This window comes from Ochrobactrum sp. C6C9, from assembly GCF_022627935.1.
Lineage (GTDB): Bacteria > Pseudomonadota > Alphaproteobacteria > Rhizobiales > Rhizobiaceae > Brucella > Brucella teleogrylli.
Genome location: NZ_JABXGB010000028.1, coordinates 1 through 57671, shown reverse-complemented (window position 1 = coordinate 57671; position 57671 = coordinate 1). Strand labels below are relative to the sequence as shown.

Genomic DNA, 57671 nt, shown 5'->3' with positions numbered 1-57671 from the left:
GTCCGTGGTTAATCCGGAACATGAGTTGGAAATACGCCAGATATTGGAAGAGAAGCTGCCGGGCGTCGCCATCACGCTCAGCCATGAAATCAATCCGATGCCGCGCGAATACAAGCGCATCATCGCCGCTGCAATCGATGCTTCGATCAACCCCATCGTCAAGCGCTATATCGAAAAGCTGCGCCTTGCACTGGACGAGACCAACTTCGGCGGTGAGTTGCTGCTGGCTAATTGTGTTGGCGGTATGATGCCGGTTGCAGAAATGATCCGGAAGCCGATTTACTCGGTCATGTCGGGTCCGACTCTTGCTCCAATGGCCGCGCTTGCCCTTTCCGACGAGCCAGACATTATTGTGGGTGACATGGGTGGAACGACATTTGATGTTTCCGCTTTGCGCAACCATCAGATCATTGTGACGCCTGACAGCATGATCCATCATGACAGTCTCGGCATTCCCAAGGTTGACGTGCGCTCGGTGGGTGCCGGTGGGGGGTCAATCGCGTCGGTAGATGCTGGCGGTCTCTTGCATGTTGGGCCCCATAGTGCAGGCGCGCGTCCGGGGCCTGCCTGCTACAACAAGGGTGGCGAGTTGCCGACAGTTACTGACGCCAATGTCGTTCTGGGGATTGTCGATCCAGACTATTTTCTGGGCGGCAAAATGCAGTTGCGGAAGGATTTGGCCGAACAGGCCTTGTCGAAGGTTGCAGGCGAGCTTGGGGTTTCCAATGAGGAAGCTGCCTATGCCATCTACACGACCTCGAACCACAACATGGTGGCCGCAATTGAAGAAATCACCGTGCGCGAGGGAATCAACCCGCGTGACAGCTTCTTCGTTTGCGGTGGCGGTGCAACCGCTATACATATAGCGGAGATGGCCGATATTCTCGGTCTGAAACGTTATATGATCCCCCGCTTCATGGCCGGTCTTTCGGCTTTTGGCGGTCTGATCTCGGATATCCGTCGCGAGGATACCGGCGTGCTTTTGACCTCGAGCGAACGCTTCGATCCGGAAGGTGTCAACGCAATCCTGTCGCGGCTGATGGAGTCCGGCGACGGGTTTCTTGATGAGGCCGGTGTTACGCGTGAGAACCGGCGCTTCGAATTCAGTTTCATGGGACGGTATGAGTATCAATCCTTCGAGATTGAAGTTCCGTTCACGCCTGAAAATGGCCAAGTCACGCAGGCCCAATTGGCAGAATTCGTTGAAGCATTTCACAAGATGCATGAACGCATTTATTCCATTCGCGCGGATGGTGATGTGGTCGAGTTCACAGCCTGGAAATTGCGTGCGATTGGCAAGCGTACCGGACAGGACGTTTGGCTCAGCCATACGCTGCATAGTCAGGACGGTGCGGTCCAACCGAAGGGTTTCCGCAATGTGTACAGCCACGAAATCAAGGCGAAAGAGGAACTGCCGGTCTACGAACTGGCGGGACTTGGCGCTGGCGCGCAACTTGCAGGGCCGTGCATCGTCGATGCCGAAACCTTTACCGCCTACCTGAAGAAGGGGCACGACGCCACCGTGGATACATATGGCAACCTTGTTGTCCAGGTAGCCTGATCAGAAAGGTTCAGTGATGAATATGAGCACAAAAATATCTGATACGGGTGCGGCCCGTCGCGTAGATCCGTTTCTTATGTCCGTTCTCAAAAGCCGTTTTGAGGCTGTGGTGCGCGAGATGACGCTTGTCGTCATGCGCGCGAGCCGGTCGGCTGTTATCAAGAACGCGCGCGACTTTTCCTGCGCTATCCTGACCTATGATCATCGCCTGGTATCGGTTGAAGACGCTTTGCCTATCCACGTCATGTCGATGGATTTGGCGACACGCCCGATCACTAAACTCTTCGACGATATCAAGCCGGGTGACATCTTCTTCAACAATTGTCCTTTTACGGGCGGCACGCACCATGCCGACTTGATTGTGGCTATGCCGGTTTTCTATCAGGGCAAACCGCTATTCTGGATGATGGCACTGTCGCACCATGCTGATACCGGTGCGCCGACGCCATCAACCTATCTCCCATTCGCGAAGAACATCTTTGAAGAAGGGATGCACTGGCCCTGCGTGCGCATTGCAGAAAACTACAAGGAAAAGGCGGATATTCTGCGCATTGGCTCCATGCGCAATCGCGTGCCGGAAATGTGGCTTGGCGATGTGCGTGCACAGATTGGAGCCTGCCGCACTGGTGAGCGTCGAATTCACGAATTGCTGGAACGCTATTCACCGGAAACGGTGATGGACTTCGTGGAAGACTGGTTTGATTATGGTGCGCGATGCGCAAAGGCCGCCATTGCGAAGCTTCCTGCTGGTCAGTACAGCTACGAAATTCGTCACGACCCGGTGCCCGGCGTTGCCGACGAAGGCATTCCCGTCAAATTGACCATCAATGTCGATCCTGAAAAAGGCGAGATAGTCGTTGATGCGCGAGACAATATCGATTGCGTTCCAGGCGGCCTTAATCTGTCAGAGAACACAGCGACCGGATCATGCCGCATTGGTGTGTTCAACAATCTTGATGAAAGCGTCCCACATAATGAGGGCGCGAAATCCCAGATCAAGGTATTGTTGCGAGATGGTTCCGCAATCGGCAGGCCCAAATATCCTGTTGGAACTTCCGTTGCCACGACCAACGTCAATGACCGGTTGATGATTGCTGGCAATGCGGTGTTCTCCCAGATGGGCGCGCCATATGGTCAAGCCGAAAGCGGCTCGCATCTGCCAGCAGGTGTTGGGGTCATTTCAGGCCAAGACCCGTACAAGGATGGCAAGGGCTATGTGAACCAGGTCTTTGTCGGATATGCCGGTGGAGGCGCTTTGCACGGCCATGACGGCTGGCTAACCTATTGCGGCCCGGCAAATGCTGGTTTGATCCAGCTGGACTCTGTTGAGGTCGATGAATCGATGTATCCCATCATCATCGAGCGGCGCGGTGTTGTTCAGGACTCGCAGGGTTATGGTGAGTTTGAAGGGGCACCGACAGTTGGCGGCGTTTTCTACCCGCTCGACCATGATATGACGATTGTCTACGCCGCCGATGGCACGACCTTCCCGCCACGTGGCGTCTTGGGCGGCGGTACGGGCAAGGCTTCGGAAACGGTCAAGATTGTGGGCCAAGGCAAGGAAGAAACGCTGCCCGCTTTTGCGGAAGTCGTCATTGAAGACGGAGCGAAGATTGCTTTTACAGCTTCGGGCGGTGGCGGTTACGGCGATCCGCTGAAACGCGATCCAAAGCGCGTGCTTGCAACCGCAAACCGTGGCTGGTTGTCCCCGGAAGCTGCCGAAAAGGTCTATCGCGTTGCTTTGGTTTCCAATGATGAGGAACCGGGCACCTTCAAGATCGATCTCGAAAGAACGGCGAGCCTCCGCGCTTAGAGCATCAGCAGACTATAGCGAAGATAGGCCCCCGCATTGCTGACTGTGATGCGGGGGCTATTGTTTGAGCTAGAGCATTTCCAGCAAAAGTGCTTAGCGTCTACACAGGGAAATCAGTCCACTGGACTGATTTCTGATCTTGCTTCGATGCGTGGGATAATGCTTAAAAACAAATAGATAGAGCGGTTCCGCGATTCCGTTTTAACCGGAACTGCTCTAATGACGGCGCAAAAAAGAAACGGCACTCCAACGGAGTGCCGTTTTATAATGTCTGTTTGGTCAGTACAGATTACACCGCGTGTCGTTCCGTGACGAATTTGGTCGTGAGATAAGGTTCGATGGCTTCGCTACCGCCTTCGGAACCATAGCCACTGTCCTTGACGCCACCGAACGGCACTTCCGGCAGAGCCAGACCAAGGTGGTTGATGGTCAGCATGCCAACCTCGACGCGGTGTTCGAGTTCGGCAATCCGTGCTGCCGATTGCGTGAACGCATAAGAAGCAAGGCCGAATGGCAGGCGATTGGCTTCGCTAAAGGCTTCTTCCGCATCGGAGAACGGAATGATCAGTGCCACTGGGCCAAACGGCTCATCATTCATGATGTTCATATCGCGCGTGATATTCGTCAGAACCGTCGGTTCATAGAAATTGCCGGAATTGCCGATGCGTTTGCCACCGGCAGCAAGATTGGCGCCCTTGTCTCGGGCATCGGCCACGAGCGCTTCAATTGCTTCCACGCGACGTTGCGAAACGAGCGGCCCCATGGTGCTGTCGGCTTCGAGACCGGAGCCAACCTTGACGCGACCGACTTCCTCAAGAAACACGTCGACAAACTGATCGACAGCCTTGTCCTCAATCAGGAAGCGGGTCGGAGAGACGCAGACCTGGCCGGCATTGCGGAATTTCGAGCGACCCATCGTGGTTGCTGCTGCCGCGATGTCGGCGTCACCAAAGACCAAAACCGGTGCATGGCCGCCAAGCTCCATCGTGGCGGGCTTCATATGCGCACCTGCCAGCGAGGCAAGGTGCTTGCCGACCGGAACCGATCCGGTAAACGAGACTTTGCGGATGGCCGGATGCGCGATCAAATAGCTCGATATGTCGGCTGGTACGCCATAGACGAAGTTGACGACGCCAGCAGGAAGACCAACCTCATGCAGCACTTCGGCCAGAACAGTTGGGGAAGCGGGGGTGTCTTCCGAAGGCTTGACGACGAGCGAGCAACCGGCGGCGAGCGCAGCGCCCAGTTTGCGGGCCGTCTGTGAAACCGGGAAGTTCCACGGTGTGAAGGCAGCCACCGGGCCGATCGGCGTCTTGAACACTGTCTGGCGAACGAAACGGTCGCGCGCAGGGATGATGCGACCGTATGCGCGCCGGGCTTCCTCGGCGAACCAGTCGAAAATATCGGCGGAGACGTTGATTTCCGCGAGTGCTTCGGCGAGCGGCTTGCCCTGTTCGAGCGTCAGTAGATGCGCAGCGTCCTTGGCACGCTCGCGCAGCAGTGTGGCGGCCTTGCGCAGAATATTCGAGCGTTCGAAGACGCTCATATCGCGCCAGATGTGGAAGCCGCGTTCGGCAGCTAGTGCTGCCGCTTCAAGTTGGGCTTTCGAGGCAACGCCAACCGTTCCGATGGTTTCATTATTGACCGGATTGAGTACGGCGATGGGCGTGCCGCCTTCGCCTTCTACCCATTTGCCATCGATGAACAGTCTGGTGTCGCGGTAGTGAGAATTGGTCATGACGTACTCAATTGCCTGTTTGCAAGCGTTGAAAGATCAGGTTTCCGATAGGTATGGCAGACGTGGCGGCAGGTGATGGTGCATTGCACACATGCAACACACGTTTTGTCTGGTGGAACTTGAAGTCGTGAATAAGCTTACCGTCTCTCGAAACGGCTTGCGCCCTTATCCCTGCCCGGTAAGGCCGAAGGTCGCTTTCCTGCAGGGATGGGCAATATTTCCGGCACTTTTCCAGATAGCTCTTCTTAAACAGGCTATCCTTCATTTCTTCCAGGCCGGACGAGAGATGGGCGGTGATTACCTTCCAGAAACCCGGAAAGGCCGCATAGGTCGCAATATCGCGCAAGTTGGCCGAGAATTTTGGATAACCCTCGCGGGAAAGACCCAAAACGGCATTGGGACCGACGGTCAGGCTGCCATCGATCATCGGCGTCAGATGTATGCCGAGAAACGGCATTGAAGGATCGGGCACCGGATAGATCATGCGTTCGACAAGCTTGTTCAATTCGGGCCGCAAGGCGTAATATTCGCCGCGAAAAGGCACGATCTGGAAATCGATATCGACACCGGACCGGCGGGCAAGGCGGTCGGCCTGCAGACCGGCGCAGGCGATAACCTGCCTGCTTTCCCAAACCTTGTCGCCTGCATGAACGCGCGCGTTATCCGCCCGTTCTTCAATGCGATCCACACTGATATTGAATTCGATATCGCCGCCCGCGGCGCGAATGAGATCGGCCATGGCGCGGCAGACCGCGCGATAATCAACAATACCGCTTTGCTCGACCAACAAAGCGGCAAGTCCGGTCACAGCGGGTTCGAATTCGCGTAATTCACCGCCACTGAGACGGCGGCAGGTGATGCCGTTTGCGGCGGCATTGGTTTCAAGGGCTGCAAGGCGCTGCACTTCCAATTCGTTGGTCGCCACGACAAGCTTGCCCGGAACGCGATAGGCTATGTTGTTTTCGTCACAAAACTGCTTCGTCATGCGTTCGCCAGCGCGGCAAAGCTCTGCCTTGAAGCTGCCGGGCTGATAATAGATGCCCGCATGGATCACACCGCTATTATGGCCGGTCTGATGCATCGCAACGGCGTTTTCCTTTTCCAGCACCAGAATGCGGGCTGAAGGCTCTCTCCTGACAATGGTGAGCGCCGTGGCAAGGCCGACAATACCGCCACCAACGAGACAATAATCATACATGCGAAGAACCGATGTTTGTTGTATGATGCATCATGAATTAATGGCACGAAGCGACATTGGCGTCAATTGGTTTACTGAGAGGACGCTCGTTATGTCTCAGCTACCAATGAGATGGCTCCGTGAAGCCAGGTTCGTGACAGGGATATCTAGAAAGAAATGTCAGTAAAGGCCGTGCGGTTCCGTTCCAGTTCCATGCGGGTGCGGCGAATGTGGCTGTAAAGGGCTCTTTCTGAATCTTCGACATCTCTTCGCTTGATGGCTTCCATCAGAAGCCCGTGCTCGCATTGTATGATCCAGAACCGTTCACGGCCCAGCAGCGTTGTGTAAGCGCGCCGATAATGCTGTGTCGTATTCCAGATGCGCTCGATCATTGGAATGAGCGTAGGCATGGCCGTCGCACGATAGCTCGCAAGGTGAAATTGACGATCAAGCCGCAGGAATTCTTCCACATCCGTCGTGGCGTCTATGGCGCGACAGATCTCTTCAAGGCCGAGAATATCCTCATCGGTCAAGTGTGGGAGGCTTTCGCCAAGCGCAAGCGGTTCGATCCGCTCGCGAATCTTCCACATCTCCACACACTCATTGATGTCGACACGCGCAATCCAGACACCACTATTGGGAACGATGACGACGAGGCCTTCGCTTTCGAGCTGCTTGAGAGCCTCCCGAACGGGGACGCGGCTCGTGCCGAATTGTTCGGCAAGTTCCTCTTGCCGGATGCGCAGTCCGGGCGCGAACTCGCCGCTCAGAATCTTCTGGCGAATTTCACCCGTTACTCGAAGACCCAACGTGGTTTCATTCATAAAATGGCCCCTTCTATGTTCTGACCGTGCATCAGAGACGCCAGATATAGCAGACAATGTTCGGCGCTCGTCTACTACTTTCACTGTCGGACGAAGAGGCGATCACGACGTCGTGCCAACCGAACTCCAAAGTCGACGCGTCAGACCTTTTTTATAGGCCTTGCCATTCGGGAAGGATACGAGCTCGAGTTGCATTCCCCAGGGTGTCAGGAAATAGACCCAGGTTTGCCCTGCACTCGGACCATCTCTCCGCACAACGGCTCACCGAGAATGCGGACATCATGCATGCGCAAATACTGCACAGCCGAATCAATATCGTCGACATAGAAGGCAAGGTGGTGTCCTCCGACGTCGCTATTTGCGCGGCTGGACCGGGTTTTGGTCTGGTGACGAATACTCAAATATCTCGAAGTTGGAGCCATTGCCGCAGCGCAAGAACTGTAGCTTCTTCATGACCGCGCGTGGATGCACGTTAAAGATGTTGTCGCGTTAACTGGGCTGCAGTTGCCTGCCTGACGGGTTGGGCGTAAATTTTGGTGATGCAGACATCAGATATCATCTTCAAGCGCCACCGTTTTCCGCCACAGATCATTGCTCATACGGTATGGCTTTATCTGCGGTTCAACCTTAGTCTGCCTTAAGTTGAGGAAATGCTGCTTGAGCGTGGAATCGACGTATCATACGAGACAGTTCGTCATTGGATCGCCAAGTTCGGACCCCAGATCACACGCAACTTGCGGCGGCGTCAGGCGCGCCCTGGCGGTATTTGGTATTTGGACGAAGTGGCCGTCAAATGCGCTGGAGAGAAATTCTGGCTCTGGCGTGCAGTGGATCAACATGGCTTTGTTCTCGAAGAAATCTTACAGAAGCGTCGTGATAAAAGGGCGGCAAAGCGACTGCTCGTGGTGTTAATGAAGCGCTATGGCTTTTCTCCCCAAAGGATCATCACCGATAAGCTCCGCTGCTACGGTGCAGCAAAGGCAGAAGTGGCACCCGGCCTTGACCATTGGTCGCACAAGGGCCTCAATAATCGGGCCGAGAATAGCCATCTGCCGTTTAGGAAACGGGAACGAACCATGCAAGGCCACCGATGTCAGACATCCGTGAACCGGCGGAGTGGCCCAGAAAGTGAGGGACGGATCAAGATTATAAAGTCCGATGCGGCTCGGCCGGCTCGCAAAATCAGGGACGCCCGGCTCAACGCAGACTCGGTCGCCCACCGTAAGATTGTGAACATTTGCACCACAGGCAATGACAGTGCCAGCTCCCTCATGGCCGAGGATCATCGGTTTCTTAACGATGAATGGACCGATGCTGCCATGACGATAATAGTGAACATCGTTGCCACATATGCCAACGACATCCGTCGCGATGCGCACATCGCAATCGCCAAGCGTCAAATCGATATCGATATCGCGCAAAGCCAGTTCGCGTGTCTTTTCCAGAACAAGTGCGAGAGCCATGTTAATCCTAGATACTTGTATAGCCAGCGTCTGCAGTGACAATCGAGCCAGTCATCAGGCTTGAGGCGTCTGAGGCAAGGAACTGGACGATGGAGGCGATTTCCTCCGGTTTGCCCATGCGACCAGTGGGGGTCAGGTCGAGCCAGCGCTCAACCAGCCCCGGCTGATTTTCAAGTCCATGCAGCAATGGCGTTTCGATATAGGTTGGCGCAACCGCATTCACCCTGACACCTCTTTTGGCCCATTCGACTGCGAGTGAGCGTGTGAGGTGGTGTACCCCCGCTTTCGAGGCGTTGTAGTGGCATTGTGGCTGCGGTACATTAACGATATGTGCCGACATCGAACCGATATTGATGATTGAACCCTTGCCGTTATCCAACATTCGACGACCAAAGGCTCGACAGGTGCGGAATACGCCGCTGAGATTGACCTCAATGACACGATCCCATTGATCGTCCGTCATGTCTTCAGCGGCGACATTGTTGACGATACCTGCATTGCAGACGAGCACGTCAAGTGGCTGTATGTTATTCGCCAGCGCGTTCAACTGAACGCTGTCAGTAACATCGAGCTGCCGGGCGCTTGCAGACCCACCGATTTCTCTTGCGGTGGTCTCGGCGCGTGACAGATCAATATCGGTGCAGACCACCGTCGCCCCGGTTTGCGCCAGGGCTTGCGCACAAGCTGCACCTATTCCCTGACCGGCCCCTGTTACCAGTGCCAGCCGACCGCTCAAATCCATTCTTGCACGATAGGACATTTTTGTTCTGCCGTTCCTAAATCAAACCGCGTTTGGCCATGTCTCGCATCAGCGAGCGCATACCGTAAGCCCATGGATACGCCTTGTCCGACGTCGTGACGACATTGCGCAAGGTTCCAAGTGTTGGCGTCGAAATCTCGACGACGTCACCTTCTTTGTGGGTGAAGCCACTGCCTTTTTCCGCACGATCCTGCGTGGGAGCAAACATGGTTCCCAAAAATAGCAGGAATCCATCAGGATATTGATGGCTGGCATTGATGGTCTGTGCGACCAGATCGGCAGGTCTCCGGCTGATCTCGGCCATATTGGAGCGCCCTGACATTTCAAAGCCGTCTTCTCCTTTGACGGACAGTTCAAGTGTTGCATTCTCAATGTCACCGAGCGTAAATCCAGCGTCAAACAGGCGGATGAACGGGCCGATGGCGCAGGAAGCATTATTATCCTTGGCCTTGCCGAGGAGGAGCGCTGATCGACCTTCAACGTCGCGCAGATTGACGTCATTTCCAAGTGTAGCGCCACGTATATTGCCGTTTTTGTCTACCGCTAGCACGATTTCGGGTTCGGGGTTGTTCCACTTCGAAATCCGGTTGACGCCGACTTGCGCGCCATGGCCAACGGCAGACATGGGCTGCGATTTGGTGAAGACCTCAGCGTCAGGTCCAATACCCACTTCAAGATATTGCGACCAAAGCCCTTCTTTCTCCAAGGCAGTCTTTACCTCAACGGCCTGCTCAGAGCCAGCGCGTATGTTGGACAGGCTTCCGCCGATCAGTTCACCGATGCGCTTGCGGATCGCGTCGGCTTTTGCCGGGTCGCCTGACGTCCGCTCATCGATGACGCGCTCGATCATGCTTTGCGCAAAAGTGACCCCACATGCCTTAAGCGCCTGGAAATCACAAGGAGCAAGCCATGAATGGCGAGGTGATCCGTAACCAGTTTCGTACGGAGAAAGAACGAAATCATCAGGCTTGCCGAGCTTTTCGCCCTGTAGACCATCAAAGCGTACTGCGGGATCATTGTCGAGGAAGTCGCTAACTGAGATCACCGAGTTTGTGACATCAATCACTTCACAATCGCGAATGATGACAACACTGGGCGCTGACAGATCGGCGCGCCATACACGCCCGACCAGGCGGGCCTTTTCATGAGAATCGGGAAGCATGCTTCTCCTCCTTATATGTAGTAAAACTATTTAATTTGTTACTGTTTCGTCAAGGTGTAATCAGCCTTTGATGCGGACATCCTTGCCGACTTCGACCGGAATCCACAGCGAATATCGTCGGAAAGTCACTATATTCAACTGTTTTTGTCACCTAAAATGTTTTCCTGCCGCCGGTCTCTTTTTTCGGATTGGCAAACCAGGCACAACGCGATATGTAGTTATGCTATATCAACGATCCTTGTGAACGTTGACGGCTCGGAATTGGGTGGAGAAAATCATGACCGATGCGATCCTATCGCGGATCGATGGCAAGCTGTTCATCGACGGAAAATTCATAGAAGGACGCGGCGCACGTATCGACGTCGAGAATCCGGCGCGTGGCGAAGTCATCGGGCAGATTGCGGCAACGACGCCCGAAGAAATCGAGCAGGCAGTCGCAAGCGCGCGGGTTGCATTTCGTTCATGGTCCAAGGTTCCGGCCAGGGAGCGGTCACAAGCTCTCCACAGGCTCGGCGACCTGATATCCGCCGATGCCCCGCGCATGGCCCAGATCATGACGCTCGAACAGGGCAAACCGCTCAATGAAGCCAAAGGCGAAATCCTCAAACTGGCCGAAGCGTGCCACTTTTATGGCGAGGAGGCTGTGCGCGTCCTGGGCGAAATCGTACCCAACGATCAGAACGGTTATCAAAGCCAGGTCATCCGCGAACCGATCGGTGTGGTCGGTGCAATTACACCCTGGAATTATCCTGCCGAACTTGTTGGGTGGAAACTTTGCGCAAGCCTTGCTGCTGGTTGTACGATCATCATCAAGCCGGCAGAAGTCACACCCTTTACCGCCTTGGCCATTGCTGAAAAGGTGGCGGAGGCCAAGATTCCAGCAGGCGTCGTCAATGTCTTAACCGGCAAGGGCTCGCTCGTTGGCCAGGCACTCGTCGAGCATCCAGACGTTGACAAGATCGCCTTTACCGGCTCAAGCGCGGTTGGCCTTCATATCCAGAAGTCCTGTCCAACCGTAAAGCGCCTTTCTTTGGAGCTTGGTGGCAATTGTCCGCTCATCATAACCGCCAGCGCCGACATTGATGCGGCAGTGAAGGGGGCAGTGCGCCGTTCCTTCCGCAATATGGGGCAGATTTGCATTGCAATTAATCGTATCTATGTGGCGCGCCCGCTCTACGAGACTTTTCTCGAAAAATTCGCGGTTGCCGCCAACGCATTGACCATCGGCGACGGTCTGATCGAACCGGCTGCCGATATTGGGTCCATGGCTTCGCTTGCGCCCCTTGAAAAAACGCGCGAGCACCTGGCTGATGCATTGCAAAAAGGTGCAAGGCTCCTCGCCGGCGGCAAGGCGCCGGAAGGTGAAAAATTTGCCAGGGGGTTCTTCTTTTGCCCAACCATTGTCGCCGACTGTACTCATGAAATGAAGGTCATGAGTGAGGAAACCTTTGGTCCGCTTGTCGGTGTGGCGCCTTTCGACGGGCTGGAAGAGGCTGCGGCCCTAGCAAATGATACGCCTTATGGGCTTGCATCTTATGTCTATGCGCGCGACTTGCAGGAGATCTATCAGCTATCAAGCGACCTTGATTACGGTAATGTCGCCATCAACAATGTCGACGCGGGTATCATGAACGCGCCTTATGGAGGTCGTAAGCAAAGCGGGATCGGCTATGAGCATGGCCGGGAAGGCTTGCTGGAATATTTCAATTTCAAGCATATCCGCCTGCATCACGGCGTCGGAGCCTGACTTCATGACGTCCGCACTTCTAGGTATCGACATCGGAACTTCGGGCTGCAAAGCGCTGCTAGTGTCCGTCGAAGGCGATATTCTGGCCTCCAGCACCGCCACCTACGCGCTGTCGCAGCCTCGTGCCGGTTGGACCGAACAAGATCCCGCCCTTTGGATTGAGGGTGCGCGCAAGGCAGTGGCAAGCGTGATGGCGCAGTGCCCGGAGATTGAACTTCTCTGTGTCGGCCTTTCAGGTCAAATGCATGGCCTTACACCGCTTGACGAAAATAGAAAAATTCTGCGTCCGGCAATCTTGTGGAACGATCAGCGCAACGCTGCTGAAGTGGAGGAAATCACAGCAAAGGCTGGCGGGCTGGATGCTCTGATCGGCCAGACAGGCAATCGCATGCTGGTCGGTTATACCGGGGGCAAAATCGTCTGGATGAAAAATCATGAGCCGGATCTCTTTGCAAAACTGCATCATGTGCTCAACCCCAAAGATTATCTGCGCCTGGTGTTGACGGGAGAACTTGCAACGGAAGTATCGGATGCGTCTGGCACCGGGCTTTTCGATGTGCAACAGCGCAAATGGGCATCGGGGCTGATCGAGACGCTCGATATTGACCCTTCTTTCTTACCCGACTGCCATGAATCTCATGAGATTTCCGGTCGCATCAACGCTTCTGGCGCAGCACTCTTCGGGCTTCCGGTAGGGGTACCTGTAGCGGGCGGCGGCGGCGACAGTGTCATTCAGACCATTGGTTCAGGCGTGATCGAACCTGGTCAATTGCAAACAACAATCGGTACTGCTGGTATTCTGGCAGCGGCCCTGGATAAGCCCGTTCCAAGCGCGGACGGTCGCATCCAGATGTTCTGCAATGTCGCCCCTGCAAAATGGCATGCCATGGGCGTATCACTGAATGCGGGCGGAGCAATGGGTTGGTTCCGGTCAATCCTTGCCGATACCGGGCATGGTGACGATCTTACCTTCGATGCGGTAGCAAAAGCTGCCGCCTCCAGCACTCCAGGTGCGCGCGGACTATTATTCCTGCCTTATCTCAACGGTGAACGTTGTCCGCATCCAGATCCTGCAGCACGCGGTGCCCTCATCGGTCTCACAGCACGCCACACACTTGGCGATGTCTCGCGTAGTGTCATGGAAGGCGTTGTTCACGCCTTTTATGACATGCATGCGCTGATGAAATCTATGGGGATCGAGGGCCGGGTGATCAAGGCATCTGGCGGCGGCGCCCGATCACTATTGTGGCGACAAATTCAGGCCGACATGTTCGGTTGTGATGTGGTGACGACAGAAGGTGCTGCGGAAGGCGGGGCTTTTGGCGCGGCACTGGTGGCGGGAGTGGGAGTGGGCGTATGGAAGGACACGACTGAGGCAGCTGGCATCTTGCGCGAATTGACGTGTCAGAAGGCTGATCGTGCTGATAGTGCTGTCTATCACAAGGCACATGAAATCTATCGAGGGCTTTATCCTGCACTCTCCCGGAGCTTCCACGCTCTCGGCGATCCCGTTTTTGCTGGCTGACCGTCGAACAGGTCCAACCAAAGGATTTTTCCAGTTATGAAACAATATTCAGCTTTGATCTTCGATCTGGATGGAACGCTGATCGATAGTGCGCCGGACATCACCGCAGCGGTGAATGTCTATATGGTATCCAAGGGCTGGCCAGCACTATCCGTCGAATATGTCGAAACCTTTATCGGCAATGGTCCACGCCGCCTGTTGAAGGACATATTCATTGATCAGGGCCTGCCCTTTGACGATGCAACCGTGGATGCTGCGGTTCAAAGCTATATTGAAAACTATCATCGCAACCCGGCCGAGAAGACACGTTTCTTCAGCCACGTTCGCGAAGATCTGCAAAGCCTGCATGCTGCCGGTTTCAGGCTGGGCATCTGCACCAACAAGCCCCACGCCTTGACTCAGGAAATTTTGAAAATCCTCGAGCTCGATCGCCTCATCGAGGTGGCGCTTGGTGCAGACGCGGTGCCAGCCTGCAAGCCCGATCCTGGCCATCTGCGCGCCGTTGTCGAGCGCATGAATCTTAACGGTGCCAACTGGGCCTATGTGGGTGACACCAATGTCGACAAGGCGACGGCGGAGGGCGCGGGGGCCACTTTCTTCGTCGTGCCGTGGGGCGGTGGAGCGGATGTAAATGTCGAGCCGCATCAACGGCTTGCGCGTATCGCCGATCTCATGGAGTATCGTTCACATTAAATAGTGGGACGACGAAGGAACCAATTTCATGACGGTTAGCCTGTTACAGCGCATATTCCATGAAACAGACGGAATGGGGGCCGCCGAACGGCGTATCGCCGAATTTGTGAGCACGTCTCCTGGCGAGGTCATTCATATGAGCATGGCCAAATTGTCCGAGCGCTGTTCGGTCAGTGATCCGACCATCATGCGCTTTTGCCGCCGATTCGGTTTCGATGGCTATCAGGATTTCAAGCTGCATCTGGCACAAAGCCTCGTTCCTTCTGCACCCTTCGCCTATGAACAGATCATCCCCAATGACGGCATAGAGAATATTGTCCGCAAGACCTGTCGCAATTCCCTCAACGCCATCCAGCGTGCTCTGGAGGATCTCATTCCCCAGCAGGTTGAACAGGCTGCCCTGCTTTTGCGCGATGCCGCATGGACCGGTATCTACGCCAGCGGTATTTCTGAAGTCACAGCGATTGATGCCGAACACAAGTTCCAGCGCCTCGGCATGCGGTGTGCGGCGGTCATGGGGCGCAAGAAGCAGTGGATGCATGTCGAAGGTTCGCGACCGCACGAAGTCGCGCTGATCTTTTCGCAGTCTGGTCACACCAAGCAGATGGTGGAGCTGGCCATTGCAGCAAGAGCGGGGGGCGCGCGTGTCGTGTCGATCACCGCAGCCGAAAGTCCGCTCGCCCGTGTCACGGACGCGCTGATTGCCGTTCGTCCCTACGATCAGACCGAGTTGATGACACCGCTCGCATCGCGCCTCAATCATCATCTCGTCGTCAACATGCTCGTCACGGCAATTGCAGTGTCAAGCGGCAGCGAATTTCCCGATCAACTGCCAGCCCTCGATTCCTGGCTGACAGACAAGATACGGGACTAATGATCTAAACAACCGCCGCAGTCGTCCACAACGGCTCCGGCCAATCGGCAGGAAAGACAAATGTCCGCAGAGCAAAATGAAGCCAAGAAAGTCGCAGGTCGCCGGGTCATTGAGGAATTTGTGCGAGACGGCATGAAGCTTGGCCTTGGATCGGGAACCACCTCGCATTTCTTTGTGCGTGAGCTAGGGAAATATGTGGCTGATGGCATGAAGCTGACCTGCACCACGACGTCACGTTCGACGATTGACGTCGCGCGGGAAGTGGGTATCGCCATTACGGATCCAAACGAAATTGGCGAGATCGATCTCACCATCGATGGGCCGGACGAGATCGACCGCCAGTTCAACATGATCAAGGGCGGCGGTGCGTGCCTCTTGTGGGAAAAGATCATCGCACATGCATCAAAGCAGATGATTACGGTTTGCGATGAAACAAAAATCGTCGACACGCTCGGGGGCTTTCCTCTCCCCGTGGAGGTTGTGCAGTTTGCGTGGAAACAGACTGAGCGGATGGTGGATCGCATTTTGCACGAACATGGAATTACTGCCGAGATCGCCCGCCGCATGCGTGACGGTCAGCCTGTGGTAACCGATAGCGGCAATTTCATCCTTGATTGCAAATGTGGCGCGATCACCAAACCGGCTCCCCTCGAAACTGAACTCAACCGCATACCCGGCGTCGTCGAAAATGGCCTGTTTACAAGAGAATCCGCCGGTATGGTGGTCGGTTGTTTCGACGGCACATCCTACGTCAAGTTGCGATAATCTAGTAAAACTTCAAATGGACTGACGTGGCTGGATCCTGTCTGGGCTCCAGATAATCCTAATTTGCGCCGAAAATTGGCATAAGATGACGATTCTTCGGTCTGGGAGGTGCCGTTTAACCTGAATTTTCCTGAATCAGCTTGACAAGCTTGCTGAATATGTAGTGAAACTATATATATGCACTTTGGGAGGTGAATATGGGTATCGATCTTAAACTCAACCGGCGCCACGTTCTGGCAGGGGGGCTCGCACTTGGAGCGGCGGCATTTGCCGGCCGCGAGGCATTCGCGCAAGACCGGGTCTTTCTGCCGTTCAGCAACAAAAGTCTTGACTACTATTTTTTCGTTATCGAGGAAGAGGCGGTAAAGCGTGCTGTCGAAAGCCGCAAATGGTCGTTCCAGGCAACCAATGCCAATTTCGACAATACAAAGCAGCTCGAACAATGGCAGAGCCTGATGCTGTCCCAGCCTGTCGGTCTGGTTGCCGATCCGATTGATAGCCAGGCGATCGTGAGCGCGATCCGCCGCTACAATCAGAAAAAGATACCCGTCGCCATCATCGATACGCCTGCAGATGGCGGGGATGTCGCTATCACCGTCAGCTTCGACAACTATCAGGGCGGTGTCATGGCCGCACGCGAGATCATCGATCGGTTGACCAAAAAGCACGGTAGCCCGCGCGGCAAGGTCCTCAATTGCTATGGAGCACTTGCGAGCGTCGCCTGGCGTCAACGCAAGGAAGGAATGGACGCCGAATTCGCCAAGTATCCTGACATAACCTATATCAGCCGACCCACCGAAGGTCAGCTTGATCAAATGCTTTCCGTAACGTTGTCGACGCTTTCCGAACATCCCGATCTTGATGCCGTTCATGCTCCCAGCGACTCGCCCGCACGCGGCATCACAACTGCCCTGCAGCAAAAGAATCGCTGGAAAAAGGTCGGTGAGGAAGGCCACGTGATTTTCGTCACCATCGATGGCGAGCCGGTTGCAGTCAGAGGCATTCAGGACGGTTACATGGACGCCTGCGTGTCACAAGACCCTATTGCCTATGGTGAGATTGCCGTGGAACTCTTGGAAAAGCACGCAATGAAGGGCGAGGAAGTGCCGCTTGGCGCGTATGAAAATAAGAAATATTTTTGGGAGAAGGGCGAGATCGTCAAGGGTGATACCGGTCCAACCCTCATCATTCCACCTTTCGTCATCAATGGCGACAATGCTGCCGACAAGCGCCACTGGGGCTACGTCGCAGAAAAGGAATGGGGCGTTCCTTATACCTGATCGTGACATACGACGCCCGCGCAACAAGGGTGGGCGTCGTTTCGCATGTGATTGGCGTGCGGTCGCAGGCGGCGGAGAAGTATCATGACAAATATCCAGACAAATGGGCGCGAAAAGGATGCTGGCAAAAGCAACATTGCCTTGCGTGTCGACAACGTTACCAAACGATATGGAACCTTTACGGCGTTGCGCTCCGTTAGCCTCGATATTAATCGCGGCAGTATCCACGGACTGCTCGGCGAAAACGGCGCCGGCAAAAGCACGCTAGTTGGTATCATCTCTGGGCAGCGCGCACCCAGCAGCGGAACGATCTATCTCGATGATAAACCGGTGCATGGCGCAGACGTTAAGGCCATGGAAGAAGCCGGCGTGTTTCTGGTCACGCAAGAGCCTATGATTATCGATCACATCTCTGCCGCCGAGAATCTGATGCTAGGCATTTGGCCTTCCCGAGGCGGCTTTGTGCGTTGGAAGAAGCTGAAGACAGATGCCGCACGAATGTTGAAAGATTCGGGAATTGATCCAACCGTCAATGCCGGCAGGCTCAACGCCGTTGCAAGGCGCAAGCTCAATATCCTGCGCGCCATGTTCTCAGGCGGTAAAGTCATCATCCTCGATGAACCGACTGCCGCCCTTACCGTTCCCGACCGCAGGCAACTGTTCGATTTCATGCGTCAGTTGAAGAGCGAAGGCGTCACCTTCATTTTCATCTCGCATTATAATGACGAGATTCTCGAAATCTGCGATGCGGTTTCCGTCCTGCGCGACGGCTTTCTTGCCGGTGGCAGCCAGGATGTGCAGGCGATGACGTCCGAGCAACTATCCGAACTGGTGCTCGGGCGCGGCCTCGACCTGTTTCAGCGCGAGCGCAAAATCTTCGGTTCTCAAACGTCGGCAATCAGTCTGCGCGGTGTTATCGCCCATCATGTCGATCTCTATGAACTTGATATCCGGCCAGGCGAGATCGTCGGTTTTACCGGCTTGCCAGGTGCCGGCGCAAAAGAACTTGCGCGGGCGATATTCGGCCTCAACCGTGCGAGGGCTGGAACGATCAGTTTTGACGGTGGACCACAGGAAAGTCTACCGCAGCATCCAAAGGCAGCTTTCAGCAAGGGTGTCGCCTATCTGTCCGACGATCGGCGCAAGGATGGCGTTGTTGGCCATTTATCGATCGCTGAAAACATCGCACTGTCCTCACTCGATCGGCGTGCGTTCCTGGGTTTTGTCAAACGCGACCAGGAAGCGCGTCTTTGCGGCGGATATTTCTCCAGTATGGGTATCAAGGCGCAAAGCGCTGCCGCAGCAGTGGATACGTTGAGCGGTGGTAACCAGCAGAAAGTATGCCTCGGTCGTGTTCTTGCGACACAACCAAGGCTTCTTATCCTCGACGAGCCGACACGTGGTATCGATGTCGGCGTCAAGCAGGACGTTTTGCGCATCATCGATGAACTCAGCAACAAGGGCGTCAGCGTTATCATTGTCTCGACCGATACGGACGAATTGGTGCGCGCAGTCGACCGTGTCTGCGTATTCCGCCAAGGCTCCATCGAGGAGATCGTGACCGGCGACTACATCACCACCGACAATCTGCGCCGCCTTTCACAGGCGTGAGCGCAACATCGGTAAAGGAATAAGAGAAATGAGCACTGTCATGACAGCCACTGCGGCCAAAGAGGTCAAACCTAACGAAAAAGCGACACATAAAATCGTCGGCTGGGTTCTCCACAATGTGGTGTGGATCTGGCTGGTGGCGCTAGTCCTCGGTTTCGGGCTGTTCAATGAGTTCTTTCTGACCCTGATGAACATGCAAAACATCACGGTGCAGGCGACGGTTCTCGGAATGCTGGGACTGGCCGTAGCCCTCCCGCTGCTCGTGGCGGAGATTGACCTGTCGATCCCAGCTAATCTCGGATTTTCGTCTGCAATTGGAGCACTGGCCTATTCCTATCTCGGAATGCCCTGGTTTCCCGCTATGCTGGTTGGTGTCGCGGTTGCAACGCTCATTGGCTTCTTCAATGGCCTTTGTATCACCAAGCTGCGAATGGTCTCGCTCATCCAGACGCTATCGATGATGATCATCCTGCAAGGCGCGCTCCTGGCGCTGACGCAAGGCAAGACCCTGACAAATCTGTCCGACGGATATGTCTGGATCGGTCAGGCATCGGTTGCCGGATGGCCCGTTATGCCGTTGATTTTCGTTGTCGCTCTGATCGCGATCGGCGTCCTGCTACGCATGACCATTCTTGGACGTTCCATCTACGCAGTTGGCGGTAACCCGCAGGCATCCAATTCCGCAGGTATTCGCGTGGACCGTATCAAGATTATTGCCTATACGATCTCCGGCTTCCTAGCAGGTGTGGCTGGATTCCTACTTGCCTCGTGGCAGATGGCGATCACTTCGAACCAAGGCTCCAGCTATCTTCTTTATGCGATCGCCGCACCGATCATCGGTGGCGTCAGCGTTTTCGGCGGACGGGGAAACGTGGTTGGGATTCTTGGAGGCGTTCTGCTTCTTACCGTCATTCAGGTCGGACTGGCGATCATCAATATACCCTCCTTTTATGTCGGCATGATTGGCGGCTTCATGATCTTTATCGCTGTTGCCATCGATGCAATCAGGGTGCGCTACTTCGCCTGACCGGCCTCGATACTGCCTGCAGGAACTAAACAAACATGCCTGATCTCGTCGCAAAACTCCGCCATATCGTCGGTCGTCGCCATGTCTTGATCGGCGATACGCAAACCCGGCGCTTTCGCCAGGGATATCGGTATGGTGGAGGCAAGGCTCTTGCAGTCGTGCGTCCGGGCACGCTTCTGGAGATGTGGCATGTGCTTGAAGCATGCCACAAGGCGGGAACGATTATCATTTGTCAGGCCGCAAATACCGGACTGACCGGCGGTTCCACGCCGGTACCGGAAGGCTACGATCGGCAAGTTGTCATCATCAATACGATGCGCCTACGCCGCCTTGATCTTATCGCCGAGGGCGCGCAAGTCATTTCGCAACCCGGCGTCACTCTTGATCAGCTTGAAAAGTCACTGCGTCCCGTCGGAAGAGAGCCGCATTCGGTGATCGGCTCTAGTTGTATCGGTGCTTCAGTTACTGGTGGCATATGCAATAATTCTGGCGGGTCACTGATAAGACGTGGACCAGCCTATACGCAACTTGCCCTGTTCGCCCGAATTGATGCCAATGGCGATTTAAAACTGGTCAATCATCTGGGCATCGATCTGGGGAAAACAGCTGAGGAAATACTGAGCAGACTGGATAAAGGTGATATTCCTGCTGCCAACGTAGACCAATCCTCGAATCTTTGTGCCTCGGATCACGAATATTGCAATCATGTGCGCGATATTTCGGCCACCACGCCGGCGCGTTACAACGCCGATCCACGTAGGCTCTATGAGGCCTCGGGATCGGCAGGCAAGCTTGCAGTATTCGCATTGCGGATCGACACATTCCAAGCTGACGACAAGACACAGGTTTTCTACATCGGTTCCAACGATCCAGGAGAATTGGAAAGCATTCGTCGCGATATGCTTTCAACCTTTGAAAATCTCCCCGTCGCGGGCGAATATATGCATCGCTCAGCTTATGATCTGTCACGACGCTACGGCAAGGACCTATTCCTATTCCTTCAAGCTTTTGGTACAGACAAGATCCCCTTGGCTTTCGGCATCAAAAGTCGTTTTGACGGCATAATAGAAAAGCTTCGTCTCGGCAGCGCAATCAGCGATCGCATCTTGCAATTCGTAACCGGTCTGTTACCCGATCATCTGCCAACCAGGCTCAACAGTTTCCGAGATGGTTACGAACATCACCTGCTTTTGAAAATGGGAAACGAGGGTATCGATGAAGCGCGCCGCTATCTGGCCGAACGCTTTCCAACCTCACATGGAAATTACTTTGAGTGCACCGACGAAGAAGGCAAGGCGGCTTTCCTCAATCGGTTTGCTGTCGGCGGGTCGGTAGTTCGGTATCGCGCTGTTCATGCAAAGACAGTGGAAGATATCGTAGCCCTCGATATTGCCTTGCCGCGCAACGCGCTCGACTGGTTCGAACGTCTGCCTGCCGAACTCGAAAATAAAATCGATGTCACCATGTACTGCGGCCACTTCTTCTGCCACGTTCTGCATCAAGAATATCTGGTCAAGAAGGGGCAGGATTGCCAGGCTTTGAAAAAGGACATTCTTGCCCTGCTGGAGCAACGCGGAGCGAAGTACCCCGCTGAACATAATGTGGGGCATATGTATGAGGCTGAGGAATGCCTCAAGCAGTTTTATCGGGACCTGGACCCCACCAACACCTTCAATCCGGGGATAGGCCAAACAAGCCGTCTCTTAAATTGGCAGGAAGCCGGACATCATTCGCGCTGTTAGTCAGTTTGTTGAATGAAAAGGTAAATCCGCGCCAATTGGTCGAATGCTTTCCTTTAAGAAAAGCAAATTCCTGATGCGGCTATTTTCGGCCTCACAACACCTGTCTTTAAGCGAAGAATGCAATGCGACGTCTCATGCTGTTAGACGATCGGCGGTCGCTGGAGAATCGTAACATTTTTGCAGTCGAAGTATGACTGCGCGCCCATCACAGCTAAACGAACAGGAGAATGCGTTACGATTCTTGACTGGCAATCAAATTAGCTGCGACCGATAGGGGAACTTCTTTCTGTTGCCAGACAATTCAACCTCCCTTACCAATGTAGGAGGACACGCCCGCCAATCATGCCGAGAAAGCCTGTGATGGCGATGCCGAGCGTGTACCAGATTGCAATAAACGGCATTCCGGATTCTGGACAGTGTAGTGAATAGATAAGAACTCCTACTGCGCCAGCAACGATACCGGCGACAAGACCGGTCAGAGCAGGATCGGCCGGAGCAAGCCGCCGCATGGCAGTAAGCAGAAATCCGAGCATGGGAAGAGCTATGAGAACAATCAACCACGGACAGACCAACGCTGTCCGCCCCCATATCAACACCTCTGCTTGTCCGGGCTCGGCGTTCAGCAGCTGGATTGATGCAACGCCTGCAAGACAAGCCAGAAGTATCGCCAGCGGCAACCAGTGCAATCCCGTGCGAACGGGCCGCGACAAGGTGAATAATGCGGGCATCAGTATCAATAAAAGCAGGACTGCGTAGCCGAATTTCATCCAATAGGCTGCCGTCGTCATCGCCAACAACAAATCCTGACGCACGCCAAGGAAAACCAGCATAATCGCAAGCCCGCATACAATGCCTCCCGTCGCATAGCGCAAGAAAAGCTGGCGCATTGCATGAGGGCCAACCGGTTTGACATCTGCTGTCAGCTTGTCGATCAGATCATCGGTCATGCCCTTTGCCTCCAAATCTTTTCGCTATTGTTGCAAGACCGCGGTGGATGGCGACTTTGACCGCGCTCTGGCTCAAGCCGGTGTCACGTGCGGCTTCATCTATGGATTGTCCCTCGATTTTTACTTTGCGGATCAAACCTGCCGTGCGTTCGGAAACACCGCTCAACATCCGGTCCACATCCATGCGCGCATCGGCGGCTTCAGCATCATCGGACACAGGAACATCCTCTTCCAGAGGTGTAGCAGTCTCGCGCCCGTGACGGCGTAGATGATCGACAAGCTTGTGATGTGCAATTCCATTCACCCAAGGTAGAAACGCCATGCCTCGATCATAGGTTATGCGTCGGGTATGGATCGCCAGCAAAGTCTCCTGAATAAGGTCCTCCGCTTGCGATTTATCGCCGAAAAGACGCCGTAGAAAATAAGGTTTCAGTCGGCGCGACAAATCCTCAAGCAAGGTCCGATAGGCTGCCTTGTCTCCGTCGAGCGCCAATATCATCAGTTTTTTCAACCTCTCTTCGTTCGAATAGGTCAGGTTACAACTCCCAATCACCGGCATATTCGTGAAAGAAGCGGAAAAGGTTACATTTTCCAATGAGGTGATCACATCGCCGTGATCGGTGTAACCATTTGCCTCTGCCTGTCGAAACTCCTCCTGTTACGCGCCGCTGGCGCCCAGATGAACAGGAGTATCGTCATGACCATCAAACAGAACATCATCGTCCTCCCTGCGCTCGCCCTGCTTGCCGCTATATCTTTCACGCCGGTTTCTTTCGCGCAAGACGCGATGAAAACCGACACCATGAAGTCTGACACTATGAAGAAGGATTCCATGGGCAAGCATGACGCCATGAAAGGCGACGCCACGCATAGCGATACAAAAAAGAAAATGAAGAAACATGACGACAAAGCGATGAAGAGCGATGCCATGAAACAGGACGCGATGCAGTCCGACTCCATGAAGAAGCCACAGTAATTGTTCTGGCCCGCCAGTCTTCCCTCACGATTGGCGGGCAAATTACCGGAGCGCAACATCATGAAACAGCTCGTCTATCGCCAGCGTCTGCTGACGCGCCTCACACACTGGATTTGGGCTGCAAGCCTCTTCTTTCTGCTGCTGTCCGGGCTGCAGATATTCAATGCGCACCCTACGCTCTATCTCGGCAACGAATCCGGTTTCGACTATGATAATGCCATTCTGGCAATTTATGCCGTCGATGGCGAAAGCGGCCCTGAAGGTCGTGTCGATATCTTGGGTAAAAGCTTCCAGACAACCGGTTTTCTCGGCGTATCGGGAGCCACAAGCGCTCCCGACTATCAGGCATTTCCCCCAGCGTTGACCATTCCATCCTATCGCGATCTGGCAGCCGGACGTGTGGGTCACTTCTTCTTCGCCTGGGTTCTGGTGGGCACGCTCATGCTATGGCTGGTCGGCAGCATTCTGAACGGGCATTTGAAGGACGATCTGTTGCCATCTGCATTCGATATACAAAGCCTACCCCGTGATTTTCTCAACCATCTCAAGTTTCGCTTCCAGCATGGGAAAACATACAATCCTATGCAGAAACTGACCTATTGCATGGTGTTTTTCGGGCTTTTCCCGATGGTTATAATTACGGGGCTGGCCATGTCTCCCGGCATGGATGCCGTACTGGCGCTGACGGAATGGCTCGGCGGACGCCAGACAGCCCGCACTCTTCATTTTGTAGCCGTTTTCCTGCTTTGCGCATTCGTCGTCATTCATATCGTGATGGTGCTTGCGGCAGGTCCGTTCAACGAAATGCGATCGATGATTTCTGGTTGGTATCGCGCCGATCTTCCGAAAAAAGACGAGGACAGGCACCCATGAGCAAGCTGAATCTTTCCAGGCGAAAGTTCTTAACTTTTTCCGGAGCCGCAGCTTCTTCCATTATGTTGAGCGGTTGTGATGCTTTCGATTTTGTTGGCAACAACGAAAGCGCTACACGGCAAGTCCTCGAAAAGGCGAACGATCTGACCTACCTCATTCAACGGCAACTGCAGGGACATAATGCACTTGCAAGGGAATATGGGGAAAGCGAGCTGCGTCAGGGTCAAAAACCGAATGGTGAAACCAATCCTGCAACGGAAGAATATGAAGCACTTCGCGCAGCCGATTTCTCAGACTATGTTTTGCAGGTTACAGGTCTCGTGGAAAAACCGACAAGTTTTTCGCTAGAGCAACTGCGCAACATGCCAGGGCGCACCCAGATCACCCGCCACGACTGCGTGGAAGGCTGGAGTACAATCGCCAAATGGACAGGCGTCCCCTTGAGCCAGATTCTCGATGTGGCACGCCCCACGTCATCCGCGCGCTTTGTCGTCTTCCACTGCTTCGATAGGGTAGACGGCGCGAAAGGGGCAGCGTCATGTTATGGCAGCATAGATCTCATCGACGCCCGCCATCCGCAGACTATATTGGCCTACGGTCTCAACAATCAGGCCCTTCCGGTGGAGAACGGAGCTCCGCTTCGTCTGCGCGTAGAGAGACAACTTGGATACAAGATGAGCAAATACATCAAGTCGATTGAGCTTGTCTCGAGTTTCGCAAATATTCAGGGTGGGAAAGGCGGATACTGGGAGGATTATGGATATGATTGGTACGGTGGGATATGAAGCGTTGAAACCGCCCGAGCCACTAGTCAATAGAAGCTGTTTTGAAAGGCCCAATTGGCACCACTAGCAGGTAATTCAGGCCCATATCGATCTGTGCGGAACCAAGCCAAATGGCGCTGTATTTGATCCATAATTGGGTCGAAAGATGTGTAAGGCCGCTTTTGAGCTTATACTCCAAAAGTCGCCAGCCCGTTCACGGTCCCGTTCCAGTCATTCAAAGGCTGATGGCCAGCGGCTCATGTCCGTTCGCTGAAATACAGTGAACAGAACTACTTGCAGATTTGTATATGTATGGGTTCTTCTTCGCTGCTACCCAGTTCCATACATTGCTGTTTCGAACAGAAAGTCCAGCCTCCACTCGTCTTGCCAGACGCAGCAAGAAGGATTTCCGGCCTAGGAGGAATGGCCGGGTGATAAACATACCAACCATCTTTCAGAACCGCATCCGCTGGCGGATCCATCCCCGCGCCGGAGCCCTTGATGCGGGCTTCCGACAAGACCAGCCCCTGAGATGAGACATTCCAGGACTCCTGCCATGGCACTTTCTCGACGCTGTGCGTCCATGAGAGAACAAAGCTCGTGGCGGCGATTTTCAGTACGCCGCCAGCCGTTGCAATGCATACCGCCATCAACCGGATGTCGCGACAACGGAAGGCCGCGACCTCCAGAAATGCCACGCAAGAAAGGCCGTACAGGCAGCAAAGCCGAGTTCATCGCTATACGGATATGTCGCGAGCATGAGCGCAATAGCAGCAAACGCCCATATGCGCTCCCATATGTTCAGCGGCGTCCGAAGATGACCGATCGCGGCTGCGCCCCAGAGCACGATACTAAGAAGCGCCTTGATGAACATATAGGCGAATGCAGGCCAGAAGCCGAATTTTTCTGAAAGCGGTCCGCCCTCTTGGAGCATGATGACCGGTTCATACACCGCCATGAAAGGCACGGCGAATCCCGCGACTGCGATCCGGATCGCCTGCATGCCGATCTTCATGCCGGACTCGCGCGCAATCGGCGCTGCCGCAAAAGCAGCAAGCGCTACCGGTGGAGTGAGATCCGCCATGATGCCAAAATAGAAGACGAACATGTGCGACACCAGAAGTGGTACTTCAAGGTGCAGAAGCGCAGGCCCCGCGATCGACGATGTGATGATGTAATTTGGAATGGTCGGAATGCCCATGCCAAGCACAAGACACGCCAGCATGGTTAGCACCAGAGAGAAAAACAGTGAGTTTTCTCCAACACTGACGATCACGCGCGCGAAAGTCGACCCGGCTCCGGTAAGCGCCAGAACACCGATGATGACGCCAACAAGGGCGCAGGCGATACCGACGGGGAGCGCGTTCTTTGCGCCTTCAGCGAGACTTTGAAGACAAAGGCTGAGCGTTTCGCGACCGCCTCGCACTAGAAAGTTAATCGCTACCAGAAGCGCGACAAGCACAATGATAAGCGTTATCCCGCGCAGACTGTAGCCGAAAATGTTGAAGGTTGTACCGAAAGCCGCTCCCGACATAACGCCGAGTGCAACCCAGAACAACACGCGCAAAGGCGTCGACATGGGGCCGGAAATCGGCACGCCCAGAATGATAAGGGCGGTCAGGCTGAGGCCGACAGTGCCAGCAAAAAGTGGCGTATAACCGGAGAAAAGCAGCCATACCAAAGCGATCAGTGGTAAAACAAGAAACCAACGTTTTCGGATCGCCTCAAGAGCGCTGGGCATTTCGCTTTTGTTGAGACCTTTCATCTTGAGACGCCGCGCTTCAAGATCCACCATCACGAAGACAGTGATGAAATAGAGAATTGCCGGAACGATTGCTGCTTTGACGATCTCGACATAGGGCAGACCAAGCGTTTCGGCCATGATAAAGGCGACTGCCCCCATGACCGGCGGCATGATCTGGCCACCCATTGACGCCACCGCTTCGACGCCACCCGCAAAGGCGGGGCGGAAACCTGAACGTTTCATGAGAGGAATGGTAAAGGCGCCGGTGGTCACGACATTGGCGACGCCGGACCCGTTGATTGTTCCCATCAAAGCTGAGGAGATGACCGAAACTTTTGCGGGGCCGCCTCGCGATGCGCCGACCGTGCCCATCGCAATGTCGTTGAAAAGCTGGATCATGCCAGCGCGTTCAAGAAAAGCCCCGAACAGGATGAACAGAAAAATATAGCTCGACGAGACATAGATCGGCGTGCCGTAAATTCCCTCGGTTCCCAGGAACAGAACCTCGACCACCTGCTCGAAATCATACCCGCGATGATTGAATGGCTGCGGCAAATATTGGCCGAACAAACCATACGCCAGAAATATCGCGCAGATGAGCGGCAAGGTCCAGCCCATCATCTTCTTTCCCGCCCAAAAGACGAGTGCGATGACCAGAATACCGATTACAATATCCGGCGTGTTGGGTTCGCCCGCCCGGATCACAAGGTCGTCGTAGAAAACCCAATGATAAAGGCTAAGCGCGAAGGCGAGGATTGCCGCCAGCCAGAACGCCGCCCGTTTCGCAGCCGTCGTGCTCGCATTGGCGTAAAGGCCGAAGAGAAGCAGCAGCAGAAATCCGACATGGACCGAGCGGACCACCTGACTGGGCAATGGGGAATAGGCGGAAGTCCAAAGCTGAAAAACCGAAAAAGCCACGGCAATGGCAAAGAGGACTTTTGCTCCGGTGCCTGCACCCCAGGCAGGAATATGTTCGGCCGATTCTACGGCGCTGTTCTCGCTCTGCGTCATGGACAAACCTTCATCCGTTTATGCATGTTGGAAACAACGGTTTCGGAAACGACGCCATGAAGAAGAATCGGGCCTCAACCGCCAAAAAGGGGGACGGCGCCCGAGATTGTTACGCGGGCGCCAACCGACGAAAGAGCTCAAACCAGCCTATTCGATGCCTTTTTCCTTGTAGTAACGCAATGCGCCGGGGTGGATCGGGACGGGTGACACAATGGTACTTTTGTCGAGCTTGATCGACTTGGCCGAAGAATGGGCGGCAGCCAACTGGTCAAGATTTTCAAACAGACCCTTGGTCATCTGGTAAACCAGCTCTTCGTTCAGATCAGGGCGAACGATCAGATAGTTGATAACAGATGCGGTGGTGACATCCCTGTCCTGTCCGCTGTAGGTATCCGCCGGTATCGTGTTGACCTGATAAGGCGCGCCGATTTTCTCGATGATGTCGGCGGGAACCTCAACAACGTTGATGTCCACAGAGTTGGCGAGGTCGCGCAGCGAGGCGACGCCAAGTCCGGAAGATTGCAAGGTCGCATCCAATTGGCGGTTCTTCATCAGCTCGACAGATTCTGCAAAGGGCAGATATTCAATCTTGCCGAGATCGTCATAAGAAAGTCCGGCAGCCTCCAGAATGGTGCGCGCATTCAGTTCGGTTCCCGATTTGGGCGCGCCGACGGAAAGACGTTTTCCTTTGAGATCGGCCAATGTCTTGATGCCGGATTCCTTGGAGGCGACGATCTGGACATAATTCGGATAGATCGCGGCAAGGGTGCTGAGATTGGTGAGCTTCTTTTTAAAGCCCGCAGCTTCATTGCCTTCATAAGCGTCGCGCAGGGAATCTCCCAGCGTGAATGCGACTTCCCCGCGACCGCTATTAATTAGGTTGATATTCTCGATGGACGCCTTGGTCGCCTGAACCGAGGGGCGCACATCGGGAATGCTCGAATAGATTTTTTCCATCGCAACCCCGAGCGGATAGTAGACGCCGCTGGTGCCGCCCGTCAGAATATTTACAAATTCTTCAGCGCGTGTTTGCGTTACACCGACGGCTAATCCTAGAGCCATGGCCAGACAAACAGTAGGTTTACGATTAAAAAATTGCATGCTTCCTCCTCACCTCGAAAGATACCGCTGGACTTTCAGTTCAGCGGTCAGACAAAAGTCTATGCAGAATGCTTTTCTGCCATATTCGAAAATGTCCTCCCACAGACTTGCCGAACGCTACAGCATTCTTTTTAAAATCCCAAACTGTTTTGGAAATCTGACGTCATCTGGTCTGCCCCCTGAAAAGTGATCCTTCATGAAGTATGGCTTATGAGCCTCAGAAGGACATTGAAATGGCAGCGAAAAGACACAAGGCAGAAGAGATAGTCACGAAGCTCCGTCAGGTTGACGTGTTGAATGCACAGGGAAAATCGATGGCGGAAGCGATCCGTTCGATAGGCGTGACGGAAGTTACATATTACCGTTGGCGCTCTGAATATGGGGGCCTGAAGGGCGACCAGGTGAAGCGGCTGAAGGAACTGGAGGCGGAGAACGCCCGGCTCCGGCGTGCGGTTTCCGATCTCACCCTGGACAAGATGATCCTTGCCGAGGCCGCCAAGGGAAACTTCTAAGCCCCGCCCGTCGCCGTGCTTGTGTGGATCATGTCATCGAAGAATTGGGCGTGTCCGAACGTCGGGCATGCCGGGTTCTTGGTCAGCATCGTTCCACACAGCGCAAGATCGCCAAGACACCGGATGACGAAGCGGCGTTGACCGCCGACATCACGGCGCTCGCTCTCCAGTATGGCCGATACGGCTATCGCCGCATCACTGCGATGCTGCACCAGGCTGGCTGGATTGTGAACGTCAAGCGGGTCGAGCGTATCTGGCGGCGGGAGGGGCTGAAAGTGCCGCACAAGCAACCGAAGCGCGGTCGGCTGTGGTTGAACGACAGTTCGTGCATCCGGCTTCGACCGGAATATCCCAACCATGTCTGGTCCTACGACTTCGTCGAGGATCGCACGCACAACGGTAGGAAAATCCGCATGCTCAACGTGATCGACGAGTTCACGCGAGAATGTATCGCCATCAGGGTCGAGAGAAAGCTGAAGGCCGTCGATGTCATCGACGTGCTTTCTGACCTCTTCATCTTAAGGGGCATCCCGACGCACATTCGTTCCGACAACGGCCCGGAGTTCATCGCCAAAGCACTCCGGGAGTGGATCGCAGCAGTCGGTGCTAAAACCGCCTACATCATGCCGGGAAGCCCATGGGAAAACGGCTATTGCGAGAGCTTCAACTCGAAGCTCCGTGACGAACTGCTCAACGGCGAAATCTTCTACACGCTCAAGGAGGCGAAGATCATCATCGAAAACTGGAGACAGCACTACAACAAAGTGCGGCCCCACTCGTCGTTGGGTTACAAGCCACCGGCACCCGAAGCAGCCGCCTGGCCTCCACAAAATGGGCCAGCGTCCACCCCGGCGGTGGCCAGCAGGCCGAGCATGCACTAACATTCCAAACGGATCACCCTGTGGGGGCAGGCCACATCAATATAGATTCGTGCTTTATAAAGCAGCATACGAAGCCGAAATATCGCTGATACTATATATATAACGTATTGTATTTATTATCAATAATAATAATATTTAGATGGGAATCAAATATATAAATTTAATAATTTCAATTATACATTGAATAAGTGGCGAAAATTTCAATTTTGCTGAATGGGTAATTCTTTCAGGGCGGCAGCAGCGATCGAAGACCGATAGAGCGCTTGACAAGCGATAGCTAGCTTTTCATGCTCCAAGACATAATTTGAACAAAATTAACGAGGGAACGGAGAGAAACATGACAGTGAGAAAGTTCAGTCGTCGAGCAGCATTTGCTGTTGTTGCAGGCATGGTTGCCGTTGGAACGGGCATTGCTTTCGCGCAAACTCCTGCGTTTTTTCGCATCGGCACCGGTGGAACGGCAGGCACCTATTACCCGATCGGTGGGCTGATCGCGAATGCTATTTCCGGTGCCGGGGATAAAGGTGTCCCTGGATTGGTGGCCACCGCTGTTTCATCCAACGGATCGGTCGCCAATATCAACGCGATACAATCTGGTTCACTGGAGTCTGGCTTTACGCAGTCGGATGTTGCTTACTGGGCTCACACTGGCACTGGCTTGTATGACGGCAAGGGCAAGGTCGAAGATCTGCGTCTGATCGCCACACTTTATCCTGAAACCATACATCTGGTAGCGCGTAAAGATGCAGGGATCAAATCTGTTGCCGACCTTAAGGGGAAGCGCGTTTCGATTGATGAGCCGGGTTCTGGTACGATTGTTGATGCTCGGATCGTTCTTGAGGCCTATGGCCTGAGTGAAAGTGACGTGAAAGCAGAGCATTTGAAGCCAGGTCCGGCGGGCGAGCGTCTGAAGGATGGCGCGCTCGATGCTTATTTCTTCGTTGGTGGATACCCCACGGGAGCGATTTCGGAACTTGCTACATCGAATGGCATTTCTCTTGTTCCGATTTCTGGCCTCGAGGCTGAAAAGATCAGAGAAAAATACACGTTCTTCTCACAGGATACCGTGCCAGCGGATACCTACAAGGATGTTGGACAGACAGAAACGCTCGCCGTTGCGGCCCAGTGGGTGACGAGCGCAAAGCAGCCGGATGAACTGGTCTACAACATCACAAAAACTCTCTTCAATGATGCAAGCAGGCAGGCTCTTGATGCCGGTCACGCAAAAGGCAAGCTTATCAAGCTTGATACAGCAACCACCAGTCTTGGAATTCCGCTGCACCCGGGTGCGGAGCGGTTCTACAAGGAAGCAGGTGTTCTCAAGTAAGCCTATCCTTTCCAAGTGGAATGAATGGACGCGTTGAAACAGTACTCCGAGATGCGGGCACCAGACCGGTGCCCGCGCAAGGATGGGTTTCATGATATCCAGATGGATATGAAACTAACGAGGGCTGGTGTGGTGAACGGACAAGAAACGAAACTTTCGCCCATGGAATTGGATGAGGCCAAAGCGCGAGAGCTTGAAGAGCAGTTCGATTCCGAGATACGGTTTCGCCCGCTGGCACCGATTGCCGCTCGTATCGTCGGGTTCCTGCTCATCGTTTTATCTTTGTTTCACTACTATACTGCGGGTTTCGGCCTTTTGACGGAAATGGTGCATCGCGGGATCCATCTTTCCTTCGTGTTGGGCTTGGTTTTTCTCGTCTTCCCCTTTTCGCGCAAAGGTTATGATCAGCCTGAAACCTCTTCGCTGCTAAGGCCTCTCGGTATTTCGATCATTGACTGGACGTTGGCGATTATCGCTGTTGTGGCAGTACTCCACGTCCCTTTAATACCGCTTGACGATCTTGCTTTCCGGGTTGGCAACCCGACCACCATAGACGTTGTTCTTGGAGGTTTGTTGGTCGTAGTGCTTTTGGAGGCGACACGGCGTTCGGTGGGCTGGCCGCTGCCCATTATCTCAATTCTGTTCATGCTTTACGCGCTCTATGGACGCTACATGCCCGGCATATTGGTTCATCCAGGTGCGTCTGTAAGCCAATTGATTGATCATCTTTATCTGACGACACAGGGCATCTATGGTATCGCGCTCGGCGTCGTTGCCACCTATGTCTTCCATTTTGTCTTGTTTGGTGTTTTCGCGACCCGTATCGGTTTGGGCCAGTTGTTTCTTGATTGTGCAGCCTGGGTGGCAGGGCGCTTCGCTGGCGGACCTGCAAAGGTCTCGATTTTTGGATCCGCGCTGTTCGGTATGATCTCTGGTTCTTCAGTCGCCAACACGGTCACGGTGGGTTCCTTGACTATCCCTGCAATGATCCGGCTTGGATATAAAAGGCATTTCGCGGCAGCGGTGGAATCGGCATCCTCAACGGGGGGGCAAATTACGCCTCCGATCATGGGCGCAGCTGCGTTCCTGATGATCGAGTTTCTCAACTTGCCTTATACGACTATCATCCTGGCCGCTATTGTGCCGGCCTTTATGCATTTTTTCGGTGTGTTGATGCAGGTTCATTTTGAGGCCAAGCGCAATGGTTTGCGCGGCATGACCAGGGAGGAGTTGCCAGATCTCGGTGAGGCCTTTAAGCGCGATTGGCCGACAGTCATTCCACTCGTGGTGCTGATTGGTGTGCTGTTGTCCGGCTATACGCCTTATCTCGCGGCCTTCTGGGGGATAACCTTGTGTATTGCGGTCGGCCTTCTTAATCCCCGCAAGCGCATGACGGTGGGGGAGATACTAGACGGTCTGCGAGACGGTGCGAAATACGCTCTTGCCGTTGGTGCAGCGGCGGCTACTGTCGGCATTATAGTGGGCGTGGTGACGCTCACTGGGGTTGGTTTCAAAATTTCCTATATAGTAACATCGACAGCCGCCCAGCTCGCTGGTTTTTTTGGGACGATCCTGCCAGTCACTTGGTTTGGACCGCAGAGTCTCACACTCCTTTTTACGCTCATAATGACCGGAATTGTCTGCATCCTCATGGGGTGCGGCATTCCGACAACGGCGAACTACATCATTATGGCCACGATTGCCGCACCTGCTCTGGGGCTTCTGGGTGTGGAGCCTATCGTCGCGCATTTCTTTGTATTCTATTACGGCGTTCTGGCCGACATAACACCACCGGTGGCGCTCGCCGCCTATGCAGCTGCGGGTATGGCGGGGGCCGATCCATTCAAGACCGGTAATACCGCGTTTCGCCTCGGATTGGGCAAAGTATTGGTGCCATTTGTCTTCGTTTTCTCGCCGTCCCTGTTATTGGTAACATCCAATTTCAACTGGCCTGACTTCTTTATAGCGTTTTTCGGTTGCGCCATCGGTATTACCGCACTTGGCGCTGCGCTCTCTGGCTTTTTGTTGGTGAGAACAAAGCCTTGGGAGAACATCCTGATGATCTTGGCGGCGGTTCTATTAGTCGCACCGGAGATTTACTCATCGATGATGGGCTTGCTAATGTTAGTTCCGGTTGGAATTCGGCAATTTTCTGGGTTAAAGACAGCAAAGATGCCTGAAGCCCACTGAAGCTCTTCCATCCAATGCAAATTGCGATGCCCCATGTTACTCTGCCCGCAACCCTCACGATATATATTGTGCCAAATGTTGAATATGACGATGGATACTGCGGTCAGTAGAGAAAGAATTGTGGCGAGAGTTGGCGATAGGACGCCGCATCTCCCGAGACAGAATTTTGACTGGCAATCTGGAAATGCATGCAAGGGCAGATGCTTTTGGCAAATTGAATGACTTTTTGTTTTTGTCTCAGGTGGTAATGCGTAGTTCGATGTTAGCATCAATTCGAGAGCCCTTTGCATTGAGTTCAAGTTCTGGTATGAATTGTTCACACCTGATATGATGCATTGCTAAAGAGAAGAAGAATGGCCAACATCGAAAAACGCACGATTAGCCTTCCTAGTGAGCAGGCAGCCTTCATCGAATCCAAAGTCAAGAACGGTGATTACGCTTCAGTCAGTGAGGTTGTTCGTGCTGGTATTCGAGCATTAAGAGAGCGGGATGAAGTGATTGAACGGTGGTTAAATAATGCGGTTTCTGCATCTTACGATGCGATGAAATCAGATCCATCCCGTGCGGTGACCGTTGATTCTGCCTTTGCCTCAGTTCGTAATCGACATGCTGAACGCGTGAAAGTTCGCAAGTGATCTGCAGATCCGTAGTCTTGTCCCCGGAAGCGGAAACAGATCTTGTGGCTCTTTATGATTGGATAGCCGAAAGAGCATCGCCTGATACCGCACTTGGATACATTGATAGGCTCGAGAGCTATATACGCGGCTTCGACTACGCTTCTGAACGTGGCACTTTGCGGAACAATATACGCGAAGGGCTGCGAACCGTTGGGTTTGAACGCAGAGTAACGATCGCGTTCAATGTCACTGCGCAAGAAGTTATTGTGCTTGGCTTATTTTATGGTGGCCAAAATTGGCAGGAAGCCTTATCTGAGCACTGAAACCGTGATCGTCGTTCTTGACTTTTACTCGGCATAAGAGGGGCTTGATGCGGATACTTATGATCTTGACTTTGAATCAGAAACATAAATTTGCCACTCAATTTGCTCCGCTTACGAAATTCGGGACATATCCGCAAAAACGCTCTGCCGATCCGGAATTGCGTTTAGAAGGCCTCGAAGTTTGAATTGAAGGCGTCACATCGCTTGCCAAAAAGAATACCACGGCGGTCAATGCGTGAAATGTCGAAGTCAGCTTGTGAACAGATTATTGCACTGCCGTTGCTGGGGACGAGGGGCGGGTAGGCTCGGTATTCCATGGGCCGCTCTCGCATCGGCATGATCACGACGAGCCATAAGGCGTGATTTTCGTCTCGGTGACGCTAGACTGAAGGCGTTTGAAAGCTAAGGGAGGAATTCCGATGCCGAGATTTCTGGCTGTTTATACGATTAATTCTGAAGACCTCGCATCCTTTCGACGCCTGTCAAAAGCGGAGCAGGATGCGGTCGATGCGAAGGGAATAGCACAGTGGAGGGCATGGGAAGAACGGCACGCTGCGGTCATCCTGGATCGCGGCGGCATGGTGGGGAAGACGACGCGTGTGACGAAGCAGGGGATCGCTGAAGCCAAGAATCCGTTTTGCGGTTATCTTGTGGTGGAAGCTGAAACGGCGGACGCTGCGGCCAAGCTATTTCTGGATCATCCGCATATTACGGTGTTTCCAGGTGATGGCATTGATATCATGCCTATTGTAACCTGATTTTCTAATTGTCCATCGCTGCCGAACCGGGCCGATCAAGCGGGGCGTTCGGTCAAGGCAGCGCTTATCCTGGATTAACGCCAGAGAAGGGATGAAGCGGACACTCGAAATGCTATAACCTTGGTGACTTAAATGACCCATCCCCACGACCGGCATTGTCCTCGCGCCATTGGCTTGGGGTGACGCCTTCCCATACGCGGAAGGCGCGATAGAAGGAGCTGGTGTCCTGATAACCGAGCAGATAAGCGATTTCCTCGGTGTCGTTGACTCCACTGGCCAACATGTCGCGACCCAGTTCCTGCCGCGAGGCTTCCAGCAGGTGCCGGAATGAAGTGCCCGCCTCGGCAATGCGCCTTTGGAGAGTTCGCGCGCTGAACCCCAACGCGTCCGCCACATCGGCCAGTTCCGGCTTGCCGCTGGCCAGCCTACGCTTGAGCACGATCTTGACCTGTTCGGGCAAGGAGCTTTGCGCGTCGATCTCCTTTAACGCGCTGGATAATGCCGGTGTCAGAATGGCCAGTAGCTCGGGATTGTGCCCCGCAAAGGGCCGGTCGAGATTGGCAGCGTCGAGGACCAGAACATTGCGCGATGAGTTGAAGATGACCGGAGCGGCGAAATAGTCCCGATGAGCTTGGCCCAGCGGCCCGGAGCGGGTCATCTCCACCCGGATCGGCTCGATATGCCGGCCGGTGCCGCGTCGTCCCAGCTCCAGTATGGCGGCAAAGGTCACATCGGCTGCTGCATCCGGCTCCAGTTCGACGGCATGGATCCAGTCCACCAAAACCTGCGCTTCGCGGCCTTTTTCGACGAGAGTGAGTTCCTCGGGCGTGCAGAGCCGTTTGAACCGGGCCAGACGCACAAGACCATCGCGAAAATCCCTGGCGAAGAAGGCCGACATAGTGGCTGGCGGATGCACGGATGTGTCGGTCTCGATGGTCAGAGTCAGGCCGATCGCTGGATCACCGGTCAGCTCTTCAAGGGCACGCCAGAGCGCAAAGTATTGTGCCGTCGTCACCCAAGCGTCGTCTGAGACGTGCAATGTCACCGGCAGCTTTGCCTGTCGGAGCAATGCGGCGGGCGGGATGCGGGCGCGCTCTACAGCGCGCCAGAAGGCGTGAGGAATCTTGCACTTGTCGACAGGGAACCTGGACATGATAACCTCCGCTTTTCTCTTACATCTGGCTCTTGATCATACGGTCGAAAATGCGGTCGCCGAGCCATTTGCGGATCCAGATCATCGGCTTGGCATAAGCGCCGACCGCATAGCGGGTCTTCGGGCGCGATGATGCTATGGCCTTAGAGACAGTTTCTGCGATGACGTCCGGGTTGGTGCCGCGATTGTGGCCGTAGCTGGACTGCATCGACTTGACCACGCCGTTAGCGATCTTTTCATAGGGGCCGTTCTTGGAGCGCTCGGCAATACCCTGCTGTCCGGCATCGCCAAAGCCGGTTTCGATCAGGCCGGGCTCGATGATGACAACGCGGATACCAAATGGCTCGACCTCAAGGCGCAGGCTGTCCGACCAGCCTTCCAGCGCATGTTTTGTTGCATGATACCAAGCCCCGAGCACGGTGTAGATCTTGCCGCCCATGGACGTTATGTTGACGATGGTACCGGCTTTCTTCTCGCGCATGGCGGGCAGAAGCAGCTGCGTCAGGCGCGCGGCGCCGAACATGTTGACCTCGAACTGGTAACGAGCTTCATCGAGCGGGATTTCTTCCACCGGTCCATAAAGGCCGAACCCGGCATTGTTGACGAGAACATCGACGCCGCCGGTCTGGGCCAGAATGGTTTCGACGCCCGCCACGATCTCTTCGTCCTTCGAGACGTCGATGCGCAGTGGCTGAGCACCGAGGTCGGCGAGGTCCGCCATTTTGTCGACACTGCGCGCCGAAACATAAACCTGATAGCCATCGTTGATCAGGCGCTTTGCAATAGACTTGCCCATGCCCGACGATGCGCCGGTGACCAGAGCCGTCTTCTTTCCTTTGGTGAACATCTCAGCCTCGCTGTGTTTCGATGACCAAGAGGTAGGCTGTGTTGCGCGACAATACATTATCGTAGTACGCCAGCACGATAGCAAATTACGCCAAAATGTTCGCAATCTCCTCAAATACCAATGTATCGGCCAGGCAAATCCGGGTTGCCCATTTAACGGTAATAAACGCCTGTCCTGTTTTCTGGCGGTAATTCCAAGTGCGTCCACCGAAACCTGAGCGACCGCTTTGGTCCTCTTAGCTGTCTGTCGGTAATGCGCCCTCATGTCGGACGTTCGAGTTGTCGGAAAGTTTGCTGAAAGCGGTCGTTTCTCTTTTAATATTAGTAGCGACCGCGAAGGGCGGGAAAGCGGATAGTTTGCTCATTAGCAGCCTATGCGAGCAGCGGACGTCGCTTCGCGCTCGCCGTAGTTTAAAGGCATTACTGCAGTCGGTTGTGGGGGGCGCCGCAAATCACATTCCAGCCGACAGCCTTGTGCCCAATAGTTGCCGGACTGTAACGGGCGTAAAGCTCTTCGATTAAGCGGATCCGATTAATACCAAATGCAGACCTTCTGTTTTGATTGAATTCATCCGAGGTAAGTTGGAATGCGCAGCAGAAGCGCTCATCCATGAACGGAAATAGAAATTGGAACGAACGGGTTCTTTGGCCCTGTTAACATCGCGGGTTGTCAAGGTGATTGCTATGTCCTTTACGCTTAAAAGGGTTTGGTATTTTCAAATAACCCTTCGAAAAATTAGTCGTCGCTTCGCTGAGAATGCGAGATCTGCGAATATCGGAAAATCACACAGAATGTTTGGTGTTGTTTGTTAAATAACGACATTAGATATATTGCAGAAACGATTGAAATTACATTTCATTTTGCAGATTTTAATTTGAACTATACATTTATTGAATGGGGTTGATAAAAAGTATTCCAATATACGATGAATAATGAGAATATAAAATCTGACAATTAACGTACTTAAGTCCGCTGATAACAATAGCTGCCAATGGCTTGTAGCTTTTGGATGGAGAAAAACCGCTGACTCCATGACAGTCGGCGGCCTTTCATTTCAAGAACCCAAAGTGGCTTTTAAAGTCGATTATTTGTAAGCGGAAACCACGATTTCAATCAGCGTGTCGCTGCCCAGATCGGCAACGCCAACGGTTGCACGGGTTGGCAGCTGCGAAGGATCGATCCATTCCTTCCAGACCTTATCCATTTCAGGCTTCTTGCTGAGGTCTGTTACGAAGATGGTGGCTGCCAGAAGCTTGGTCTTGTCCGTGCCTGCCTGTGCCAGATAGCTGTCGAGCTTGGCGAGGATTTCGCGGGTCTGACCAGCCATATCCAGGCTTTCGTCATCACAGGTGGTTCCACCGACATAGACAATACCGTTGTGTTCGACGACGCGATGCATGATCGGCGTCTGAATGAAACGCTCAGCCATAGTTTAATCCTTTCAGATGGTTAGGGAATTTTCCGGCTGCTCGCTGGTAACGGCGAAGACAGCATCGGGGGTTTGGGGTAGGGCTGCGATTTCACTGAGCGGCACCGGTTTCACCGGCGCGCGCAGACGATAGAAGCCGACATTTTCCGGCGCGCGGTTTTGCACCTCGGCCAGAATTTCTGTGACGGTGGAACTGCACAGGCGCCCCTGACAAGGCCCCATGCCACAGCGGAACATCGTTTTCAGCTGGTTCGGGCCGGCGATGTTACAGGCCGCCGCGTCGCGGATTGCGCCTACGGTCACTTCCTCGCAACGGCAGACAATCGTGTCTCTGTTCGTCGGTGCGCGAAATGCCGGTGCAGGCTGGTAAAGCGCATCGATAAAGGATCGACCACGTTCGAAACGTCGCGCCAGCGCTTTCAGCTTTACGATTTTTGATGCCAACGATGTTGCCAGTGCCGGAAAGATATCCTGACAGGCCGCGAGCGCAGCGATACGCCCGCTGGGCTCGGCAACCAATGCACCGCCAATGCCGCTACCGTCACCAGCGATGTAGATGACCGGTATGGACGAACGCCCGCTACCGTCGAGTTGCGGTTGAAAACATTTCTGACCGTCGTTCCAAACCAGAGCGCAGCCGGAAGCATTGGCGAGAATGTTGTTGGGGATCACCCCCTGATGCAGGAACACGCTATCGACAGCAAGTCTGTGAGTCTTGCCTTTGGCCGAAAAGCGGATCGCTTCGGCTTCGTCTTTTCCTTCAATGGCTATTTCGGTGACACCGGAATAAACCGGCACCGACTTGCGCACCTTAAAAAGCAGGGAAAGCCCCTTCAAGGCATAGGGCGAGAAAAGGAATGAAAGCAGGTTCGGTGCAGCTTTCGCGTAATTTGCGCCGGGTGTCGTATCGAGCAGAGCAGCAACCTTGCCGCCCGCCTGCAACAACTGCGCGGCGAACATGTAGAGGAGCGGACCGGTTCCTGCCAGAACCACACGTCCGTTGGGCAGGAGGCCGGAAGTCTTCAGCGCAATCTGTGCCGCGCCAACGGTCATTACACCCGGCAACGTCCAGCCCCTGACAGGCATCGGACGCTCCATTGCGCCGGTCGCGAAGATCACCCGGCGCGCGGAGACAATCCCGCTCTTGCCGCCCACTGACACACGCAGTTCGACGCTGTTGCTGTCGTCGCCATCCCGTGGCTCCACACTCCAGACGAGAGCCTGTGGCACATAGGTGGCATTGCTGGCGATAAATGCTTGCAGGACTTCTTTGCCCCGCCAGTAGTCGGTGCCGAGAAACGGTTTGCGGGCAGTCGTATTGTGTTCAATGCCACGGTAAATCTGGCCGCCGGCGGCAGGGTTCTCGTCAAACAGGACCACTTTGGCGCCAGCGATACTGGCTTCCGCCGCTGCCGACATGCCTGCCGGTCCCGCGCCGATAATGGCAAGGTCGTAAAACGCGTCGAGCGCATAAATATCAGAAATTCTCTTGAGCATGGTGATCATGGTTCCACCCGACGTGCGCCGGTCTGCGAAGAAATGACCATTCCATCGACAACGGGCGTCATACAGGCTTGGCGGTTCTGAACACTATCAATGGTGACTAGACACTCGAAACAGATACCCATCAGGCAGTAGGGCGCTCGCGGCTGATCACCAACGACGCTATCTCTGAGCCGGATGATACCCTCTCCAAGCAGTGCTGCAGCGACAGTTACATTGGCAGGCACCGTCAAAGTGCGCGCATCGAATGTGATCGTCACGGTTTCCTCTGGTGTCTCAGTTTTCAGGAACATTTTAGGAGACATGAAACCTCCGGCCGGAGAACGCATGACCAGCAAGTTGTTTGGCATCGGCTGCTATTTCCTGCGCCACGATCAGGGCGTGGTTGGCTGCAAGCGTGACGCCGGAATGGCACATGACGACATACGCGCCCTTGTGGCTTTCGGATTGTTCGTAGACAGGCAAGCCGTCCGGTGTCTTGACACGAAATCCGGCCCAACTGCGAATGACATTGACATCGGCCAGATGGGGGAACGTCCGCACCGCTCTGTTGGCCAGAACTGCGCTGATATCCTGATTGGTGGCGATCTGATCCGTATGGGTTTCCTGACTGTCGCCGATCATGACACCACCCTCATCCGCCTGCCGCAGCGTCGCCGCTGTATAGGGGAAGAAGGGCGCGCATTTCTCCGTTACAAGAATTTGACCTTTGCTGCGCACAACCGGCGCATCGAGACCGACACTCTTTGCAAGCTCTGCATTGCCGTTGCCCGCAGCCAGAATGACGCGTTCCGTGAAGACTTCACCCCATGTGCCACTCAGGAGAAAGCCGCCGTTTTGCGGGGTGATGGACGAGACTTCACAATGCGGTTCGTAGGAAGCACCGAGGTTGATCATGCCCGTATGCAATGCGCGAAACAGGCGCAGTGAATTCACGTCGCCGTCCATCGGCGAATAGATCGAACCGATCACATCCCGGCAGATGGAGGGGACCATTTTAGCAGTTTCCTGGTGGTCGAGTACAACGTGTTCCGGGGCGTCATTGCCAAGCTCTCGTGCTACTGTCGCGACGTCTCCGGCAAACATTTGAAGCTCGCGCTCGTCGAGGCAGAAGGTAAAGGCACCGGTCTGTTTCAACGCCACATCAAGCCCGGTGACATCCCGCAATTCATCTGCGAAAGCGGGCCACAGGCGCGCAGATTGCATTGTCCAACGGGCATAGTGTGGTGCCCCTACGCCTTTGCCCTGTACCCAGATGAGCGCGAAATTGGCACGGGATGCGCGCAGGGACAGGTCTTCCCCATCGAGAAGCATTGGACGCAGACCAGATCGGGCGAGACCCCAGGCGATGGCAGAGCCAACCAGTCCCGCTCCGATAATGATTATGTTTTGGTCCGGCAATCTGCGCATTCGTAAATTCAATCTGTTGTCACAGCGTCGTCAGTGTTGGGCCTGACGAGAGCCAGGCCCGATTGTGTTGGCTCAGTTTTGCGGGCTTACGTCCACCTTGAACCACTTCTCGGACAGCTTCTTCACCGTGCCGTCGGCAATCGCGGCCTGAATGGCAGTATCGAGGCGACCCTTCAGGGCGGTATCTTCTTTGCGCAGACCGACACCGATCATGCCGAAGACCTTGCCCGAAAACAGCGGGCCAGCCAGCTTTGCGCCCTTCATGTCGTCCTTTTCCAGCGCAGCCGCAAGAACTGTGGCATTGGCGACAACCGCATCCACACGACCGCTGGTCAGGTCGAAATTGTGTTCTTCGGCGGTCTTGTACTCACGCACATCCGCGCCATCCTTGAAATATTGCTCCATGAAGGCCGAAGCGGTTGTGGAACCCTGAACGCCGACGGTCTTGCCGTTGATTTTCTTGGCGATTTCTTCGAGAATCGGCTTTGCTGCATCGGAATCGACATTCAGCGGCTTGCCGCCTTCCGGCAGATCGGCGAGGTCGCTGTCTTCCATGACTGCGAAGGAGTTGATGGCCGCCGCATAAGGTGACGAAAACGCAATCACTTCCTCACGCTTCGGTGTGATGCTCATGCCCGCCATGATGGCGTCATACTTGCCCGCGGTCAGCGATGGAATGATGCCGTCCCAGTTCTGGGCGGTGATTTCGCATTTCGCTTTCAGGCGCTCGCAAAGGTCTTTGGCGAGATCAATCTCGAAGCCCTCCAGCACACCGTTCGGGCCGGAGAAATTCCACGGCGCATAAGCACCTTCGGTAGCGATGCGCACAACATCTTCGGCATGCGCGGTCGGGGCAACGGCGAGAACGCCGAGGATGGAAAGGACGCATTTCAGTTTCATATGTTCACCTCTGTTAGAAAACCGATTGATCGGTTCATGCGTTTTGTTTGGAAATGAATTGCCGGAACCGTTCGCTTTTGGGGTTGCCGAAAACCTCGTCGGGCGCGCCTTCTTCTTCAATCACGCCCTGACGCAGAAACACGACACGGCTGGAAACATCGCGGGCGAAGCCCATCTCGTGGGTCACGACCAGCATGGTGCGCCCATCTGCCGCCAGATCGCGCATGACCTTCAACACCTCGGCCACCAGTTCGGGGTCAAGCGCGGAGGTTGGTTCATCGAACAGCATGATCTTCGGACGCATCGCTAACGCGCGGGCAATTGCGGCGCGTTGCTGCTGGCCACCAGAAAGATGCGCGGGATAGAAGTTGCGCTTATCGGCAATGCCGACCCGCTCCAGCAGTGCTTCAGCCTCGGCAATGCACTCCGACCGGTTTCGCTTCTGCACATGGATAGGCGCTTCGATCAGATTTTCGAGGATAGTCAGGTGCGACCACAGATTGAACGACTGAAACACCATCGTCGCCTGACCGCGCAGCCGCTGAACCTGTTTCGCATCGGCTGGACGCGCTGCGCGCCCGGGCTGTTGGTCGAGCTTGTATGCCTCGCCGTGAATAGCCACACTGCCTGCATCCGGCACTTCAAGCATATTGATGCAGCGCAGCAGAGTGGATTTGCCTGAACCTGACGCACCCAGAATGGAGATGACTTCACCCTGGTGGGCCTGCAAGGAAACTGTATGCAGAACCTTGTGCGCACCGTAACATTTCTCGAGGTTCTTGATCTCGACCGCAGGCGTTTCGAAACGTTGCATTATGAGTTCCCTCCGGCGGCATGCACGATGACAGGCTGACGCTGGGCCGCCGACGAGCGATATTCCAGCAGTTTGAAAATTCTGGTGACTACGAAGTTCAGGAGGAGATAAATCGCGCCTGCACAGATGAAGACTTCGACAGGGCGATAGGTGGCGGAAATCAACTTGGCCGCCAGCCCCGTTACCTCCATCATGGTGATGGTTGATGCCAGTGCGGTGGACTTCACCATCAAGATGACTTCGTTCGAATAGGCGGGCAGCATCTGTCGCAACGCTTGTGGGGCCAGAATGCGGCGGACGAGGGTGAAGCCGCTCATGCCATAGGCGCGCGCCGCTTCGATCTGCCCGGTCGCAACCGACAGAACACCGCCTCGAATGATTTCGGCGCTATAGGCAGCCGTATTGAGTGCAAGAGCCAGTACTGCGCACCAATAGGGTTCCCGCAAAAACGGCCAGAGAAAGCTCCGGCGCAGTTCTGGAAACTGGCTGAGGCCGTAATAGATGATGTAGAGCTGCACGAGCAGCGGGGTGCCGCGCAGCACAAAGATATAACCTCGCGCAATGAGGTCCAGTATCAGATTGCCCGACAGACGCATCGTAGCCAGTATGGTGGCCAGCACGGCGCCACTGATAACCGACAGCGCCATCAGTTGCAGCGTCAGCGGAATACCCCGGCACAGCTGAACGAAACTGTCGAACATGAACGGCAGGTCGACAAAGCTCATACTGCCCTCCGGATGCCGCGCATGACGCGCTTTTCGGCGTTATTGAACAGCAAGCCCGATATGAATGTGATGACGAGATAAAGCAGCCCGGCGGTCAGAAAGAAGGTGAAAGGCTTGCGGGTTGATCCAGCGCCGATTTGCGCCTGACGCATCAGCTCAACCAGTCCTACGACCGAAATCAGTGCCGACTCTTTCAAGACAAGCTGCCAGACATTGCCAATGCCCGGAATGGCAAAGCGTGCCGCCTGCGGAACCATAATGCGGCGAAACAGCAGACGCGGTGGCATGCCATAGGCCTTGGCAGCTTCGATCTCACCTTTGGGCAGTGCCAGCACTGCGCCGCGATAGACTTCAGCTTGGTAAGCGCCAGAAACCACGCCGATGGCCAGTGCACCGGTGATGAAGATTGGCGCACTGACGAAGCCTTGCCCGCCGAACAACGCGCCGATCTGGCTTAACACAGCGCTACTGCCGAAATAGAACAGGTAAATGACCAGAAGGTCGGGGATGCCGCGAAGCACTGTCGAATAGCCGGCAGCCGCAATTCTGAGAATGCGCTGCGATGAAAATGAAGCGGCAGCGGCAATCATACCGAACACCGCACCTGCCGCAAAGCCGCAAAAGGCTACCGCGAGTGACATGCCGGTGGCCCGGAGCATATCGTAGCCCCAGCCGTCTTCAGCAAAACCCATCAAATCCAAATATGCGCTGACCGCACCCAACTGCCTAGTTCCCTTTTTATGTCCGGTCCTTTTGCTGCGCCGGTACGTTTATGGGAGTGGTTTGACAGCGGGGATCAATACAGTCAAATTCGAAATGAAGCCTCAAGCATAACCAAATATTATGGTGAAACATGAACCTGCGTCAGGTCGAAGCGTTCCGAACCGTCATGCTGACCGGAAAAATGACGGCTGCGGCGGAACTGATGTCGATCACCCAGCCCGCCGTGAGCCGCCTTATCCGTGACTTTGAGATCGACACGAAACTCAAGCTCTTCAACCGTCGCGGAAACCAGTTGGTCCCAACACAGGCGGCCATGACGCTGTTGCAGGAGGTGGAGCGGGCTTATGTCGGGCTCAATCGCATCCGGAGTTTCGCCGACGAGATCAACCGTCAGAATGCGGGCATGCTGCGGATTGCGGCTATGCCTGCGCTTGCAAACGGGATCATGCCGCGCTTTCTCGCCCGTTTTCTCAAGGCGCGACCCAATATCCATGCCTCTCTCAACGGTATTCCTTCCGCGATGGTTGTTGAGGCCGTCGCATCTGGTCAGGTCGATCTCGGTTTTGCCGACGGTCCGCTCGACAGACCCGGTTTCAATATTGAAACCCGGGCGATACCGGCGGTTGTCGCTGTCCCGCTAGGGCATCGTCTTGCAGACTATCCGGAGGTTTCACCGGATGATCTCGCCGATGAACGTATGATCACGCTGGAGCCGGGGTCGCTGTTTGCCATGCGCGTGGAAGTTGCCCTAGCGCGCATTCCACGGTCGGCCACCATTGAGACACGCCTGTCGCACACAGCGCTGACGCTTGTGGCTGAAGGTGTCGGCATAACGATCATCGATCCGTCGTCGGCAACCGATTTTCGCGGACGTGGTGTGGCGATCCGACCTTTCACAAGCTTCGTTGACGCCGGATTTTTGGCCATTCGTCGCAGTAATGGTCCTCATAACAGTCTCGCTCAACGGTTCATAGACGAGTTCTGGGCCTATCATGAAACGCTACTTGCACAGCCATGAAGATAGGGCTTCGGGGCTCAATCCTGGTAGATGCGCTCCTCAAGGGGCGTTGATGCAATAATAGATTTCAGTCCGGCCAGCATGGCCTTTTCCGCCTTGTTGAGGTTGGCTTCAGGATTGTGGATCAGGAAAACATCGATGGCAGGCGGGTTGTCGTATGGCGGCAGACGCCAGAGAAGGCCGTCATCGATCTCGCGTCGCGCGACGTGTAATGGAAGTGGGCCGATGCCAAGCCCGGTGATGATCATCCGACGCACTTCCTCAAGGCTCGACGAGGTGCCGACAACATCAGGTGAGAGTCGCGCCTCACTGCGCAACAGGGCTACGGGTCGTAGCGCGTCTGCAATATGATCGGTCTGGAACGAAACCGATGGTTCTCCCTTCAGATCGGCAAGGGTCAGTCCGGACTGGCCAAACATCCGGTGCCGGGGGCCGCAGAAAAACCCGAAGAACTCACGATAGACCATGGTGTAGTCCAGCGCGGGGTCGCGATTACTCACCAGACCAAGGCCGAAGGAAGCGCGTTTCTCGCGCACAAGCCGCGCGACCTCTGTACTTGCGGATACGTTGATCGTCAGTGTCGCATTGGGATGCTGTTCATGAAACCGCGCAAGCGCCTGATCGAAGATCGGCGATATGATGTGGCTGGCGACAGAGATGGTGACATGGCCAGTCACATTGTCACCGACCCCGCGCACCAGTTGCGGCAACTGTGAAATGGCGCCAAACACCTCGATACTTTGCTCGTAGAGCAGTTTGCCAACGTCCGTCAACTCAAAATGGGTTGCGTCGCGCTCCACCAGCCGCTGGCCGATGCGGTCTTCCAATCGGCGCAACGCATTGCTTACGCTTGGTTGTTTGAGGTTGAGACGCTCTGCCGCGCGGGTGATGCTTTTCACCTCCGCGATTACCACAAAACTGCGCAGAAGGTTCCAGTCCAGATCCCAGACAAGGCGTTCGGGGCGATGTAGCGACATGGCATCATCCATTCATGAAATCTATGTAATCTATTCCCATTATCTATTTGCTAAATGCATTCATAAAAGCAATCATGAATATTGGAAGGCATCAAAAAGCCTCAAGAAAAACAAACAAAGGGAAGTCGGGAACAGCATGTTTAACAAATTCACGGGTTTCATTGCCGCGGCCGCGATTGCCACCGCCGCAGTTTTTGCGGTTGCGCCTGCACAGGCGGATGATCTTGAAAAGATCAAGGCAGCGGGCGAGTTGAAGATCGCCATGAGCGGCCAGTACCCGCCGTTCAATTTCGTCAATGAGAAGAACGAAGTCGTGGGCTTCGACGCTTCCATCGGTTCGGCGATTGCCGAGCGTATGCAGCTTAAGCCACAGCTTATCACCACCGCATGGGATGGTATCGTCGCCGGCCTTCGGGCAGGCAAGTTCGACACGGTGGTCGGCTCCATGACGATTACGCCGGAACGCGAGAAGGCCGTGGATTTCGTAGGACCTTACTATCACGCGGGCCGCGCGGTTTTCGTGAAGGAAGACTCTACAGTTCAAAAGCTCGACGATCTCAAGGGCAAGACACTGGGCGTCACACTTGGTGAAACCCATGAAAAATGGGCGCGCGAACAGGGCGGCTGGACCATTCGCACCTATAAGGGGCTGCCGGAACTGATGCTCGAACTGAATGCCGGTCGCGTCGACGCTATCGTCGTCGACAACATCCCGGTCATGGTGGCGATCAAGGAAACCGGCCAGAAGGTCCGTAGGCTCGATACGCCTGATATCGAAGGCGGCAGCGTCGCCATCGGCATCGCCATCCGCAAGAACAATCCCGAGCTGAAGGCTACGATGCAGAAGGCTCTCGACGAGATCATGGCCGACGGCACCTATGAGAAGATCTCGATGCAATGGGTCGGCAGCGATATTCGCTGATACGTCATCCCGGCCCGGCATATGTCCGGGCCGGTTGAGAACCGATTGACCGGAGTTTTCCGATGGATTTTGCGTTGATGCAGCGCGTCCTCCCGTTTTTTCTGGAGGCGGCATGGGTGACTGTCCAAATTTCTGCTCTGGCCCTGGTGTTGGGTCTGGCCGTCGCAGCGGTCCTCGTTAACGGCCGTCTGTCCCGCTCGGTCATCCTGCGATGGCTTGCGGCAGCCTATGTGAGCGTCTTTCGCGGAACACCTTGCCTTGTACAGCTCTTCATTCTCTATTTCGGCGGTCCACAGATTGGCATTAATCTGGAGCCGTTTGCCGCTGGTGTTATCGGACTGGGGCTGAATATCGGCGCATACATGTCGGAATCGATCCGCGGCGCAATTCAGAGCGTTGATCGCGGCCAGACGGAAGCCGCCCGTTCCATCGGCTTTGGGCGAGGGCAGACGATGCGGTTCGTCGTGCTGCCCCAGGCCGCCCGGCTGATGATCCGCCCTCTCGGTGTCAATACGATTGCGCTCCTGAAGGGCTCTGCGCTGGTTTCCACCATTTCAGTGGTTGAGCTGACCTATACGGCGCAGCGTTTCATCGGTTCAACCTACAAACCGTTCGAGATTTTCGGCGTTGCAGCCGTTCTCTACATGATCATCATCTATATCGTGGCGCGCGGGGTCGATCTTCTCGACAAGCGCTTCGCGGCGCAGTGAGGGAGGACTGGATGCAAGCTCTCGATTTGAGCATCGTCGCACCCTATACGGATCTACTTTTGACAGGGCTGTGGTGGACGCTGGTTCTGACCGTAGCGTCGGCTTTCCTCAGCTTCGTGCTCGGTATCGTATTTGCGCTGGTGGTGCTTTACGCGCCTAAGATTCTAGCATGGCCGGTGCGGTTCTTCATGTGGCTGTTCATGGGAACACCGCTTCTGTTGCAGCTGTTCCTGATCTATTTCGGGCTAGTTCAGATCGGTATTGATATTCCGGCACTTGGCGCGGGCATCATCGGTCTTAGTCTGCACTTTGCCGTCTATAATGCCGATATCATCCGCGCGGGTATCGTGGCGGTCGATCCGGGTCAGATGGAAGGCGCGCGTTCCATCGGCTTCAGCCATGGTCAGGCTTTGCGCTACATCGTCATCCCGCAGGCGGTGCGCAATACGATCCCGCCCATCGGCAACAATATGATCGTTCTTTTGAAGGATACGTCACTGGTTTCGATCATCGGCATTGCCGAACTGGTGCACAGCGCGCAGCTTGCCATCAGCGAAACCTTCAGCCCGTTCGAATTCTACATCACCATCGCCGCCATCTACTACGTGGTCAATCTGATTCTGGAAGCCAGCCTGCGGCGCATTGAAAGAAAAGTGGAGGTCACGCGATGAGCAGCCCCAAAATCGCAAAACCGATGGTCGAAGTGAAGGGTGCTCGCAAAGCCTATGGCGAGCTGGAAGTGTTGAAAGATATCGACCTTTCCGTGGCGCGTGGCCAGATCGTCGCCATCATCGGCCCCAGCGGCTCCGGTAAGAGCACGCTTCTGCGCTCGATCAATCATCTTGAAACGCTGAATGGCGGTGAAGTCTGGCTCGATGGCGTGCAGGTCAATCAACCTCTCACCGGGCAGGCTTTCGAGAAGCACATCAATGCCGTGCGCCAGCAGATGGGCATGGTGTTTCAGCACTTCAACCTGTTTCCACATTTGACAGTGCTGGAAAACATCACGCTCGGCCCCATCAAACTCAAGGGCATGATGAAGGACGCTGCTCGTACTCTAGCACTGGAGCTTTTGAAAAAGGTCGGGCTTGCCGACAAGGTCGATGTCTATCCCTCGCGGCTGTCCGGCGGTCAGAAGCAGCGTGTGGCCATTGCCCGTGCGCTCGCCATGCAGCCGAAAGTGATGCTGTTCGACGAAGCGACGTCGGCGCTCGATCCCGAGCTGGTGGACGAGGTCAATGCTGTCATGAAGCAGCTCGCCGCTGAACATATGACGATGCTGATCGTCACGCATGAGATGCGATTTGCGGGCGAAGTGGCAGATCGTATCCTATTCATGGATGGCGGTGTGGTGGTGGAAGAGGGGCGGCCGGATCAGATTTTGAGCAATCCGGTGCAGGAGCGTACCCGCTCCTTCCTCAAGAAATATCTGGCTGCGTGAGGTGATGGCATGAACGAGAGAAACGGCAATGAGTTTGCCGATCTTAGGGAATTTCCCGATTTCGGGCTGACCCCGGCGCAGCGACGCGAAGCCGTGCTTGGGCATTATTATGAATATCCCGGCATGGACGGGCCGCGTGGCGAAATCTGGTGCTACACCGATGCCTATTCTTATCTGCCTGGCACAACGGTTCATTTGCAGGTGAGTGCGACCGCGTCGCGTTTCGATATCGAAATCGTGCGGGATGGGGCGGTTGAAACGCCTGTCTTCTCAAAGCGCGGGATAGACTGCAAATGGCAGGAAACGCCTGCCCAATGTTCCGTTGTGGGCTGCGGCTGGGAGACGACATTTTCGTTCAAGACGGATGAGAACTGGCCTTCCGGTGCTTATCGCATCACGCTGAAAGCCGAAGGCAATGACGGTCAGCTGATCCATTGCCACCATCTTTTCATCCTGCGGCCTGTGGCAGGCCGTAAGCCCGGTCGTATCCTGCAGGTTGCAGCGACCGGCACGTGGACGGCCTATAATACCTGGGGCGGTTCCAACCACTATCAGGGCATTACCGGGCCGAATGGCGATCAATACGCGACGACGGTGAGCATCGAGCGTCCGTTCTGCCGTGGCTTTGCGCTGCTGCCGTCCGATGCGCCTCGCGTGCCGCTGGAGTTTGTAACGCCGCCTGCTGCTCCTCCACGCTATCCGCATATGGAATGGGCCTTTGCCAATGGCTATTCCAAGAAATATGCCTCATCCGGCTGGGCCAGCTATGACAGCCTGTTTTTCCGCTGGGCTGAACGAAAAGGCTTTGCGATTGATCTCGCCAGCCAGCATGAGTTGCATTTCTCGCCGGAAATCCTCGACGGTTATGATTGCGTGGCCTTTGTCGGTCACGACGAATACTGGACATGGGAAATGCGCGATGCCGTTGATCATTATGTCGATGACGGCGGCCGTGCGGCCCGTTTTGCAGGCAATTTCATGTGGCAGACGCGGCTTGAGAATGATGGCAAGCGCCAGACTTGCTACAAATATCGCGCCCGCGCTGAAGACCCGGTCTATCGCTCCGCCGATCCACGCCGCACCAGCGGTTGCTGGGAAGCGACGGAAGCCGGACGGCCAGCTGCCGAAACCTTCGGCCTCAATGCGCTGCGCGGGCTTTATGTCGGCTGGGGTGGCTGCGCCCCGCGTGGCGTGCGCGGTTTTCCGGTCTATCGCCCGGAACATTGGGCCTTTGCGGGAACCGGCATCTATTACGGTGATCTCTTGGGCGCTGACGGTCACGCCTTCGGCTATGAGGTCGACGGGCTCGACTATGTGATCCGGGGCGGTCTGCCTGAACCAGAGGAGGGCAGCGGCGCACCTGATGGATTGCAAATTCTGGCGCTCGGCATGTCGTCTCTCAAGGAAGAGAGCGCGGATATTCCAGCCGACGACCAGTTCCTCTCCGATGCCGATGCCAAATTCGTGGCCGATACGCTGATCGGCGACAATGGCGATGCAGCCGTCGAACGTATCAAGCGCGGCTGCGGCATGATCGTCAATTTCCCGCGCGGCAAGGGCGAGGTTTTCCACGCAGGAAGCTGCGAGTGGGTCGCGGCTCTCAAACGTGGCGACCGCATGGTCGAGCGTGTGACCGCCAATGTTCTCAACCAATATCTCAAGCGCTGACAGAGTAACGCAATGCTCAACACAAAAGCACAGAACGAACGCCCGGCATCGCATCTTTTCTACCAGTCGCGCCTGCGCAGGCCGCTGGTGGATCGTGCCGAAGGTATCTACATCTGGGATCAGGACGGACGCCGGGTCATCGACGGCTCTAGCGGCGCAATGGTGGTCAATATCGGCCACGGCAATCGCAACGTGCTCGACGCCATGAAAGAGCAGATGGATCGCGTCACCTTCGCTTATCGTCTGCACTTCGAAAATGAACCGGCGGAAGATCTGGCGCGCATGGCCGCCGAGCGTATGCCGGAAGGTCTGGACAAGATATTCTTTGTTTCCGGTGGTTCGGAAGCGGTGGAATCCTGTATCAAGCTTGCCCGCCAATGGGCGGTTGCAACCGGGCAGGGCACGCGCTGGAAAGTAATTTCGCGTTTTCCATCTTATCACGGCGGCACGCTTGGCGCTCTGGCTGTCACCGGCTATGCGGCCTTAAGCGAGCCTTTCGCACCCATCATGCGCGAAATGCCGAAAGTCCTGGCACCGACCGCCTATCTCGACCGTGACAATCTCACGATGGAACAGCGCGGCCAGAAATATGCTGACATGCTGGAGGAGAAGATTCAGGAAGAAGGTCCTGAAAGCGTGCTCGCCTTCATCATGGAGCCGATCGGCGGAGCGTCGACCGGCGCGCTGGTCGCGCCCGACAGTTACTATCCGCGTATCCGTGAAATCTGCGACCGCTATGGCATCCTGCTGATCCATGACGAGGTGATGAGCGGCGCCGGACGCACCGGCAAGTTTCTGGGCGGCGACCACTGGAACTGCAAGCCTGATCTCATCGCGCTTTCGAAGGGTTTCGCCTCGGGTTATTGCCCGCTTGGCGCAATGGCGGCGCCCGGACGCATCGTGCAGCCGGTTCTGGATGCTGGCGGTTTCCTGCACGGCTTCACGTATGCAGGCAATCCGCTGGCTTGCACGGCAGGCAAGGCGGTGCTTCAGGAGATTGATCGTCTCGATCTGGTCGGCAATGCCGCCCGTATGGGCGATGCGCTGAAGGGCGAGCTGGAAGGATTGGCGAAGCGCTTCCCGTTCGTCGGTGATGTGCGCGGCAAGGGGTTATTGCTGGCAGCCGAATTCGTGTCCGATCCCGAGACCATGAAGCCGTTGCCGAAGGAACTGAATGCCCATCAGCGCATGGTGGATCTTGCGTATGAGCGCGGGCTCATCATCTATTCGCGCCGCACGCGCGGCGGTGTTGAAGGCGATCATTTCCTCGTTTGTCCGCCGATGGTCGTAAGTCAAGAACAAGTTGGCGAGATCACCGCGATCCTTGGCGATACGCTTGAGGTTCTGTCGCGTGAACTCAAGCTGCCCGTGAACGCTTAAGGAAACCGGATCATGACCGACAAAAAGAAAACACAGCGCAAGGTGATCATCACCTGCGCAGTGACGGGCTCCGTGCACACTCCAACCATGTCGCCGCATTTGCCGGTTACGCCGGAGGAGATCGCCAGTGAAGCCATCGCGGCGGCGGAAGCGGGCGCATCTATTCTGCACCTCCATGCTCGCGATCCCCATGACGGCAGACCATCCGCCAATCCGGATCTGTTCATGCAGTTCCTGCCGCGCATCAAGCAGTCGACCGCGGCGGTGGTGAATATTTCCACCGGCGGCTCGTCATTGATGACGCTGGATGATCGTCTGGCCGCGCCGCTCAAGGCGCAACCGGAAATGTGCTCTCTCAATATGGGCTCGATGAATTTCGCGCTGTTTCCAGCCCTCGACAAGCCACGCGAGTGGAAGCACGCCTGGGAACCCGAGCTATTGGAGGCGACGCGTCATTCGATCTTCAAGAACACCTTCGCGGATATGGAAGGCATTCTGACCAGTCTCGGTCAGGGCTGCGGTACACGCTTCGAGTTCGAATGCTATGATGTCGGGCATCTCTATTCACTGGCTTATTTTCGCGACCGTGGGCTGGTTACCGGTCATCTGTTCATCCAGTTCGTCTTCGGTATTCTGGGCGGCATCGGCGCAGACCCGGAAAACCTCATGCATATGAAACGCATCGCCGACAAGCTTTTCGGGGACGACTATTCCTTCTCGGTTCTGGCAGGAGGCAGGCACCAGATTCCAATGATCACAATGGCGGCGGCCATGGGCGGCAATGTGCGTGTCGGCCTGGAAGACAGCCTCTACGACGGACGGGGAAAGCTGGCCAGCAGCAATGCCGATCAGGTTCGGCGCATCCGCAGCATCCTTGACGGCCTGTCGCTGGAAGTTGCCACGCCCGACGAGGCGCGCGACTATTTGGGGCTGAAGGGTGGAGACAGGGTGGCGTTCTGATGCCAAAGATTGAATTGGGTGGCAAAGCGGGCGTTGTGATCCGGCTTGCCGAACCTTCCGATGCCGAACGAATTCACGAGGCAATCCGCGCAATGGGTGCGGGGCTGGGTGCTGCGGGCAAAGTCTCCAGCACGGTGGAAGATTTTCGCCGCCATGGCTTCGGTCCCAACGCGGCTTTTACCAGCCTGATCGCCGAGGTGGACGAGGCATTTGCGGGGCTGGCGCTTTTCTTCCCGATCTTCTCGACATGGCTCGGAAAGCCCGGTGTCTTTGTGCAGGACCTCTATGTCGATCAGGCGTTTCGCGGTCGTGGTGTGGGCGAGGTTCTTCTGCGCCATGTCGCTTCCTGGTCGACAGCACGCGGCGGCGTCTATCTGCGGCTGGCGGTGGATCGGGACAATGTTGCCGCGCAGCGCTTTTACCAACGGCTGGGTATCGGCTGGATCGAAGCCGATCTCGATCATGGCGCTTATGGCGAGGATTTCGCCCGTCTGGCGCGTATCAATGCAAATTAGGGAGCAGTCATGAAAGCCTTCTACGCTGTTGAGCAAACGCTTCACGATCCGAAAGCCTTTCTTTCCAGCGGCGCGCCGAAGCCTAACCCCGAGCAGCCGGAGCGCGTCGAACGTCTGCTCTTTGGCGCAAAGGCTGCGGGCTGCGAGATTATCCGTCCGCAAAATCATGGTCTTGGCCCGATCGCTGCCGTGCACACACCGGAATATCTGGAGTTCCTGCAGCATATCTATCCGCGTTGGCGGCGCATCGAGGAAGCTTCGGAAGAAGTCATCCCGAACATTCATCCGTTGGCGCGTGACGGTCGTTATCCGGCATCTGCCGTCGGGCAGGTCGGCTATCACATGGCCGATACCGCTTGCCCGATAGCTGAACACACATGGGAAAGCGTGTGCTGGAGTGCCTGGAGCGCGATTGACGCCGCCAATGCATTGCTTGCGGGCGAGGTCGCGGCCTATGCGCTCTGCCGCCCACCGGGGCATCATGCCTTTGCCGATGTTTCAGGCGGCTTTTGCTTCGTCAACAATTCGGCGGTTGCCGCTCAGCATCTACGCTCGAAGACCGAACGCGTGGCAATCCTCGATGTCGATCTGCATCATGGCAATGGAACGCAAGGCATCTTCTACGCTCGTCCCGATGTGCTGACAGTTTCGATCCACGCCGATCCGCTGCGCTTCTATCCGTTCTTCTGGGGCCATGCCGATGAACGCGGTGAAGGCGCTGGGCTCGGGTACAATCTCAATCTGCCCCTACCGCGCAAATCCGGCGATGCCGAGTTCCTTGCATCACTCGATACGGCTTTCCGCCGTATCGAAGCTTTCGCGCCAGATGCGCTGGTGGTGGCGCTTGGTCTTGATCCGTTCGAAGGCGATCCTTTCGGCGGATTGTCGGTCACCACCGGTGGCTTTGGACGCATTGCGGAAGCAATCGCAAAGCTTCGTCTGCCAACTGTAATCGTGCAGGAAGGCGGTTATCTTTGCGATGCTCTGGGTGATAATCTCACCGCTTTTCTGGGTGGCTATCAGTCGGTGGCGCGATGAGCGGTCTTGTGACTTTTATAGGCGTCGTACATCCGTGGATGTGCGACGTCATGGGACATATGAATGTTCGGCATTATGCCGGGATGTTCGATGATGCGAGCTTTCAGCTCTTGGGCCACATTGCCGGGAAAATTCCGGATGAGAGTTTCGGTTGGGCGGATGTGCGCTCGACAACGGACTATAAAAAGGAAATGCCAGCCGGAGACTTGCTGACGATCCGCTCACAGGTGTTGAAGGTCGGACGTTCATCAATCACGTTTCGCCAGACAATGGCTGGTTCGCTTGATGGAGAACTGCGCGCCATCAATGAGACAACGTCCGTCTGTTTCGACAAGATTGCGCGACACTCACTTGAACTTGAGCCAGCAATGCGAATGCGAGCGGAAAGGCTCATGTAGGGCCACAATCTGATCGGCTAGCCGCAGGCATGATCTGCTGCCAAATGGCCGCTAACTCCGCTCATAACGCATAAGCGGACGGTCAGCGTCCGGCCCCAAATGTGACGTCTAGCCTAGAAACGTTATTAAGTAATTCAGACAGATAGCATTCGCATTTTAAGATCGTAGGTTCACATCCCATCAAGGCGTTTTGTGATTGTGTTCGGCACAGTGATAAAGGCGATTCTTGACAGGAATCCGCAGTCCTTGAGAATGAAGCACTTCCGACAATTTCTAAGCTTTCCTGATGCTTCGCGCTTTCGATTAGTAGGTTACCCAGTATTCCCAGTTCAGAAGATTTTGGATTAACGACACCACAACAGTAGCTTTCCGCCAGACTTTAGGTATGCAAAATCGGCATACCGATCAGCGTACTTTCGATTTCTGCTTTCGAGGTGCGGCTCATATAATGATGTATCATTCATCAATATGTCAAAAAATCCAAGAGGACACGATTATATGGCGTATGTAACTGCAGAAATTCGAGCTTCGAAAGTATATCATGGATATGATGAGGATCGGAAAGCTGTCATCGATGATCTTGGCGCGGGAGGATTTGTAACAAAACTCATAAAGGTTTCCAGAATTTTGTCGGTTACCGAAGATTATATTTTTATTGAGTGTCCTCACAACACCGTTCAGACGTGGGAGTATAAGGGAACGCTGGAGGATTTCAGGTTGAAACTGCGTCAGGCGGGGGTCGCGGCGGAATGAGTGCTTCTCCTGCACGTGGGGTTTGAAAAATGAAAATTGTGTCCGTCAACGTTTACTATGTGCGCGGACAGGGCCTGAAGCCCGTTCTGGTGAAAATTCAGACGGATGAAGGCATATCCGGATTAGGTGAGGCCGCCATTTCCTATGGAAGCGGTGGCACAGCTGTTGCGGGTATGATTAAAGATCTGAGCGAACGGTTTTTGCTGGGGGCTAATCCGCTGTCCATCAATCGGATCGTTTCGGACATGTACGACCAGGCGTTCTGGTTAAAGAACCCCGGCGGAATTGCTTGTGCCGGGATGAGCGCCATGGAACAGGCGCTGTGGGATATTCGCGCCAGAGCGTTGAATGTGCCAGTATATGAACTCTTTGGCGGAAAAATTCGCGATGAACTGAACTACTATGCGAATGGCTGGTATTTTGGAGCGACATCCAACTCAGACCTGATTAGAAAAGCTGCCGACGCTGTTGACGACGGACATTATGCCCTGAAGTTCTATCCGTTGGCGCAGATACAGCCAAATGGAACATTGCGGCATCCAAATGGTCGATACTCTGACAATCGTGACGCCGTCACCGCTGGAATCGAACGCGTGCGCGA

Annotated in this window: 53 protein-coding genes and 3 pseudogenes (1 of these 56 running past the window's edge); 34 read left to right on the top strand and 22 right to left on the bottom strand. The window is 55.0% G+C overall.

Going from position 1 to position 57671, the window contains the following annotated elements:
* Both HWD97_RS19740 and HWD97_RS19735 read left to right on the top strand, forming a co-directional pair.
* Positions 1-1561, top strand: partial view of a hydantoinase/oxoprolinase family protein gene (locus HWD97_RS19740; protein ID WP_109365708.1) — the 3' portion only. The gene continues 500 nt to the left of window position 1, outside the view; only the last 1561 of its 2061 coding nucleotides appear in the window; its start codon lies off the left edge, out of view; it ends in the stop codon at positions 1559-1561.
* A gap of 76 nt (positions 1562-1637) precedes the next feature.
* Entirely contained in the window at positions 1638-3374 is a 1737-nt protein-coding gene (locus HWD97_RS19735) for a hydantoinase B/oxoprolinase family protein (protein ID WP_244597019.1), read from the top strand.
* A gap of 289 nt (positions 3375-3663) precedes the next feature.
* Here the strand turns inward: HWD97_RS19735 and HWD97_RS19730 are convergent, their stop codons facing one another.
* The 3 genes from HWD97_RS19730 to HWD97_RS19720 form a co-directional block, all read right to left on the bottom strand.
* Entirely contained in the window at positions 3664-5112 is a 1449-nt protein-coding gene (locus HWD97_RS19730) for an NAD-dependent succinate-semialdehyde dehydrogenase (RefSeq protein WP_109365710.1), read from the bottom strand.
* Between the two features lie 7 nt (positions 5113-5119).
* Entirely contained in the window at positions 5120-6310 is a 1191-nt protein-coding gene (lhgO, locus tag HWD97_RS19725; RefSeq protein WP_109365711.1) for an L-2-hydroxyglutarate oxidase, read from the bottom strand.
* A gap of 146 nt (positions 6311-6456) precedes the next feature.
* Positions 6457-7113 carry a GntR family transcriptional regulator gene (locus HWD97_RS19720; RefSeq protein WP_109365712.1) on the bottom strand — a complete coding sequence of 219 codons (657 nt, stop codon included), beginning with the start codon at positions 7111-7113 and terminating at the stop codon, positions 6457-6459.
* Between the two features lie 539 nt (positions 7114-7652).
* Here HWD97_RS19720 and HWD97_RS19715 point away from each other — a divergent pair.
* Positions 7653-8225: pseudogene (locus HWD97_RS19715) on the top strand (IS6 family transposase); the annotation flags it as partial.
* A gap of 36 nt (positions 8226-8261) precedes the next feature.
* On the opposite strand, the pseudogene HWD97_RS19710 reads toward HWD97_RS19715, so the two are convergent.
* The 3 genes and pseudogenes from HWD97_RS19710 to HWD97_RS19700 form a co-directional block, all read right to left on the bottom strand.
* Positions 8262-8576: pseudogene (locus HWD97_RS19710) on the bottom strand (alcohol dehydrogenase catalytic domain-containing protein); the annotation flags it as partial.
* Between the two features lie 7 nt (positions 8577-8583).
* Positions 8584-9336 (bottom strand): SDR family NAD(P)-dependent oxidoreductase, encoded by a 753-nt coding sequence (locus HWD97_RS19705; RefSeq protein WP_109365713.1) that lies wholly within the window; start codon positions 9334-9336, stop codon positions 8584-8586.
* Positions 9337-9352: 16 nt separating this feature from the next.
* Positions 9353-10498, bottom strand: a complete 1146-nt coding sequence (locus HWD97_RS19700) for a fumarylacetoacetate hydrolase family protein (RefSeq protein ID WP_109365714.1) — start codon at positions 10496-10498, stop codon at positions 9353-9355.
* Positions 10499-10775: 277 nt separating this feature from the next.
* On the opposite strand from HWD97_RS19700, the gene HWD97_RS19695 reads away from it, so the two are divergent.
* From HWD97_RS19695 to dld, 9 genes are all read left to right on the top strand, one after another.
* Positions 10776-12245 carry an aldehyde dehydrogenase gene (locus HWD97_RS19695; protein WP_109365715.1) on the top strand — a complete coding sequence of 490 codons (1470 nt, stop codon included), beginning with the start codon at positions 10776-10778 and terminating at the stop codon, positions 12243-12245.
* A gap of 4 nt (positions 12246-12249) precedes the next feature.
* The gene (gene xylB, locus HWD97_RS19690; RefSeq protein WP_319080255.1) at positions 12250-13770 is read left to right on the top strand and encodes a xylulokinase; all 1521 of its coding nucleotides are present in this window, start codon (positions 12250-12252) and stop codon (positions 13768-13770) included.
* A gap of 36 nt (positions 13771-13806) precedes the next feature.
* Positions 13807-14463, top strand: a complete 657-nt coding sequence (locus HWD97_RS19685) for an HAD-IA family hydrolase (RefSeq protein WP_078341183.1) — start codon at positions 13807-13809, stop codon at positions 14461-14463.
* A gap of 28 nt (positions 14464-14491) precedes the next feature.
* Positions 14492-15337 carry a MurR/RpiR family transcriptional regulator gene (locus tag HWD97_RS19680; RefSeq protein ID WP_078341184.1) on the top strand — a complete coding sequence of 282 codons (846 nt, stop codon included), beginning with the start codon at positions 14492-14494 and terminating at the stop codon, positions 15335-15337.
* 60 nt (positions 15338-15397) lie between these two features.
* Positions 15398-16102: a ribose 5-phosphate isomerase A gene (gene rpiA, locus HWD97_RS19675; protein ID WP_109365716.1), complete on the top strand. Its 705-nt coding sequence runs from the start codon at positions 15398-15400 to the stop codon at positions 16100-16102.
* Between the two features lie 197 nt (positions 16103-16299).
* Positions 16300-17382, top strand: coding sequence for a sugar ABC transporter substrate-binding protein (locus HWD97_RS19670; RefSeq protein WP_109365717.1), 1083 nt, complete (start codon positions 16300-16302; stop codon positions 17380-17382).
* Positions 17383-17466: 84 nt separating this feature from the next.
* Positions 17467-18993, top strand: coding sequence for a sugar ABC transporter ATP-binding protein (locus HWD97_RS19665; RefSeq protein ID WP_109365718.1), 1527 nt, complete (start codon positions 17467-17469; stop codon positions 18991-18993).
* Positions 18994-19021: 28 nt separating this feature from the next.
* A complete protein-coding gene (locus HWD97_RS19660) occupies positions 19022-20020 on the top strand; it encodes an ABC transporter permease (protein ID WP_109365719.1) in 999 nt (332 codons plus the stop codon).
* A 35-nt stretch (positions 20021-20055) separates the two neighbouring features.
* Positions 20056-21762: a D-lactate dehydrogenase gene (gene dld / locus HWD97_RS19655; protein ID WP_371835469.1), complete on the top strand. Its 1707-nt coding sequence runs from the start codon at positions 20056-20058 to the stop codon at positions 21760-21762.
* A gap of 311 nt (positions 21763-22073) precedes the next feature.
* Here dld and HWD97_RS19650 read toward each other — a convergent pair whose 3' ends face one another.
* Positions 22074-22709: an NrsF family protein gene (locus HWD97_RS19650; RefSeq protein ID WP_109365721.1), complete on the bottom strand. Its 636-nt coding sequence runs from the start codon at positions 22707-22709 to the stop codon at positions 22074-22076.
* Entirely contained in the window at positions 22699-23208 is a 510-nt protein-coding gene (locus HWD97_RS19645) for a sigma-70 family RNA polymerase sigma factor (RefSeq protein WP_029926457.1), read from the bottom strand. The genes HWD97_RS19650 and HWD97_RS19645 overlap by 11 nt, the downstream gene beginning before the upstream one ends.
* A 198-nt stretch (positions 23209-23406) precedes the next feature.
* Here HWD97_RS19645 and HWD97_RS19640 point away from each other — a divergent pair, with 198 nt between their 5' ends.
* Genes HWD97_RS19640 through HWD97_RS19630 form a run of 3 tightly spaced genes read left to right on the top strand, consistent with a single transcriptional unit; the run spans position 23407 to position 25343 of the window.
* A complete protein-coding gene (locus HWD97_RS19640) occupies positions 23407-23685 on the top strand; it encodes a pentapeptide MXKDX repeat protein (protein ID WP_109366388.1) in 279 nt (92 codons plus the stop codon).
* 60 nt (positions 23686-23745) lie between these two features.
* Positions 23746-24558 (top strand): cytochrome b/b6 domain-containing protein, encoded by an 813-nt coding sequence (locus HWD97_RS19635; protein WP_109365722.1) that lies wholly within the window; start codon positions 23746-23748, stop codon positions 24556-24558.
* Complete coding sequence (locus tag HWD97_RS19630) at positions 24555-25343, top strand: molybdopterin-binding protein (RefSeq protein WP_109365723.1); 789 nt, start codon at positions 24555-24557, stop codon at positions 25341-25343. The genes HWD97_RS19635 and HWD97_RS19630 overlap by 4 nt, the downstream gene beginning before the upstream one ends.
* 269 nt (positions 25344-25612) lie before the next feature.
* Here HWD97_RS19630 and HWD97_RS19625 read toward each other — a convergent pair whose 3' ends face one another.
* The 3 genes from HWD97_RS19625 to HWD97_RS19615 all read right to left on the bottom strand — a co-directional run bounded on the left by HWD97_RS19625 (position 25613) and on the right by HWD97_RS19615 (position 29178).
* Entirely contained in the window at positions 25613-25972 is a 360-nt protein-coding gene (locus HWD97_RS19625; protein WP_109365724.1) for a DUF1850 domain-containing protein, read from the bottom strand.
* The gene (locus HWD97_RS19620) at positions 25972-28077 is read right to left on the bottom strand and encodes a TRAP transporter permease (protein ID WP_109365725.1); all 2106 of its coding nucleotides are present in this window, start codon (positions 28075-28077) and stop codon (positions 25972-25974) included. The genes HWD97_RS19625 and HWD97_RS19620 overlap by 1 nt, the downstream gene beginning before the upstream one ends.
* A 147-nt stretch (positions 28078-28224) precedes the next feature.
* Positions 28225-29178 carry a TAXI family TRAP transporter solute-binding subunit gene (locus HWD97_RS19615; protein ID WP_319080256.1) on the bottom strand — a complete coding sequence of 318 codons (954 nt, stop codon included), beginning with the start codon at positions 29176-29178 and terminating at the stop codon, positions 28225-28227.
* A 233-nt stretch (positions 29179-29411) separates the two neighbouring features.
* Here HWD97_RS19615 and HWD97_RS19610 point away from each other — a divergent pair.
* The 6 genes from HWD97_RS19610 to HWD97_RS19585 all read left to right on the top strand — a co-directional run bounded on the left by HWD97_RS19610 (position 29412) and on the right by HWD97_RS19585 (position 35786).
* A protein-coding gene (locus tag HWD97_RS19610) for an IS3 family transposase (protein WP_109366389.1) occupies positions 29412-30571 on the top strand; the annotation gives its coding sequence in 2 pieces (ribosomal slippage) (positions 29412-29676 and positions 29676-30571; 1161 coding nt in all).
* Between the two features lie 337 nt (positions 30572-30908).
* Positions 30909-31898: a TAXI family TRAP transporter solute-binding subunit gene (locus HWD97_RS19605; RefSeq protein ID WP_124915703.1), complete on the top strand. Its 990-nt coding sequence runs from the start codon at positions 30909-30911 to the stop codon at positions 31896-31898.
* A gap of 108 nt (positions 31899-32006) precedes the next feature.
* Positions 32007-34088, top strand: coding sequence for a TRAP transporter permease (locus tag HWD97_RS19600; RefSeq protein ID WP_319080289.1), 2082 nt, complete (start codon positions 32007-32009; stop codon positions 34086-34088).
* Positions 34089-34441: 353 nt separating this feature from the next.
* On the top strand, positions 34442-34723 hold the full coding sequence (locus HWD97_RS19595; RefSeq protein WP_109365726.1) for a type II toxin-antitoxin system ParD family antitoxin: 282 nt from the start codon (positions 34442-34444) through the stop codon (positions 34721-34723).
* The gene (locus HWD97_RS19590) at positions 34720-35028 is read left to right on the top strand and encodes a type II toxin-antitoxin system RelE/ParE family toxin (protein ID WP_109365727.1); all 309 of its coding nucleotides are present in this window, start codon (positions 34720-34722) and stop codon (positions 35026-35028) included. The genes HWD97_RS19595 and HWD97_RS19590 overlap by 4 nt, the downstream gene beginning before the upstream one ends.
* A gap of 419 nt (positions 35029-35447) precedes the next feature.
* The gene (locus tag HWD97_RS19585; protein WP_109365728.1) at positions 35448-35786 is read left to right on the top strand and encodes a hypothetical protein; all 339 of its coding nucleotides are present in this window, start codon (positions 35448-35450) and stop codon (positions 35784-35786) included.
* Positions 35787-35898: 112 nt separating this feature from the next.
* On the opposite strand, the gene HWD97_RS19580 is transcribed toward HWD97_RS19585, so the two are convergent.
* From HWD97_RS19580 to HWD97_RS19535, 10 genes are all read right to left on the bottom strand, one after another.
* Complete coding sequence (locus tag HWD97_RS19580) at positions 35899-36939, bottom strand: AraC family transcriptional regulator (protein WP_109365729.1); 1041 nt, start codon at positions 36937-36939, stop codon at positions 35899-35901.
* A gap of 19 nt (positions 36940-36958) precedes the next feature.
* Positions 36959-37786: an oxidoreductase gene (locus tag HWD97_RS19575; protein ID WP_109365730.1), complete on the bottom strand. Its 828-nt coding sequence runs from the start codon at positions 37784-37786 to the stop codon at positions 36959-36961.
* Between the two features lie 1084 nt (positions 37787-38870).
* A complete protein-coding gene (locus HWD97_RS19570; RefSeq protein ID WP_109365731.1) occupies positions 38871-39215 on the bottom strand; it encodes a RidA family protein in 345 nt (114 codons plus the stop codon).
* 12 nt (positions 39216-39227) lie between these two features.
* Positions 39228-40721, bottom strand: coding sequence for an NAD(P)/FAD-dependent oxidoreductase (locus tag HWD97_RS19565; protein WP_109365732.1), 1494 nt, complete (start codon positions 40719-40721; stop codon positions 39228-39230).
* Positions 40718-41011, bottom strand: a complete 294-nt coding sequence (locus HWD97_RS19560; protein ID WP_109365733.1) for a (2Fe-2S)-binding protein — start codon at positions 41009-41011, stop codon at positions 40718-40720. The genes HWD97_RS19565 and HWD97_RS19560 overlap by 4 nt, the downstream gene beginning before the upstream one ends.
* Before the next feature lies 1 nt (position 41012).
* Complete coding sequence (locus HWD97_RS19555) at positions 41013-42128, bottom strand: FAD-binding oxidoreductase (protein ID WP_109365734.1); 1116 nt, start codon at positions 42126-42128, stop codon at positions 41013-41015.
* A 72-nt stretch (positions 42129-42200) separates the two neighbouring features.
* Complete coding sequence (locus tag HWD97_RS19550) at positions 42201-43028, bottom strand: lysine/arginine/ornithine ABC transporter substrate-binding protein (protein ID WP_371835468.1); 828 nt, start codon at positions 43026-43028, stop codon at positions 42201-42203.
* Positions 43029-43062: 34 nt separating this feature from the next.
* Positions 43063-43842, bottom strand: coding sequence for an ABC transporter ATP-binding protein (locus HWD97_RS19545; RefSeq protein ID WP_109365736.1), 780 nt, complete (start codon positions 43840-43842; stop codon positions 43063-43065).
* Positions 43842-44567 carry an ABC transporter permease gene (locus tag HWD97_RS19540; protein WP_109365737.1) on the bottom strand — a complete coding sequence of 242 codons (726 nt, stop codon included), beginning with the start codon at positions 44565-44567 and terminating at the stop codon, positions 43842-43844. Before HWD97_RS19540 ends, HWD97_RS19545 begins: the two co-directional genes overlap by 1 nt.
* Positions 44564-45259: an ABC transporter permease gene (locus HWD97_RS19535; RefSeq protein WP_109366390.1), complete on the bottom strand. Its 696-nt coding sequence runs from the start codon at positions 45257-45259 to the stop codon at positions 44564-44566. Before HWD97_RS19535 ends, HWD97_RS19540 begins: the two co-directional genes overlap by 4 nt.
* 161 nt (positions 45260-45420) lie before the next feature.
* On the opposite strand from HWD97_RS19535, the gene HWD97_RS19530 reads away from it, so the two are divergent.
* Positions 45421-46308 (top strand): LysR substrate-binding domain-containing protein, encoded by an 888-nt coding sequence (locus HWD97_RS19530; RefSeq protein ID WP_109365738.1) that lies wholly within the window; start codon positions 45421-45423, stop codon positions 46306-46308.
* Positions 46309-46325: 17 nt separating this feature from the next.
* Here the strand turns inward: HWD97_RS19530 and HWD97_RS19525 are convergent, their stop codons facing one another.
* A complete protein-coding gene (locus HWD97_RS19525; RefSeq protein ID WP_109366392.1) occupies positions 46326-47285 on the bottom strand; it encodes a LysR family transcriptional regulator in 960 nt (319 codons plus the stop codon).
* Between the two features lie 136 nt (positions 47286-47421).
* On the opposite strand from HWD97_RS19525, the gene HWD97_RS19520 reads away from it, so the two are divergent.
* From HWD97_RS19520 to HWD97_RS19465, 12 genes and pseudogenes are all read left to right on the top strand, one after another.
* On the top strand, positions 47422-48207 hold the full coding sequence (locus HWD97_RS19520; protein ID WP_109366391.1) for an ABC transporter substrate-binding protein: 786 nt from the start codon (positions 47422-47424) through the stop codon (positions 48205-48207).
* 62 nt (positions 48208-48269) lie between these two features.
* Positions 48270-48917 (top strand): amino acid ABC transporter permease, encoded by a 648-nt coding sequence (locus tag HWD97_RS19515; protein ID WP_109365739.1) that lies wholly within the window; start codon positions 48270-48272, stop codon positions 48915-48917.
* Positions 48918-48928: 11 nt separating this feature from the next.
* The gene (locus HWD97_RS19510) at positions 48929-49588 is read left to right on the top strand and encodes an amino acid ABC transporter permease (protein WP_319080257.1); all 660 of its coding nucleotides are present in this window, start codon (positions 48929-48931) and stop codon (positions 49586-49588) included.
* A gap of 23 nt (positions 49589-49611) precedes the next feature.
* The gene (locus HWD97_RS19505; protein WP_167836143.1) at positions 49612-50358 is read left to right on the top strand and encodes an amino acid ABC transporter ATP-binding protein; all 747 of its coding nucleotides are present in this window, start codon (positions 49612-49614) and stop codon (positions 50356-50358) included.
* A 9-nt stretch (positions 50359-50367) separates the two neighbouring features.
* Positions 50368-52026, top strand: a complete 1659-nt coding sequence (locus HWD97_RS19500) for a N,N-dimethylformamidase beta subunit family domain-containing protein (RefSeq protein ID WP_109365742.1) — start codon at positions 50368-50370, stop codon at positions 52024-52026.
* Positions 52027-52038: 12 nt separating this feature from the next.
* A complete protein-coding gene (locus tag HWD97_RS19495) occupies positions 52039-53406 on the top strand; it encodes an aspartate aminotransferase family protein (protein WP_109365743.1) in 1368 nt (455 codons plus the stop codon).
* A gap of 12 nt (positions 53407-53418) precedes the next feature.
* The gene (locus HWD97_RS19490; protein WP_109365744.1) at positions 53419-54366 is read left to right on the top strand and encodes a 3-keto-5-aminohexanoate cleavage protein; all 948 of its coding nucleotides are present in this window, start codon (positions 53419-53421) and stop codon (positions 54364-54366) included.
* Entirely contained in the window at positions 54366-54881 is a 516-nt protein-coding gene (locus HWD97_RS19485) for a GNAT family N-acetyltransferase (RefSeq protein ID WP_109365745.1), read from the top strand. The genes HWD97_RS19490 and HWD97_RS19485 overlap by 1 nt, the downstream gene beginning before the upstream one ends.
* Positions 54882-54890: 9 nt before the next feature.
* Positions 54891-55919: a histone deacetylase family protein gene (locus HWD97_RS19480; RefSeq protein WP_109365746.1), complete on the top strand. Its 1029-nt coding sequence runs from the start codon at positions 54891-54893 to the stop codon at positions 55917-55919.
* Positions 55916-56317 (top strand): thioesterase family protein, encoded by a 402-nt coding sequence (locus HWD97_RS19475; protein ID WP_109365747.1) that lies wholly within the window; start codon positions 55916-55918, stop codon positions 56315-56317. The genes HWD97_RS19480 and HWD97_RS19475 overlap by 4 nt, the downstream gene beginning before the upstream one ends.
* A gap of 498 nt (positions 56318-56815) precedes the next feature.
* Positions 56816-57070 carry a hypothetical protein gene (locus HWD97_RS19470; RefSeq protein WP_109365748.1) on the top strand — a complete coding sequence of 85 codons (255 nt, stop codon included), beginning with the start codon at positions 56816-56818 and terminating at the stop codon, positions 57068-57070.
* A 29-nt stretch (positions 57071-57099) separates the two neighbouring features.
* A pseudogene (locus tag HWD97_RS19465) lies at positions 57100-57671 on the top strand (mandelate racemase/muconate lactonizing enzyme family protein); the annotation flags it as partial.

Coding starts and splice junctions, on each gene's coding strand:
- HWD97_RS19735 (WP_244597019.1), top strand. CDS start 1,638: ATGTCCGTTCTCAAAAGCCGTTTTGAGGCTGTGGTGCGCGAGATGACG.
- HWD97_RS19730 (WP_109365710.1), bottom strand. CDS start 5,112: ATGACCAATTCTCACTACCGCGACACCAGACTGTTCATCGATGGCAAA.
- lhgO (WP_109365711.1), bottom strand. CDS start 6,310: ATGTATGATTATTGTCTCGTTGGTGGCGGTATTGTCGGCCTTGCCACG.
- HWD97_RS19720 (WP_109365712.1), bottom strand. CDS start 7,113: ATGAATGAAACCACGTTGGGTCTTCGAGTAACGGGTGAAATTCGCCAG.
- HWD97_RS19705 (WP_109365713.1), bottom strand. CDS start 9,336: ATGTCCTATCGTGCAAGAATGGATTTGAGCGGTCGGCTGGCACTGGTA.
- HWD97_RS19700 (WP_109365714.1), bottom strand. CDS start 10,498: ATGCTTCCCGATTCTCATGAAAAGGCCCGCCTGGTCGGGCGTGTATGG.
- HWD97_RS19695 (WP_109365715.1), top strand. CDS start 10,776: ATGACCGATGCGATCCTATCGCGGATCGATGGCAAGCTGTTCATCGAC.
- xylB (WP_319080255.1), top strand. CDS start 12,250: ATGACGTCCGCACTTCTAGGTATCGACATCGGAACTTCGGGCTGCAAA.
- HWD97_RS19685 (WP_078341183.1), top strand. CDS start 13,807: ATGAAACAATATTCAGCTTTGATCTTCGATCTGGATGGAACGCTGATC.
- HWD97_RS19680 (WP_078341184.1), top strand. CDS start 14,492: ATGACGGTTAGCCTGTTACAGCGCATATTCCATGAAACAGACGGAATG.
- rpiA (WP_109365716.1), top strand. CDS start 15,398: ATGTCCGCAGAGCAAAATGAAGCCAAGAAAGTCGCAGGTCGCCGGGTC.
- HWD97_RS19670 (WP_109365717.1), top strand. CDS start 16,300: ATGGGTATCGATCTTAAACTCAACCGGCGCCACGTTCTGGCAGGGGGG.
- HWD97_RS19665 (WP_109365718.1), top strand. CDS start 17,467: ATGACAAATATCCAGACAAATGGGCGCGAAAAGGATGCTGGCAAAAGC.
- HWD97_RS19660 (WP_109365719.1), top strand. CDS start 19,022: ATGAGCACTGTCATGACAGCCACTGCGGCCAAAGAGGTCAAACCTAAC.
- dld (WP_371835469.1), top strand. CDS start 20,056: ATGCCTGATCTCGTCGCAAAACTCCGCCATATCGTCGGTCGTCGCCAT.
- HWD97_RS19650 (WP_109365721.1), bottom strand. CDS start 22,709: ATGACCGATGATCTGATCGACAAGCTGACAGCAGATGTCAAACCGGTT.
- HWD97_RS19645 (WP_029926457.1), bottom strand. CDS start 23,208: ATGATATTGGCGCTCGACGGAGACAAGGCAGCCTATCGGACCTTGCTT.
- HWD97_RS19640 (WP_109366388.1), top strand. CDS start 23,407: ATGACCATCAAACAGAACATCATCGTCCTCCCTGCGCTCGCCCTGCTT.
- HWD97_RS19635 (WP_109365722.1), top strand. CDS start 23,746: ATGAAACAGCTCGTCTATCGCCAGCGTCTGCTGACGCGCCTCACACAC.
- HWD97_RS19630 (WP_109365723.1), top strand. CDS start 24,555: ATGAGCAAGCTGAATCTTTCCAGGCGAAAGTTCTTAACTTTTTCCGGA.
- HWD97_RS19625 (WP_109365724.1), bottom strand. CDS start 25,972: ATGGCGGTATGCATTGCAACGGCTGGCGGCGTACTGAAAATCGCCGCC.
- HWD97_RS19620 (WP_109365725.1), bottom strand. CDS start 28,077: ATGACGCAGAGCGAGAACAGCGCCGTAGAATCGGCCGAACATATTCCT.
- HWD97_RS19615 (WP_319080256.1), bottom strand. CDS start 29,178: ATGCAATTTTTTAATCGTAAACCTACTGTTTGTCTGGCCATGGCTCTA.
- HWD97_RS19605 (WP_124915703.1), top strand. CDS start 30,909: ATGACAGTGAGAAAGTTCAGTCGTCGAGCAGCATTTGCTGTTGTTGCA.
- HWD97_RS19600 (WP_319080289.1), top strand. CDS start 32,007: ATGAAACTAACGAGGGCTGGTGTGGTGAACGGACAAGAAACGAAACTT.
- HWD97_RS19595 (WP_109365726.1), top strand. CDS start 34,442: ATGGCCAACATCGAAAAACGCACGATTAGCCTTCCTAGTGAGCAGGCA.
- HWD97_RS19585 (WP_109365728.1), top strand. CDS start 35,448: ATGCCGAGATTTCTGGCTGTTTATACGATTAATTCTGAAGACCTCGCA.
- HWD97_RS19580 (WP_109365729.1), bottom strand. CDS start 36,939: ATGTCCAGGTTCCCTGTCGACAAGTGCAAGATTCCTCACGCCTTCTGG.
- HWD97_RS19575 (WP_109365730.1), bottom strand. CDS start 37,786: ATGTTCACCAAAGGAAAGAAGACGGCTCTGGTCACCGGCGCATCGTCG.
- HWD97_RS19570 (WP_109365731.1), bottom strand. CDS start 39,215: ATGGCTGAGCGTTTCATTCAGACGCCGATCATGCATCGCGTCGTCGAA.
- HWD97_RS19565 (WP_109365732.1), bottom strand. CDS start 40,721: ATGATCACCATGCTCAAGAGAATTTCTGATATTTATGCGCTCGACGCG.
- HWD97_RS19560 (WP_109365733.1), bottom strand. CDS start 41,011: ATGTTCCTGAAAACTGAGACACCAGAGGAAACCGTGACGATCACATTC.
- HWD97_RS19555 (WP_109365734.1), bottom strand. CDS start 42,128: ATGCGCAGATTGCCGGACCAAAACATAATCATTATCGGAGCGGGACTG.
- HWD97_RS19550 (WP_371835468.1), bottom strand. CDS start 43,028: ATGAAACTGAAATGCGTCCTTTCCATCCTCGGCGTTCTCGCCGTTGCC.
- HWD97_RS19545 (WP_109365736.1), bottom strand. CDS start 43,842: ATGCAACGTTTCGAAACGCCTGCGGTCGAGATCAAGAACCTCGAGAAA.
- HWD97_RS19540 (WP_109365737.1), bottom strand. CDS start 44,567: ATGAGCTTTGTCGACCTGCCGTTCATGTTCGACAGTTTCGTTCAGCTG.
- HWD97_RS19535 (WP_109366390.1), bottom strand. CDS start 45,259: ATGGGTTTTGCTGAAGACGGCTGGGGCTACGATATGCTCCGGGCCACC.
- HWD97_RS19530 (WP_109365738.1), top strand. CDS start 45,421: ATGAACCTGCGTCAGGTCGAAGCGTTCCGAACCGTCATGCTGACCGGA.
- HWD97_RS19525 (WP_109366392.1), bottom strand. CDS start 47,285: ATGTCGCTACATCGCCCCGAACGCCTTGTCTGGGATCTGGACTGGAAC.
- HWD97_RS19520 (WP_109366391.1), top strand. CDS start 47,422: ATGTTTAACAAATTCACGGGTTTCATTGCCGCGGCCGCGATTGCCACC.
- HWD97_RS19515 (WP_109365739.1), top strand. CDS start 48,270: ATGGATTTTGCGTTGATGCAGCGCGTCCTCCCGTTTTTTCTGGAGGCG.
- HWD97_RS19510 (WP_319080257.1), top strand. CDS start 48,929: ATGCAAGCTCTCGATTTGAGCATCGTCGCACCCTATACGGATCTACTT.
- HWD97_RS19505 (WP_167836143.1), top strand. CDS start 49,612: ATGGTCGAAGTGAAGGGTGCTCGCAAAGCCTATGGCGAGCTGGAAGTG.
- HWD97_RS19500 (WP_109365742.1), top strand. CDS start 50,368: ATGAACGAGAGAAACGGCAATGAGTTTGCCGATCTTAGGGAATTTCCC.
- HWD97_RS19495 (WP_109365743.1), top strand. CDS start 52,039: ATGCTCAACACAAAAGCACAGAACGAACGCCCGGCATCGCATCTTTTC.
- HWD97_RS19490 (WP_109365744.1), top strand. CDS start 53,419: ATGACCGACAAAAAGAAAACACAGCGCAAGGTGATCATCACCTGCGCA.
- HWD97_RS19485 (WP_109365745.1), top strand. CDS start 54,366: ATGCCAAAGATTGAATTGGGTGGCAAAGCGGGCGTTGTGATCCGGCTT.
- HWD97_RS19480 (WP_109365746.1), top strand. CDS start 54,891: ATGAAAGCCTTCTACGCTGTTGAGCAAACGCTTCACGATCCGAAAGCC.
- HWD97_RS19475 (WP_109365747.1), top strand. CDS start 55,916: ATGAGCGGTCTTGTGACTTTTATAGGCGTCGTACATCCGTGGATGTGC.
- HWD97_RS19470 (WP_109365748.1), top strand. CDS start 56,816: ATGGCGTATGTAACTGCAGAAATTCGAGCTTCGAAAGTATATCATGGA.